At 38.6% G+C, this 57671-nt stretch carries 55 protein-coding genes and 2 pseudogenes (1 of these 57 running past the window's edge); 38 read left to right on the top strand and 19 right to left on the bottom strand.

Translation table 11 applies throughout. The features are described 5' to 3' along the window. Both H6G76_RS18505 and H6G76_RS18500 read right to left on the bottom strand, forming a co-directional pair. A protein-coding gene (locus H6G76_RS18505) for a GAF domain-containing protein (RefSeq protein WP_190703639.1) crosses the window boundary here: on the bottom strand, nt 1-1332 show its 5' portion. 1836 nt of this gene lie to the left of the window's left edge; 1332 of the gene's 3168 nt are visible here — the first part of the coding sequence; it begins with the start codon at nt 1330-1332; its stop codon lies beyond the left edge, outside the window. Nucleotides 1333-1586: 254 nt separating this feature from the next. Then, entirely contained in the window at nt 1587-3116 is a 1530-nt protein-coding gene (locus tag H6G76_RS18500) for a YifB family Mg chelatase-like AAA ATPase (protein ID WP_190703636.1), read from the bottom strand. A gap of 65 nt (nt 3117-3181) precedes the next feature. Here H6G76_RS18500 and H6G76_RS18495 point away from each other — a divergent pair, with 65 nt between their 5' ends. The 6 genes from H6G76_RS18495 to hpsP all read left to right on the top strand — a co-directional run bounded on the left by H6G76_RS18495 (nt 3182) and on the right by hpsP (nt 10352). Further along, on the top strand, nt 3182-3532 hold the full coding sequence (locus H6G76_RS18495) for a histidine triad nucleotide-binding protein (protein WP_190703633.1): 351 nt from the start codon (nt 3182-3184) through the stop codon (nt 3530-3532). 169 nt (nt 3533-3701) lie between these two features. Then, on the top strand, nt 3702-4784 hold the full coding sequence (gene psbA / locus H6G76_RS18490) for a photosystem II q(b) protein (protein WP_190703630.1): 1083 nt from the start codon (nt 3702-3704) through the stop codon (nt 4782-4784). 332 nt (nt 4785-5116) lie between these two features. Beyond that, nucleotides 5117-6766: a hormogonium polysaccharide biosynthesis protein HpsL gene (gene hpsL / locus H6G76_RS18485; RefSeq protein WP_190703627.1), complete on the top strand. Its 1650-nt coding sequence runs from the start codon at nt 5117-5119 to the stop codon at nt 6764-6766. An 88-nt stretch (nt 6767-6854) separates the two neighbouring features. Further along, complete coding sequence (gene hpsN / locus H6G76_RS18480; protein WP_190703625.1) at nt 6855-7844, top strand: hormogonium polysaccharide biosynthesis glycosyltransferase HpsN; 990 nt, start codon at nt 6855-6857, stop codon at nt 7842-7844. 133 nt (nt 7845-7977) lie between these two features. Continuing rightward, nucleotides 7978-9153 (top strand): hormogonium polysaccharide biosynthesis glycosyltransferase HpsO, encoded by a 1176-nt coding sequence (gene hpsO / locus H6G76_RS18475; protein ID WP_190703622.1) that lies wholly within the window; start codon nt 7978-7980, stop codon nt 9151-9153. A 26-nt stretch (nt 9154-9179) separates the two neighbouring features. Then, entirely contained in the window at nt 9180-10352 is a 1173-nt protein-coding gene (hpsP, locus tag H6G76_RS18470) for a hormogonium polysaccharide biosynthesis glycosyltransferase HpsP (RefSeq protein ID WP_190703619.1), read from the top strand. 81 nt (nt 10353-10433) lie between these two features. On the opposite strand, the gene H6G76_RS18465 is transcribed toward hpsP, so the two are convergent. Genes H6G76_RS18465 through H6G76_RS18455 form a run of 3 tightly spaced genes read right to left on the bottom strand, consistent with a single transcriptional unit; the run spans nt 10434 to nt 14045 of the window. Beyond that, nucleotides 10434-11576, bottom strand: a complete 1143-nt coding sequence (locus tag H6G76_RS18465) for a substrate-binding domain-containing protein (RefSeq protein ID WP_190703608.1) — start codon at nt 11574-11576, stop codon at nt 10434-10436. Nucleotides 11577-11584: 8 nt separating this feature from the next. Beyond that, nucleotides 11585-12307, bottom strand: coding sequence for a hypothetical protein (locus H6G76_RS18460; RefSeq protein ID WP_190703606.1), 723 nt, complete (start codon nt 12305-12307; stop codon nt 11585-11587). 25 nt (nt 12308-12332) lie between these two features. Further along, entirely contained in the window at nt 12333-14045 is a 1713-nt protein-coding gene (locus H6G76_RS18455) for a VWA domain-containing protein (protein WP_190703603.1), read from the bottom strand. Nucleotides 14046-14425: 380 nt separating this feature from the next. On the opposite strand from H6G76_RS18455, the gene H6G76_RS18450 reads away from it, so the two are divergent. Together H6G76_RS18450 and H6G76_RS18445 are read left to right on the top strand one after the other, a co-directional pair. Then, nucleotides 14426-15064, top strand: coding sequence for a peroxiredoxin (locus H6G76_RS18450; RefSeq protein ID WP_190703601.1), 639 nt, complete (start codon nt 14426-14428; stop codon nt 15062-15064). Nucleotides 15065-15203: 139 nt separating this feature from the next. Beyond that, on the top strand, nt 15204-15788 hold the full coding sequence (locus H6G76_RS18445) for a Uma2 family endonuclease (RefSeq protein ID WP_190703687.1): 585 nt from the start codon (nt 15204-15206) through the stop codon (nt 15786-15788). 42 nt (nt 15789-15830) lie between these two features. On the opposite strand, the gene H6G76_RS18440 is transcribed toward H6G76_RS18445, so the two are convergent. Together H6G76_RS18440 and H6G76_RS18435 are read right to left on the bottom strand one after the other, a co-directional pair. Next, complete coding sequence (locus H6G76_RS18440; protein ID WP_190703598.1) at nt 15831-16415, bottom strand: pentapeptide repeat-containing protein; 585 nt, start codon at nt 16413-16415, stop codon at nt 15831-15833. A 300-nt stretch (nt 16416-16715) separates the two neighbouring features. After that, nucleotides 16716-17600: a carbohydrate ABC transporter permease gene (locus tag H6G76_RS18435; RefSeq protein WP_190703595.1), complete on the bottom strand. Its 885-nt coding sequence runs from the start codon at nt 17598-17600 to the stop codon at nt 16716-16718. Between the two features lie 25 nt (nt 17601-17625). Here H6G76_RS18435 and purN point away from each other — a divergent pair, with 25 nt between their 5' ends. Further along, a complete protein-coding gene (gene purN / locus H6G76_RS18430) occupies nt 17626-18291 on the top strand; it encodes a phosphoribosylglycinamide formyltransferase (protein ID WP_190703593.1) in 666 nt (221 codons plus the stop codon). Nucleotides 18292-18529: 238 nt separating this feature from the next. Here the strand turns inward: purN and H6G76_RS18425 are convergent, their stop codons facing one another. The 8 genes from H6G76_RS18425 to H6G76_RS18390 all read right to left on the bottom strand — a co-directional run bounded on the left by H6G76_RS18425 (nt 18530) and on the right by H6G76_RS18390 (nt 22947). After that, nucleotides 18530-19111, bottom strand: a complete 582-nt coding sequence (locus tag H6G76_RS18425; protein ID WP_190703591.1) for a CPBP family intramembrane glutamic endopeptidase — start codon at nt 19109-19111, stop codon at nt 18530-18532. 48 nt (nt 19112-19159) lie between these two features. Continuing rightward, complete coding sequence (locus H6G76_RS18420) at nt 19160-20200, bottom strand: DUF3326 domain-containing protein (RefSeq protein WP_190703588.1); 1041 nt, start codon at nt 20198-20200, stop codon at nt 19160-19162. 202 nt (nt 20201-20402) lie between these two features. After that, on the bottom strand, nt 20403-20585 hold the full coding sequence (locus H6G76_RS18415; RefSeq protein ID WP_190703586.1) for a hypothetical protein: 183 nt from the start codon (nt 20583-20585) through the stop codon (nt 20403-20405). A gap of 77 nt (nt 20586-20662) precedes the next feature. Further along, on the bottom strand, nt 20663-20983 hold the full coding sequence (locus H6G76_RS18410) for a 2Fe-2S iron-sulfur cluster-binding protein (RefSeq protein ID WP_190703584.1): 321 nt from the start codon (nt 20981-20983) through the stop codon (nt 20663-20665). A gap of 216 nt (nt 20984-21199) precedes the next feature. Continuing rightward, the gene (locus H6G76_RS18405) at nt 21200-21958 is read right to left on the bottom strand and encodes a Uma2 family endonuclease (RefSeq protein ID WP_190703582.1); all 759 of its coding nucleotides are present in this window, start codon (nt 21956-21958) and stop codon (nt 21200-21202) included. 49 nt (nt 21959-22007) lie between these two features. Beyond that, entirely contained in the window at nt 22008-22301 is a 294-nt protein-coding gene (locus H6G76_RS18400; RefSeq protein WP_190703685.1) for a DNA-binding protein, read from the bottom strand. Continuing rightward, nucleotides 22294-22632, bottom strand: coding sequence for a type II toxin-antitoxin system RelE/ParE family toxin (locus tag H6G76_RS18395; protein ID WP_199337431.1), 339 nt, complete (start codon nt 22630-22632; stop codon nt 22294-22296). The genes H6G76_RS18400 and H6G76_RS18395 overlap by 8 nt, the downstream gene beginning before the upstream one ends. Before the next feature lie 21 nt (nt 22633-22653). Further along, nucleotides 22654-22947, bottom strand: a complete 294-nt coding sequence (locus H6G76_RS18390) for a DUF433 domain-containing protein (RefSeq protein ID WP_190703580.1) — start codon at nt 22945-22947, stop codon at nt 22654-22656. Between the two features lie 189 nt (nt 22948-23136). Here H6G76_RS18390 and H6G76_RS18385 point away from each other — a divergent pair, with 189 nt between their 5' ends. Beyond that, complete coding sequence (locus H6G76_RS18385; RefSeq protein WP_190703577.1) at nt 23137-23628, top strand: hypothetical protein; 492 nt, start codon at nt 23137-23139, stop codon at nt 23626-23628. A gap of 3 nt (nt 23629-23631) precedes the next feature. Beyond that, entirely contained in the window at nt 23632-24771 is a 1140-nt protein-coding gene (locus H6G76_RS18380) for a GUN4 domain-containing protein (protein ID WP_242056452.1), read from the top strand. Nucleotides 24772-24889: 118 nt separating this feature from the next. Here H6G76_RS18380 and H6G76_RS37140 read toward each other — a convergent pair whose 3' ends face one another. Further along, nucleotides 24890-25399: a four helix bundle protein gene (locus H6G76_RS37140; RefSeq protein ID WP_242056451.1), complete on the bottom strand. Its 510-nt coding sequence runs from the start codon at nt 25397-25399 to the stop codon at nt 24890-24892. Nucleotides 25400-25441: 42 nt separating this feature from the next. Then, nucleotides 25442-25678 (bottom strand): hypothetical protein, encoded by a 237-nt coding sequence (locus H6G76_RS18370; protein WP_190703575.1) that lies wholly within the window; start codon nt 25676-25678, stop codon nt 25442-25444. 255 nt (nt 25679-25933) lie between these two features. On the opposite strand from H6G76_RS18370, the gene H6G76_RS18365 reads away from it, so the two are divergent. The 9 genes and pseudogenes from H6G76_RS18365 to H6G76_RS18325 all read left to right on the top strand — a co-directional run. Beyond that, on the top strand, nt 25934-26329 hold the full coding sequence (locus tag H6G76_RS18365; protein WP_190703572.1) for a hypothetical protein: 396 nt from the start codon (nt 25934-25936) through the stop codon (nt 26327-26329). 130 nt (nt 26330-26459) lie between these two features. Next, nucleotides 26460-27377 (top strand): DUF4351 domain-containing protein, encoded by a 918-nt coding sequence (locus tag H6G76_RS18360; RefSeq protein ID WP_190703569.1) that lies wholly within the window; start codon nt 26460-26462, stop codon nt 27375-27377. Between the two features lie 258 nt (nt 27378-27635). Beyond that, complete coding sequence (gene acnB, locus H6G76_RS18355) at nt 27636-30266, top strand: bifunctional aconitate hydratase 2/2-methylisocitrate dehydratase (RefSeq protein ID WP_190703567.1); 2631 nt, start codon at nt 27636-27638, stop codon at nt 30264-30266. Nucleotides 30267-30323: 57 nt separating this feature from the next. Next, nucleotides 30324-30572, top strand: coding sequence for a type II toxin-antitoxin system RelE/ParE family toxin (locus H6G76_RS18350; protein WP_190703565.1), 249 nt, complete (start codon nt 30324-30326; stop codon nt 30570-30572). A 14-nt stretch (nt 30573-30586) separates the two neighbouring features. Then, on the top strand, nt 30587-30799 hold the full coding sequence (locus tag H6G76_RS18345) for a type II toxin-antitoxin system Phd/YefM family antitoxin (RefSeq protein ID WP_190703563.1): 213 nt from the start codon (nt 30587-30589) through the stop codon (nt 30797-30799). 53 nt (nt 30800-30852) lie between these two features. After that, nucleotides 30853-31947 (top strand): DUF262 domain-containing protein, encoded by a 1095-nt coding sequence (locus H6G76_RS18340; protein WP_190703561.1) that lies wholly within the window; start codon nt 30853-30855, stop codon nt 31945-31947. Further along, entirely contained in the window at nt 31947-32624 is a 678-nt protein-coding gene (locus H6G76_RS18335; RefSeq protein WP_190703558.1) for an MAE_28990/MAE_18760 family HEPN-like nuclease, read from the top strand. The genes H6G76_RS18340 and H6G76_RS18335 overlap by 1 nt, the downstream gene beginning before the upstream one ends. Before the next feature lie 256 nt (nt 32625-32880). Then, complete coding sequence (locus H6G76_RS18330) at nt 32881-33300, top strand: endonuclease domain-containing protein (RefSeq protein ID WP_190703556.1); 420 nt, start codon at nt 32881-32883, stop codon at nt 33298-33300. A gap of 172 nt (nt 33301-33472) precedes the next feature. After that, nucleotides 33473-33817 (top strand): annotated as a pseudogene (locus H6G76_RS18325) (Uma2 family endonuclease); the annotation flags it as partial. A gap of 75 nt (nt 33818-33892) precedes the next feature. On the opposite strand, the gene H6G76_RS18320 reads toward H6G76_RS18325, so the two are convergent. Further along, nucleotides 33893-36040: an ATP-binding protein gene (locus tag H6G76_RS18320; protein WP_313934793.1), complete on the bottom strand. Its 2148-nt coding sequence runs from the start codon at nt 36038-36040 to the stop codon at nt 33893-33895. A 138-nt stretch (nt 36041-36178) separates the two neighbouring features. Next, a complete protein-coding gene (locus H6G76_RS18315; protein WP_190703553.1) occupies nt 36179-38176 on the bottom strand; it encodes a DUF4157 domain-containing protein in 1998 nt (665 codons plus the stop codon). Between the two features lie 540 nt (nt 38177-38716). On the opposite strand from H6G76_RS18315, the gene H6G76_RS18310 reads away from it, so the two are divergent. The 18 genes and pseudogenes from H6G76_RS18310 to H6G76_RS18230 all read left to right on the top strand — a co-directional run bounded on the left by H6G76_RS18310 (nt 38717) and on the right by H6G76_RS18230 (nt 57466). Next, nucleotides 38717-39301: a DUF4255 domain-containing protein gene (locus H6G76_RS18310; RefSeq protein ID WP_190703550.1), complete on the top strand. Its 585-nt coding sequence runs from the start codon at nt 38717-38719 to the stop codon at nt 39299-39301. Nucleotides 39302-39314: 13 nt separating this feature from the next. After that, entirely contained in the window at nt 39315-39953 is a 639-nt protein-coding gene (locus tag H6G76_RS18305; RefSeq protein ID WP_190703547.1) for a carboxypeptidase regulatory-like domain-containing protein, read from the top strand. A 146-nt stretch (nt 39954-40099) separates the two neighbouring features. Next, nucleotides 40100-41455 (top strand): phage tail sheath subtilisin-like domain-containing protein, encoded by a 1356-nt coding sequence (locus H6G76_RS18300; RefSeq protein ID WP_190703544.1) that lies wholly within the window; start codon nt 40100-40102, stop codon nt 41453-41455. A gap of 55 nt (nt 41456-41510) precedes the next feature. Then, nucleotides 41511-42623 carry a phage tail sheath subtilisin-like domain-containing protein gene (locus H6G76_RS18295; RefSeq protein ID WP_190703541.1) on the top strand — a complete coding sequence of 371 codons (1113 nt, stop codon included), beginning with the start codon at nt 41511-41513 and terminating at the stop codon, nt 42621-42623. Between the two features lie 242 nt (nt 42624-42865). Beyond that, nucleotides 42866-43306: a phage tail protein gene (locus H6G76_RS18290; protein ID WP_190703540.1), complete on the top strand. Its 441-nt coding sequence runs from the start codon at nt 42866-42868 to the stop codon at nt 43304-43306. A gap of 20 nt (nt 43307-43326) precedes the next feature. Next, on the top strand, nt 43327-43689 hold the full coding sequence (locus H6G76_RS18285) for a phage tail assembly protein (protein ID WP_190703536.1): 363 nt from the start codon (nt 43327-43329) through the stop codon (nt 43687-43689). A 14-nt stretch (nt 43690-43703) separates the two neighbouring features. Further along, nucleotides 43704-43841: pseudogene (locus H6G76_RS38065) on the top strand (DUF6760 family protein); the annotation flags it as partial. 10 nt (nt 43842-43851) lie between these two features. Beyond that, complete coding sequence (locus tag H6G76_RS18280; protein WP_190703533.1) at nt 43852-44334, top strand: phage tail protein; 483 nt, start codon at nt 43852-43854, stop codon at nt 44332-44334. 4 nt (nt 44335-44338) lie between these two features. Then, a complete protein-coding gene (locus H6G76_RS18275; RefSeq protein ID WP_190703532.1) occupies nt 44339-45910 on the top strand; it encodes a hypothetical protein in 1572 nt (523 codons plus the stop codon). Next, nucleotides 45907-46569: a LysM peptidoglycan-binding domain-containing protein gene (locus H6G76_RS18270; RefSeq protein ID WP_190703529.1), complete on the top strand. Its 663-nt coding sequence runs from the start codon at nt 45907-45909 to the stop codon at nt 46567-46569. Before H6G76_RS18275 ends, H6G76_RS18270 begins: the two co-directional genes overlap by 4 nt. Nucleotides 46570-46572: 3 nt before the next feature. After that, nucleotides 46573-47646 carry a phage late control D family protein gene (locus H6G76_RS18265; RefSeq protein WP_190703525.1) on the top strand — a complete coding sequence of 358 codons (1074 nt, stop codon included), beginning with the start codon at nt 46573-46575 and terminating at the stop codon, nt 47644-47646. Then, entirely contained in the window at nt 47643-48350 is a 708-nt protein-coding gene (locus tag H6G76_RS18260) for a phage baseplate assembly protein V (RefSeq protein WP_190703523.1), read from the top strand. Before H6G76_RS18265 ends, H6G76_RS18260 begins: the two co-directional genes overlap by 4 nt. Continuing rightward, nucleotides 48350-48736, top strand: coding sequence for a GPW/gp25 family protein (locus H6G76_RS18255; protein ID WP_190703520.1), 387 nt, complete (start codon nt 48350-48352; stop codon nt 48734-48736). Before H6G76_RS18260 ends, H6G76_RS18255 begins: the two co-directional genes overlap by 1 nt. Nucleotides 48737-48742: 6 nt before the next feature. Further along, nucleotides 48743-52039, top strand: coding sequence for a baseplate J/gp47 family protein (locus H6G76_RS18250; protein WP_190703517.1), 3297 nt, complete (start codon nt 48743-48745; stop codon nt 52037-52039). Beyond that, entirely contained in the window at nt 52036-52983 is a 948-nt protein-coding gene (locus H6G76_RS18245) for a baseplate J/gp47 family protein (protein WP_190703512.1), read from the top strand. Before H6G76_RS18250 ends, H6G76_RS18245 begins: the two co-directional genes overlap by 4 nt. Further along, a complete protein-coding gene (locus H6G76_RS18240; RefSeq protein WP_190703508.1) occupies nt 52964-54568 on the top strand; it encodes a phage tail protein in 1605 nt (534 codons plus the stop codon). Before H6G76_RS18245 ends, H6G76_RS18240 begins: the two co-directional genes overlap by 20 nt. A 15-nt stretch (nt 54569-54583) precedes the next feature. Continuing rightward, the gene (locus H6G76_RS18235; RefSeq protein ID WP_190703506.1) at nt 54584-57028 is read left to right on the top strand and encodes a hypothetical protein; all 2445 of its coding nucleotides are present in this window, start codon (nt 54584-54586) and stop codon (nt 57026-57028) included. Nucleotides 57029-57037: 9 nt separating this feature from the next. After that, entirely contained in the window at nt 57038-57466 is a 429-nt protein-coding gene (locus tag H6G76_RS18230) for a hypothetical protein (protein ID WP_190703503.1), read from the top strand. The last annotated feature ends 205 nt before the right edge of the window (nt 57467-57671 follow it).

The raw sequence follows: 57671 nt of genomic DNA, 5'->3' as shown, positions 1-57671 counted from the left end.
ACTCCAGTCTGGATTAAAGCGATAAACGCCGACTCGCTCAACTCGCAGCAGTTTGCATACTTCCTGACAAGTGGTTTTGAGAATCAAATCAATGTCTAGAGAGGAGCGAATTTTACCAACAACTTCTGTGAGTGCGCGTTGACGAGCGATCGCATCTTGCAAAGCCATTGCCTGTTGTTTCGATTGCGCCAAATTCTCTGCTTGCTGAATTGCCACTCCCAGTTGTGCGCCCACTTGTCCGAGAAACTCAACTTCGTAATTTGCCCATTGGCGTGGGCCAGAATGTTGATAGGCGGCTACTAGTCCCCAGAGTTTTGGCCCAATGAATATGGGTGCTAACATATATGCCCGAATCTTGAATTGCTCAAGAATATCAATATGACAACGTGAGTGTCCGGCTTGGTAAATATCGTTGACTGTGAAAGTTTCGTTATTGCGGTAGCGTCCACCTTTGGTTTCTTGCAGGTGGGTGTCTTCCCAAACGAGATTTTTGCCAAAGGGATGACTTCTATCCCACTGTGCTTCTACCATGCCAAATTGACTGACAAATTCACCACTCCAATCTTCATGGAAGTGGTAAACTGCTGCCCGTTCTAGCTTCAGGAGTTTGCAAAGTTCTTGACAAGCGGTATCTAAAATAATCCCAGGGTTCACAGACGAGCGGATATTCCCTACGACTTCTGTCAACGCCCGTTGGCGTGCGATCGCATCTTGCAGTTCTGCTGTGCGTTGTTTGGTTTGTTCTAAAATTTCTGCCTGCTGCATTGCCACACCAAGATGGCTAGCGGCTTGCCCTATAAATTCGACTTCGTTAGGATGCCACTCTCGCGGTGCAGAGTGTTGATAGGCAGCAAGTAATCCCCATAATTTTGCACCAATGAAAATCGGCGCGATCGCATACGCCCGAATTTGAAACTGTTCTAACACCTCAACATGACAACGAGCGTGTCCGGCATCGTAAATATCAGCCACAGCAAACGGCTCATTTTTACGATATCGACCTCCCTGGGTTTCTTGCAAATGGGAATCTTGCCATACTAAGTCTTGCCCAAAGGCAGTTAATGTATTCCAAGGTGGTTCTGCAAAACCAAAACGGTTGATGAAACTACCACTCCAGTCTGAGTTAAAGCGGTAAATTGCCACACGCTCAATTTTCAGTTGCCGGCAAATATCTTGGCAAGAAGTCGAACACAGAGATTCTAAGTTTACAGATGCACGGATTTTACTTAGAATTCGCGCCAAAATTTTTTGATACTGAACTACTAATGCTAGTTGCTCATGACAGTCGTTCTGATCTAAGCGATGTGAGATTTCATAACCGTTTGTTGTCATAAATTTAAGTAAAATGTAATACTTGTTTTCATTGTTCCCTTGTAGATTTCTCTAATCACAAATAAAAACGAAAATTTAGTTTGCTCAATACGACGATTATGTGAAGGCTACAAATAAGCCCTATTTACTTCTGTTTCCCTGCTCATGTAAGACTAGTATTTGATTTTTTTTAAAATCAGTACATTGTTATCAGCCTTCATTTCTATTGCCTATTGCCTAATTACACAAGTATGTTCAGTAATCAAACCAGATTCCTATAGCATCCTATCGATGGTGCGATATTGAATTGCTTCTGCTACATGGTGGGCTTGCAGAGCATCCTCTCCAGCTAAATCTGCAATAGTGCGTGCAACTTTGAGAATGCGATCGCTCGCTCTAGCTGATAAACCTAATTTCTTAATAGCTGCTTCTAATAAATAGCGGCTACCATCATCTAGCTTGCACCATTTTTGCAGATGGCTGCTTTGCATTTGGGCATTGCAACGCAGATTTGGCTCAGTTTGAAAGCGGGAAATTGTGCGATCGCGTGCTTGTTGAACTCGTTCCCGTACTATTATTGATGACTCTCCTGTAGGTTGTTGGGTAATTTCCTCTGGCTTTAATCGATTCACAGCCACTTGCAAATCAATCCTGTCCATCAACGGCCCGGAAAGCTTTGCCCAATATTGTTCTCGTTGTCTGGGTGAACAGGTACACTGTTGAATAGTATCGCCGTAGTAACCGCAAGGGCAGGGATTAGTACTCGCCACTAAAGTAAACTGTGCGGGAAAAACGACTGATTGTTTAGTACGGGAAATGGTTACATAGCCGTCTTCTAAAGGCTGACGCAAAAATTCTAAGACATCGCGCTTAAACTCCGTCAACTCATCCAAAAACAATACACCACGATGAGATAGCGAGATTTCTCCAGGGCGAGGAAAACTACCACCGCCAACCAAAGAAGGCCCGGATGCAGAGTGATGGGGACTGCGGAAAGGGCGATCGCGTACTAGAGTACCACGATTTTTTAATAAACCAGCAACCGAGTGAATTCGAGTTACTTCTAATGCTTCTGTAAATTCTAGTGGTGGTAAAATGCCTGATAAGCGTCTAGCAAGCATAGTTTTGCCACTACCTGGCGGCCCTACAAAAATCAAATTGTGTCCGCCTGCTGCTGCAATTTCTAATGCACGGCGCGCATGAGCTTGTCCTTTAACATCGTGTAAATCTGCACTAGGATAAGATACTGAAACTGTTACTACTGCATTATCTATCTGTACAGGTTTAGAACTTCCTGGATTATTTAATAAATCAACTACTTCCGCTAAAGTTTTACAACCATAAACAGCTAGTCCTTTTACCACCGCCGCTTCTTGGGCATTATCGGCCGGCACAACTAAACCTGTAATTCCCATTTTTTGGGCAGTAGCAGCTATCGGCAGAACCCCAGCCACAGGCCTTAAGCTACCATCTAAGGAGACTTCGCCCAAAAATAAGTAATCACCTAATAAATCAGCATTAATTTGCTCAGAAGCCGCTAAAATTCCTACACTAATCGGCAAATCAAAACTTGGGCCTTCCTTACGTAAATCAGCCGGAGTCAAGTTAATCACAATTTTCCGCATCGGAAAGGCAAAACCTGCATTTTTTAAAGTAGCTTTTACCCTTTCCTTTGATTCCTGAACTGCTGAATCTGGCAACCCCAAGACAATAATTCCTGGTAGTCCCCCCGATACATCGACTTCCACACCCACTTTCACGGCATCGATGCCGACAATTGATGCACTCCAGACTCTAGCAAGCATTGCTTAATATTTCTTCTATAACGCTAAACCTTTAGAATCTCTAGCAGATGAGTAAGTAAATCGGCATGAGTGAAACCACAGAGACAATTTTTAGTAAGATTATCCGGCGGGAAATTCCAGCCAATATAGTTTATGAGGATGATTTAGCCCTGGCCTTTAAAGATGTTAACCCACAAGCACCAGTTCATATCCTTGTTATTCCCAAAAAACTCATAGCTAAATTAGCTGATGCCGAACCTCAAGATGCGGCTTTGTTGGGACATTTATTACTAACTGCCAAGCGTGTTGCCCAAGAAGCAGGCTTGGAAAACGGTTATCGCGTTGTGATCAACACTGATGCTGATGGTGGTCAAACTGTCTATCATTTACATCTGCATATTTTAGGAGGAAGGTACATGGTTTGGCCTCCTGGCTGATCCTCAAAAGTGATGAATCGCGGCAGTGGACGCGATTCATTAAAAAAATTAATACTATTAATAAAATATACTTAATTAAAATAGCTTTACAAAACTAAATTATGCTTCTAATTTAGTGGAAGGTAGAAACACCTACCGACATCCTAAAAAATAAAGCAATCATAAGAAAATGACCACAACCTTACAACAGCGCTCTAGCGCCAACGTATGGGAGCGGTTCTGCGAGTGGATCACCAGCACCGAAAACCGGATTTATATCGGTTGGTTCGGTGTATTGATGATTCCTACCTTGCTAGCTGCAACCACCTGCTTCGTAATCGCCTTCATCGCTGCTCCTCCAGTAGACATCGATGGTATCCGTGAACCAGTAGCAGGTTCTTTAATCTACGGCAACAACATCATCTCTGGTGCAGTTGTTCCTTCTTCTAACGCTATCGGTTTGCACTTCTACCCCATTTGGGAAGCAGCTTCCTTAGATGAGTGGTTGTACAACGGTGGCCCATACCAATTGGTAATTTTCCACTTCTTGATCGGTTGCGCTTGCTACCTCGGTCGTCAGTGGGAATTGTCTTACCGCTTGGGTATGCGTCCTTGGATCTGCGTAGCATACTCTGCGCCTTTGGCATCTGCTGCCGCAGTATTCTTGATCTACCCCATCGGTCAAGGTTCCTTCTCTGACGGTATGCCCTTGGGTATCTCCGGCACCTTCAACTTCATGATCGTGTTCCAAGCAGAACACAACATCCTAATGCACCCCTTCCATATGTTAGGTGTGGCTGGTGTATTCGGCGGTTCTTTGTTCTCTGCAATGCACGGAAGTTTGGTAACTTCTTCCTTGGTTCGTGAAACAACCGAAACCGAATCTCAAAACTACGGTTACAAGTTCGGTCAAGAAGAAGAAACCTACAACATCGTAGCTGCACACGGTTACTTCGGTCGCTTAATCTTCCAATACGCGTCCTTCAACAACAGCCGTTCCTTGCACTTCTTCTTGGCTGCATGGCCTGTAGTCGGTATCTGGTTTACCGCTTTAGGTATCAGCACAATGGCGTTCAACTTGAACGGTTTCAACTTCAACCAATCTGTGATTGACTCTCAAGGTCGCGTCATCAACACCTGGGCTGACATCATCAACCGTGCCAACTTGGGTATGGAAGTAATGCACGAGCGTAACGCTCACAACTTCCCCTTAGACTTGGCTGCTGGTGAAGTTGCTCCTGTTGCTATCAGCGCTCCTGCTATCAACGGCTAATCTAAAAGCTTAGTTAGATAAAAAAGCGTCTCCTGAAAAGGGGGCGCTTTTTTATTTGGGACGTGGTTTGATTTATTCAACTTTATTTATTAGAAAGCTTGTTTTCGTAAAGCTGCTGAAAGTGCTAATTACATTCTGACTTACATCACCGCGTAGTGCGATCGCCTGTGATTAATCTTTTGCTATTTAATCAAATTTGCCCAGCCTGATTAGACACAAAATTTACATATGTTATTATCGGGTGTTAGCTTTTGGGATTAAGCAAAAAATACTAAAAGCTCTTATATGCAATGGCAATTTATATTTACAGGCTGATAGGCTAAAGCTCTGCTATGCCAAAATTAAAGTCTAAATCCCAAAAATCTAAAAAATCCAAGAAAAAACAAGCTAAACAAGAAGCTCCCGTTCTGAGCCTGAAAGAACAGCTAGCCCTAAAGCGTAAGGCGACCAAAGCCCGCCAAGAATTTACTAGTTTGCTGAATAAAGCTCTATTTGGTGGTTTATCCTTAGGCTTTATATTGTTTTTAGTAGGTGGTATTAAAGCAGCATTACCTGCTGTTTTGTCAGTTATTATTATTGCTCTTTGCTACAAATACCCCCGCGAGGCTTTATTCGCTTTCATAATTTATGTGCCTTTTGGCGGTACTATCACCTATTACATTGGTAACAGTCCGATCCTGCAATTAGCTAAAGATTCTTTCTATATTCCAGCCTTAATAGCATTGTGGCAAACTTGCCGTAAGCAAGGAATCCCCTTAATTCCTGTCAACAGCATCAAGACTCCTCTGTATATTTTATTGGGGTCTTGTTTGTTAACGCTCGTGTTTGTCAATGGTGGACAGCAATTCAATCCACCTCCTGCGGGGCTGTTGAAAGCAGCACCCAAAGAAGTTCCTATAGGTATGGGAATTTTAGGACTAAAAGTATTTTTAGGATACGTCCCCTTAATTGGTTGTGCTTATTATCTCATTCGCAATAAAAAAGATTTTCTAGTACTGTCGCGCTTACAGATTGTTCTGATATTAAGCTGCTGTATTTTGGGAATTATTCAATACTTGTTGCTATTAACTGGAATATGTGAAGGCACAAAAAATGCAGAAGGAAGTGCTTTGTTTAAAGCAACTTTAGAAGCTCGTTGCTATTTTGGTGGCTCTTTAGTTTACAGTCCCAGCCAAGGAATGATTCGCTTACCAGGAACCTTTGTGGCTCCTTGGCAGTGGGCATGGTTTTTAATTTCTAGCACCTTTTTCACCTTTGCTACTGGCTTTAGTGACCCATCAATTATTTGGCGGTTGATCAGCTTAGGTTCGTTAGTTACAGTCTTTATTAATGCTGTAGTTTCTGGGCAAAGAATTGCATTAGCTTTAGTACCCACCTGCTTTGTGATTTTGCTATTGCTCACAGGCCAACTTGTCAACCTAAAACGTTTCATTCCGATGGCTGTGGGACTAGGTTTAATTTTAGGAATTGCAGTTATAAGTAATCCTACGGTTGTACAAGAAAGGTTAGACAGTTTTAGCAGTCGTTGGGAAGCTTCACCTCCCCAAGAGTTTATTGTTGGACAATTTGAAGAAAATTTAAAAGCTGTTGATGGGCCTTTGGGTAGTGGCTTAGGCCGAGCTACTAACTCGGCGCGAGCATTGGGCCAGACAAAACTAGTAGAAACCTATTATCCCAAACTTTTATATGAAATTGGGATTTTTGGTGTACTAGGTTTTTTGGGTTTAGTTACCACCCTGACATTTACTGCCTTTAAAGCATATCGCTCAGTAAAAAACCGTAATTTCCGCAGTTACGGAGCTGCTTTATGGGTGTTTATATTGTTTATTAGTTACAACACCTATTATTACCCTCTAGATGTTGATCCGGTAGCTGTATATTATTGGTTTTTTGCAGGGGTGCTATTTAAGCTACCAGTACTGGATAAGCAAGAAAGAAAAAATGAAGAGCTTGAAGAAGCAAGCAAGAAAAAAAATCGCTAAAGAGAAATTGAATTGATGCTGTTGTTAATTGAGAATGGTAGACAAATGGCAAATATCAAAATAATAAATTTATTTGAGTATAAATCACATGAATAATTTGCCTTTGATTTCTGTGATTATCCCGACCTACGGGCGAGAAGAACCACTAAAAGATAGTATTGTGGATGTTCTCAATCAAGACTACCCTAATTTTGAAGTTTTGGTAGTTGACCAATCGCCTACCCATCAGCCAGAAATACAAGCTTACCTCGAAAAAGTGGCAGCATTAGGTAAGATTCAGTGGTTTCGCTTAGATTGGGCAAGTCTACCAGGGGCGCGTAATTATGGTGTGCGTCGGGCAAAGGGTGAAATTGTTTTATTTATTGATGATGATGTGAGGTTAAACCCTAATTTCTTGTCAGCCCATGCCAAAAATTATGTGCAGAATCCAGAGGTGGGGGCGGTAGCCGGACGGGTATTTGACAGAATGAAGTTGGGTGATTCTGGCGGAGATTTGGAGATTGAATATTTGCCGCCCCAAGCAATGGATCCGGGAATCGCTTGGTATCACATTGATTTGGTACACACTATTAAACCCCAACAGGTTTTAACTGCTAGGGGTTGCAATATGTCTTTCCGCCGCGAAATTTTTACTAAATACGGACTGAAGTTTGATGAGAGATTTCGCGGGAGTGCGGTAAGAGAAGAATCAGATTTTTGTTTGCGAGTAAGGCAGACAGGTTACAAAATTTGGTATGACCCAGAAGCCGACTTAGTGCATTTAGGGGAAGAGACAGGCGGTTGTCATGATATTAGTATGCGATCGCTCAAATATCAACTCACCTTCTACCACAACCATTTTTTACTCGGTTTAAAAAATCTGACAGTTACTCAAGCTTTACGTCTCTACGCCCGTTTATTTGATTGTCATGTATTAGGTAGGCCACCATGTCATAAAAGTGGTTCACCTATCAAAATCATTACTCGCGCTGTTTTCTACACTTTAGGATTTCTGAAAGCTTTAGGTACTGTCATTCAATCAGCTTGGAATGATGGTCAAGTTTATAGTCGAATGGATAAACAAGTTAATCCGCAATAATGCCTGATGCAGGAAATCCAGGTATAAAACTTGCCAATATGAGTAACCTGAAAATCTAAACAGAAAACTGCCAGTGGTTAAGGTCAACAAACCTAACCACTGGCAAATAAATCTTAATAATTAGGAAATATTAATGAAAATTTTAGTTGCTAGCCATACTTATATAGTAGATCTAAATTGCGAAAAATTGCGTGCTTTAGCACAATTAAAACCAGAAATTGAAGTTACGGTTGTAGTGCCTAAAACCTGGAAACCAGGAGGTGTACAAAACAAAATTATTGAGAGCCAATTCAAAGATGAAGGTAAATTTAAAATCGTACCTATTTCTAATTTTAGCCAAAATCATCAAGGACTCTTGACCTTTGGGGCTGATTTAGTCTCTTTATTGCGTCAATTTCGTCCCCAAGTTATTCAGGTAGAACAAGGCTCTAGAGGGCTAGCTTATAGTCAAATGATTGTTTTAAATCAATTATTAGGATTGAAAGCTAAAAATGTCTTCTTTACTTGGTGGAATCTACCTTATGAACTAAAACTCCCAGCAGCTTTACTCGAAAACTTTAACCTCAAACATAGCCACGGTATTATTTCTGGTAATCAAGACGGAGCAGAAATATTACAACAAAGAGGGTATAAAGGGCCGATTAAAGTTATGCCGCAATTGGGTGTAGATGAACGCTTATTTACTCCGAAACCTCAGCCAGAATTAGCTGCTAAACTCGGTATTAAATCAGATGATTTTGTCTTGGGATTTGTCGGGCGGTTTGTCCCAGAAAAAGGTTTGTTAACTCTGTTACAAGCATTAGTCAGTTTAAAAGATAAATCTTGGAAAATGCTGCTGTTAGGACGAGGCGAATTGAAAGATGAAATATTGAAAATAGCAACAGAAAATAATATCCAAGAAAAACTGATTTTAGTAGAAAGTGTTCCGCATCACGAAGTAGCTAATTATATCAACTTAATGAGTGCGCTCGTATTACCTTCAGAAACTACTTATAAATTTAAAACCTTAACTTCTGTGGGTTGGAAAGAACAATTTGGTCATGTGCTAATTGAAGCGATGGCTGGCCAAGTTCCTGTAATTGGTTCTAATTCTGGCGAAATTCCTCATGTTATTGGTGATGCTGGTTTAATATTCCCTGAAGGTAATTCTCAAGCACTGGCTGATTGCATCATGCAATTAATAGCCAGACCAGAGTTAGCCCAAAATTTGGGTGAAATGGGCTATCAAAAAGCGATAGCAAAATATACTAATCAGGCTCTTGCTAAAGAACAGTATGAGTTTTATCAACAATTAATTAATAGTCGTTAGTGAATTACAAACGACAAAGAACAAAAATGAAAATTTTACAAGTTGTCCCTTCTATTTCTTTGATTTATGGCGGCCCTAGCCAAATGGTATTAGGACTAGCCCCAGCCTTGGCTAAAGAGGGTGTGGAAGTCACTATTCTCACAACTGATAGTAATGGCGATAATGGGCAGAAACCTCTGGATGTGCCTTTAAATCGCCCCATTAAACAAGATGGTTATGAAATAATTTACTTTCGCTGTGCGCCATTTCGTCGCTATAAATTTTCGCTAGATTTACTCAAATGGCTGAAAAATCATGCTAGCAAATATGATTTAGCACATATTCATGCTTTATTTTCTCCTATTAGTAGTGCGGCAGCAATGGTCTGTCATCAACAAAATTTACCTTATATTTTGCGACCTTTAGGAACTCTTGACCCAGCCGATTTACAGAAGAAAAAGCAATTAAAAAAGCTATATGTAGAACTTATTGAACGTCGCAATTTAGCAGGTGCAGCAGCCATTCATTTTACTAGTGACCAAGAAGCCAAAATATCAGCAAGGTTTGGGACAAAGACACAAGATTTAGTCCTTCCTTTAGGTGTGAAGCCTACTCAAAAGAATTATCAAAGTGCAATACGCAGTCAGCTAGGAATACCAGAAGATATCCCTTTAGTGCTGTTTATGTCGCGTATTGACCCAAAAAAGGGGTTGAATTTGTTGATTCCGGCTTTAGAAAAACTGCTGGATAAGGAGTACAAGTTTCATTTTGTTCTAGCTGGGACAAACCCTCAAGACCCAGACTATGAACAAAAAATTAAATCTCAAATCGAGAATTCACGATTGCGATCGCATACTACCATTACAGGTTTTGTTACAGGTGAATTAAAAGCTAGTTTACTGCAAGCTGCTGATTTATTTGTTTTGCCTTCTTACTACGAAAACTTTGGTATTGCTGTGGCTGAGGCGATGGTTGCAGGGATACCTGTAGTTATTTCCGACCAAGTGCATATTTGGCAGCAAGTCAGCGATAGTGAGTCAGGATGGGTAGGTGCGACAGATGTTTCGGCGTTGTTGGAGTTATTGCAACAAGCTTTGCAAAATCCCCAAGAACGCCAACGCCGGGGAATAAATGCTCAAAAATACGCCTTAGAACATTTTAGTTGGGATGCGATCGCTCGCCAAATGATTCAAGCTTATCAGCAGATTCTAACTAAATAACGAACCACAGAGACGCAGAGAACACAGGGGAATACTCTTGCATTCCTCTCTGCGCCTCCGCGCCTCTGCGTGAACAATTCCCTAATTCGCCCGTTCCCATTGGCGTTGAATTTCTGTGATGGTTTTAATATCATCAGGTGGTGGAAGGATTTTCACACTCGGTTGAATTTCCGCGCCAGGAATATTTTGACTCCACGGACTATTCGGTACAGTCTTTAAATCAACATTATTATTCACCGGGCGAAAACCGTATTGTACAAATATTGCTTGTTGTTCTGGTTGGGTAATAAAGTCTAAAAACTGCTTTGCGGCTTTTGCTGTACCCTCATCTACATCTCGTCGGACAATTGCTGCTGTGGCGGTAGTTTCAATTGACGGGTCTAAATAATAGATATGATAAGGCTTCCCTTTACTGGCGGCTGATTGTTGCCAACGATATAGGGCTATGCTTTCATATACAGTCGCAACATCAGCATCGTTAGGGCCTCTGACAATAAATTCTTGCAGAAGAATATCTGTAGAACGAGGTGGTTGATAGACTGACTTTTTAATTAAACTAAATAGCGTTTGTATAGATGAATTATTGAAACTATCGGCGTTGATAGTTCCGCCTAATTTTGATTGTGTCCACAAGTGTAAAGTCAATTGACCACTATTAGACCGAGTGGGATCTGTGGTGACAAAATCAAAACTACCCCAATTACTTGAACCGCCAACTTTTCCCCAATTACCTGCTTGCATTGCTTGTTCAAGTTTTGACCATTGAAAACGTCCATTGGGGAACAGGGCTTTACCGCGTTCTGGCCAAGCTATACCTACTAGTAGAGTTTTTGCTAGTGGTTGAGGAGAATCGTAAAAGGGTTCGGTTTGATTGGTGGTGTGGAGGCGATCGCTGAGTTCTGTTAAAATTTCTCCATTAGCAGGAATTAAGATTGTCGGACTAAAAGTATTCTTTTGGTCAATATAATTATTAACTATTTCTTGAGAACCTTGAAATTTTAATTCTAATTTAATATCTGGATTTGCTTGCTCAAACCTTTTTTCGAGTTCTTGCAGAGGTTCTTGTAATTCTGTACCGCTAACAATAATTACAGTTTTTTGTAACCCAGGGATAGGAATATAAGTTAAACCTAAGGTGGCGATGATTATAGCAACTGAATTAATAACTTTTGACGATTTCGACTGTAGTTTTGCTTTAGGGGTAGTTTGTAATCTTGGTGGCATAATTTTGATTACTTGCGAACTAATAAATCGAGATTTTCTAATAAACTAGTCAGTTCATCGCTGAGTAATTGCATCTCATGAATTTGTTGAGATTCGCTTAAGTCAGAGGTACGCAATTTGGTTTGTAGTTGTTGCAATAATCCCGTACAGTCTTGAATTAAAGTCGAAATATTAATAACTCTGCCTAAACGCGTATCTTCTCCATCTTGGGCTAACTTGATATTGCGTTTGAGACTGTCTGCAAGTTGCCTGAGATGCTGCTGTGCTACACCAGAACTTGAACTGATTTTCTGTTGGACTTCAACTAACTGCTGCTTTAAAGAACTTACTGAAAGTATAGAGATATTGCCAGATAGATTCCAAGCTAGGGTGTCAATTTTATTTGGTAATGTAGCAATGCGATCGCTATTTATTTCTAATGCTGCTAAAAGTTCTATTTGAAATGTATCAGTTAGTAATCTTTTGGCTTCCAAACGCAAATTTTCTGATTGATTGACTAATGCGACAGCAGCAAGCTTGACTGCATTAATTTCTCGTTCTAATTCGGGATTAGCTAATTCAATATATTTGGGTTCACGGGATTTAAGAAAAATAGCACCGCCTAAACTAATACCAGCCGCTACAGGTAGCATTATCTGATTAGGAAATTGCAGTACACGCACACCTAAAAATAGAGAAATTCCTCCAGCCAATACTGCAAATGGATAAAAAAGCGGATTTACTAATTTCATCAATTACCTCAAGTTCAGATGTGGTTTAAAACTCTACCTGTAAATTTGACATTAACTGCGAAATCGTCTCTGGATTGCCTTGAGAATAATATCCTCCATTCAACTCGGCAATTTGTTTTAAGACATCAGGGCTAAATTCCCCTTCTTTACCATATCCAACAGTAAAAAATGCAATTCTTTGATCAGTTGAAAAACCACTTTTTTTTAACTCTTGCTCTAATTCATTTAACTTAATTGTTGAACCAGAATCTTCTCCATCTGTTAATATCAACACAGCGTTAATTGCATCTTTACGAAGGTTTTTTTGTAGCCAATTACGTGCTTCTAGGGCAGCATCATATAATTTTGTGCCGCCATCAGCTTGAAGGCTATTGATAAATTGCCAACCGCGATCGCGTCCTTGGGGTGTTCCATCTACTAGTACAGGCGGACGAATTTCTGAGTCAAAATCAATCAAAGCAATTTGCTCTTTTGGCCCCAAGTTCTTAACGTAAGTTTGTAGAGTATTCTGTACAGCAGGTAATTTATCACCTGACATCGACCCCGAAGAATCTACTACCACTACCACCAACGACGGCTTTTTTGCATTTTCCTGCCAAGATTTCAGCATCGCGTCTACAACTTCTGGTTCAGGTGGACGCAAGGAATCATATTTGGCTTGGGCATCAACGCCAAATTCTGGTGTAAACTTAGCACCCAATGCTACCCCTGGCGTTCCTGGGCGTAAACCTAAATCAGTCGCAATTTTCTGCACCTCAGGCGATCGCCAATATACAATAAATTTCTCCGCCGCCGCCTTCTCATCTGTGCTTACCCAAGGTGCATTTGGTATAATTGCCCGCATATTAGATGTAAAGGTCGCCTTGGGATATACTGCCTCATAACGCTGCTGTCCCTGTTTTAATCCTGAATTGGCAGTAATGACACTCGATTCGTATACTGAACCAACAGAAGCCCAAAATGGGCCATTTTTTACCATTGCTTGGGCAAGAGAATTAGTAGAAACGCCATAACGCGTAATCTTGCTTTGGATTTGCTGAATTTGGGGTTGAAATTTTGCCACATCCCCCACAGATAATTCTTCAGGACGCTTACCGGATATGCTGCTATATTGTGCTACCAATGTTTGCAAGCCAGAATTAGAACGAGTTGGGGCAGAATGTACATAGTGAACTGTCAATGGTGGTGCGGATGAATCGATATCGCGGTGAGTGTTGGCAGATACTAAAGCTTTGTAAGGATCAGCTACTTTTCGTAAGCCACTAGCTATATCTGCTTGTGCCATAAACACCATTGGGGTGTTAGCGATGAGTTGTGACTCTGTAATTTCTGGAATGTAGCTTTTCCCTGGAAAAAGTTGGTTCATCCGGTAAATTAACTGACTGTGATATATATCTCCATCTAGAGAAATAATCGTAGGAAAATCTGGTGCATCAGCTTTTACTGTTCCCTTTTGCAATTGACTTGCTAAAGCAACTATTTCAGTTACTACATCGCCACTACCCATTGCCTTGCAAGTTACCTGAAAAGCTGTACCATTATCTAGCTTTGGTTGTGTAGCATTAAAGTTTTTTGCCGCTTGGTTACAGAAGTCACCCAAGGCGCTGCCCACTAACAGGTTGAGTTTTAAACCCGTAAAATTATCTTCTGAAGTCGAGTTATTACTACACGCTGTTATTAACAGGCAAGCAGAGACAAATATAAGGTAAGTAATGAACCGAGACTGTTTGAAAATCATGCATTTTCCCCAGAAAGATTAGTTATAGCCATAACCAAGGTATTAAAGAAATTGGTAAATAATAAAACTTAGACACCAAAGAACTTTTAACTCTGTCCCCTGCTAGACTTAGCTACCTCTGCAATAATTTACTAAAACCCGATTTTATACTTTTAATCAAAAAGTTAATTTCTAGTTAATTTCGTTTAGTTTCAAAGACACACATGATCTCTGTATAATGATCAAGCCTCATCTAGTTAAAACACTGCATCGATTCTGATCGCAACGCTGAGAACTTAAAATTTTGTAACAAACAGCAAAAAGCCGATAGGAGAACCGATGTTTTATGTGATGATGGCAAAATAGACTACATTTGGCTTTTTATCTACAGGGAATCTCTCATGGCTCTCCATCTTGGTGATACAGTACCCAACTTTACGCAAGCCTCTACACATGGCGACATAAATTTTTACGAATGGGCTGGTGACAGCTGGGTAGTGTTATTTTCTCACCCAGCTGACTTTACACCTGTTTGCACTACTGAACTAGGCACAGTTGCGAAACTGAAACCCGAATTTGACAAGCGCAATGTGAAAGCGATCGCACTCAGCGTAGATGATGTAGAATCTCATAACGGTTGGGTAGGCGACATCGAAGAAACGCAAAACACCTCACTCAACTATCCAATTTTGGCAGACGCGGATCGTAAGGTTTCTGACCTTTATGACATGATCCACCCTAACGCCAACGCCGCAGTCACAGTGCGTTCTGTCTTCGTTATTGACCCCAATAAAAAACTGCGTCTTTCTTTCACATATCCCCCCAGCACCGGACGCAACTTTGACGAAATCTTGCGCGTAATTGATTCACTGCAACTAACCGATAACTACAGTGTGGCTACCCCAGCCGACTGGAAAGATGGTGATGATTGCGTTATCGTTCCTTCGCTGAAAGATCCAGAAGTCTTGAAAGAAAAATTCCCCAAAGGCTACGAAGAAATCAAACCCTATCTGCGGTTAACTCCTCAGCCTAACAAGTAATGAGTGCTGAGTGAAAACAAGTATTCAGCATTGAGTAGATGGATTTTTAAGTAGTTTCTTGCATGGGACGCAAAGCTTTATCTTTGCGTTTTTTTGTATTTACGTAAGAATGGAAAATAAAGTCAGATGTTGAACTATGATGCTGTCATCTTCCTTTGTGATCCAAATGCCGCTTTCAATGCAAATGACAGACGAACAATTTTTTGATTTCTGTCAAGTCAATCGTGATTTACGCATTGAATGTAATCAATTTGGAGAAATTTCAATTATGCCCCCTACTGGTTCAGAGACAGGGTATCGAGGAGGTAATATATTCGGACAGTTATGGGTTTGGTCAGAGAAAGATGGTACAGGTATTTGCTTTGACTCCAGTACAGGATTTACCTTATTCACAGGTGCAAAACGCTCTCCCGATGCTTCTTGGATGAAATTAGAACGGTGGAATGCTTTATCAGCAGAACAAAAACAAAGATTCGCACCCATTTGTCCAGATTTTGTAGTGGAATTGCGATCGCTAGGCGATAATCTCCAACCCCTTAAAGATAAAATGGGGGAATATATGCAGGAACTAGGGGTGCAGTTAGGTTGGTTAATTGACCGCAAGCATCGCCAAGTATATATCTATCATCCTGGTCAACCAGAAGAAATTTTAGAAAATCCTGAGACTGTTAGTGGTGAATCTGTGTTACCTGGTTTTGTTTTAAATATGAGTAAAGTTTGGTGAATTCATACCCGTAGAGAAGGCATTGCGTTAAGTAAAAAAGATTTAATAACTAATAACTATCTCTGGATTATAAATTGTACCTTCTGGCATAATAGTAGCTCTTAGCTTGGTATAAATTATTTTTGTATCGGTAAGATTGGCATTAAATAAATTAGCTTTAGTTAAATTAGCCCAATTCAAGTCTGCACTATTTAAATTTGCCTCATTTAAATTAGCTTCTAGTAATATTGCTCCACATAGCTTTGCTTGTGTAAGATTAGCTCTAATTAATTTAGCTTCTATTAAAGATGATTCAATTAATGTAGCTGCACTCAAGTCTGCTTCTGTGAAATCTACGCCACATAAAGAAGCTGCCCAAAAATTAGTTTTACTACATTGCGATCGCACAAAGCAAGCACCACACAAATTAGCATGGCTTAAATCTGCTTCACGGAAGTCAGCACCAGCCAAGATAGAACCTGATAAATTAGCACCACGTAAATCTGCGCCCCGAAAGTTAGCACCACTTAAATTAACTTCTCTTAGTTCAATGAAGCGCAAATCACGTCCACTGAAATTTTGCTGTTGATAACATTTATCATTGGTTTGACTGAAGATGAATTCCTGTGCGTCAGCAAAATTTATCATAGTACTCACCCCAGAGTGTCAATAATTGCAAAGCTCAATTGTGAGAGTCACTGTATATTGAGATTACACTACTACAGATAATTAGCTGAAGTAAAAATTAGTAATAATTAGAGAAAAATTTTAAAATTTACGTAAAATTGGCTGAAATAGTGTTTTTGATTACAAAAAATGCTGACCTAAGTCAGGGAACATTAATATAGAAGAGAAGAGGTTACAGAGTTTAAGTTTTATAATTTTCAAAAATCTTAAATCAATTTAAGAACTCAGATCCCCGACTTCTTTAAGAAATCGGGGATCTTTTTATTCTTCGCCCCATGTACGAAGCTGCAAATATACTAAAACTAAAGCTATAGCTAACAAAACTGTGGCAGCAGCAGCAGCATAACCAAAATCAAATTGACCAAAAGCTTCTTGATAAATGTAGTAAACCAATAAGTTAGTAGAGTTTAATGGCCCACCACCTGTAATGACATAAACTTGTTCAAAACTCCGCAATGTAAAAATTGCGGTGGTAACTGTGGCAAAAATTAAAGTAGGGCGTAATCCTGGTAAAGTAATATGCCAAAATTGTTGCCAACCATTAGCACCATCTAATTCGGCGGCTTCGTAGCGACTAAGAGGAATTGCTTGCAAACCTGCTAAAAAAACAACCATATTAAAACCTAGTTGTTTCCAAATACTCAAAATAATTAATACTGGCATTGCCCAAAATGTATCTCCTAGCCAAGGAATGGGTGCAATACCAAATAAATTTAAAAATCCATTTATCGGCCCAGTAGTTTGAAATAGCCAGCGAAATCCTAAACCAGCTGCAACTAGAGAAATTATAGATGGTAAAAAATAGGCACTTCTTAATATGCCGCGTAAGGCTAGGGAACGATTTAATAATACTGCCAACCCCAAAGGAATAATTAGGCTGGGGATGACTGTAGCAAGAGTAAAATAAATTGTGTTGCCAATAACTTGCCAAAAATCAGGGTTAAGTAACAAACGCCAGTAATTTTTCAATCCTACCCAATAAGTTCCTGTGGATGTAAAACTGCCAGCAGTGAAACTGAGGTAAAACAAATAGGCGATTGGCCAAATTACAAAAAGACCTAATAAAATTAACGCGGGTGTGAGAAAAGTCCAGGCGGCAAATGTATCATTATCTAGCCACGATTTATTAGTATATATCTTTGGCATCTATCAATTTTCCCTTGTTGCTGTTATGACCCTTGGCCCTGATTCTACCCTTAGCTTGGTTTATCCCAATATTTGCGATCGCCTATTATTTACCAATACTCCCTTAAAACTAGGAATTATGGCTTCTGGGAATGGCAGCAATTTTGAAGCAGTTGCCCAAGCTATTGAAAATGGGCAACTTAATGCCCAAATTCCAGTTCTAATTTACAATAATCCCGATGCGAAAGCAGCAACACGGGCAGCAAATCGTCGTATCGAAACTGTTTTATTAAATCATCGTGAATACAAAAATCGCCAAGCCTTAGATGAAAAAATAGTCGAGACTTTGCGCCAGTATGATGTAGATTTGGTGATTTTAGCAGGATGGATGCGGCTGGTAACATCCGTGTTAATTGATGCTTTTCCTAACAGAATTATTAATATTCATCCGAGTTTGTTACCTAGTTTTAAAGGTCTTCATGCTGTTGAACAAGCTTTGCAAGCTAAGGTAACAATTACTGGCTGTACAGTGCATTTAGTTTGTTTAGAAGTGGATAGCGGCCCGATATTAATACAGGCAGCTGTGCCAGTGTTACTAGACGATACACCAGAAACACTCCATGCCAGAATTCAAGTTCAAGAACATCGAATCTTACCACAGGCGATCGCGATCGCTGCTCATAAATTGCAAACCAAACTTATACTTTCTTGATAAAAACGAAAAATTAAGGATGTATGGGTATAGGGGTGTATGTAATACGGTTCGGATAAGCATTTTGAACTAAGAATTGGTTTGGGGAAAAGGTTAAAGGGTAAGGGTTAAAAGTTTTTTCTTTCCCTTTCCCCCTTCGCCTTTCCCCTTTAACCGAACCGTATTGGGGGTGTATGTGTTTAATACCCTTTCACCCCTACACCCAGCCTCAACAAACAATCTTTGTGTGTAAGTCCTGTTAACGTTGCTGCATTTTCCAGAAATAGCTAGAAACCCAATTTGTCATAATATGAGCCACAATCGGCACTAACAAATTTCCACTTAATAGCGCGCTATATCCCAAAATTAAGCCAATAACGGTAGCCCAAACCACGTAAGGCCATTGTTGTGAACCACTGAGGTGTAAAACGCCAAAGCAAATGCTAGATACAATCACTGCTACATGATCTAAGCCTAATGCTGGCAGCATCACACCTCGAAACAATAATTCTTCGCTTAACCCTGGTAGTAAACCCAGCCAAATCAAGTCAGGCCAAGCCAAGGGTCTTAGCACTAGTTCTAAATAATAGTCTGCACTTCTACGGTAAAGAGGCCACAAGCGATAAGCTAGACCACTGAATACAGTGATCATAACTCCTACACCCAGCCCCCAAAGGATATCTATTGGGTTCCATTGCCACTTAAACAGGTAAACATTACCGAAGCGCAGCCATACTTTAGCGACTGTCCATAACAGAATTGAAGTTACCCCCATTGCCACTAGCACTTGGGTACGTGATAAGTATGGAATTTCTGGATCTTGTTTTTGTTGTTCTACCATTTAGGGTTAGGGAATAGGGAGTGGGGCAGAGGAGAGAAGGACAAATAACTATTGACCAATGACCAAAGCATTCGGATTGATGCCTGCTTTTAAGGCTACCAATACACCTACTGCTTCTAAATACGAGTTTACCTGTATGGATTTAATTCCTAAAGATGGGGCAGAAACTTGTATTTGAGTTTTATTTTCTACGACGGTAATTATTTGACATTGGCTTTGACTTAAACTTAGTAAAGCACTGCTGCCACAAGCGTTTGCAGGTAAGATCGCCGCATCTATTTGATCTGCCCAAATATCTGCTTGACGAGATGTAAATAATTGTTTCTCGACAATAAATTGTGGGGCGCGACTTAAGCCTACAAGTACACTTGGTAAAAAAGTATAGCCTAATTCTTCGGCGGCGGAACGAGGAGATAAATCGGGATAGGGAGGCGCACTAGCCAGTGCTGGTGAATGGGCGCAAGGAATTTGAAAGTTTCTGACTAGTAAATGACTAATTACCGCTTCTGCACCTGCTAAAGGGTCTACGCCTTTACCTTGACGGTAATTTTGGACTGCATCTTCATCCATATCATCGGGGAAACGGGCGACAACTGCGATCGCTTCTGCCCCTGTTTTCTTGATGAGTATCTCTGCTGCCCTGAGTAAACTATCTGGGTTGCCGATGGTTCCCCAACTTGCCCCTGATGCTGAAGTGCGTAATTCTACATTTAACGGGGCATCAGTAATTACATAATCTGTAATAGTTAATCCGAGAGTTGCCCTGGCTGCATCGGCGGCTTGTAAGTGTCGCAGCCTTAACTCTGGTTCAATACCTTGGTCTAAAAGCAAACCTATTTTATTATTACGAACTGGTCGTAAACCCCAATCTCCACAGGCAAATTTATCAAGCCCGTAACCTTCTACATAAAAAGCATTGAGGATGTTCCAATATAAACTTGCACCATTGAGGACATTGGGATGAGTGATCAGGCGATCGCAAACTTGTGCTAATGTTCGGGCAACAGGTATAGCATCTCCTGCATAACCTCCAATCGCCGCCCCAACGCCAGTAGGTACAATCAAAATAGCAGTGTAAGGACGTTGCATTGCAAATGCTGAGTGAGTACAAGTTCAAAATTATTTCGGATTGATGCGTAAACTACAAGTCTCCAATTTCTAAGTAGGTCAACATAAAATGTAGTAGCGTGGCCAGGCTAAATTAGGGTGTGTATGCCGTAGGCTCACGCACCGCCCTAGTCATCAAGATGGTGCGTTGTGCTATGCGACAACACACCCTACTTCTCAGAACTTAGGACTCAGCACTTTTAGTCACAACTGCTTCAACAGTGGCTTTTTGCTGTTCTTCATCCACAGATGTAATAGCCCAACGCAAAGGTTCACCTTGTTTTTTCAACTCTGCCTCAATTGCTTTTTGCAACTCAGTAGGAGTTTCTTGGATGTCAATTTCTGCGGTAATAAAATGGGTAGTCATTGCCGTCCATCCTGTTAATTAATTTGTTCTAGAATAGCCGAATGAAGTATAAAACTCTATCTTTCAGACTTCAGACTTCATTGGTCTTTCCCAAATTGCAACTGATAAACGATGTCTTCTTTTTCAGTTTCAATTTTTAAGTCAGAACGGGGATAGGAGACGCAAAGTAATGCGTAACCTTGTTTTTGCAATTCTGGACTAACACCCATACCCTCGGTTTGGTCTACAGTTCCTTCGATAATTTGGGCGGCGCAAGTTGTACACACCCCTGCATGACAAGAAGCAGGCAACTCGAAACCAGCATTTTCAGCTACTGATAAAATAGTTTCATCTTCAGGAACTTGCAGAGTCAGAATTTTACCTTGGTGATGGAGTTCTACAGTGTAAGTATTGGACATATACTAAAAAATGAGCGCAATAGACAAACTCATTATTATATCTGAATTATTGAACAATATTGCCGATATTCAATAAACTTTTGATTTTTGACTTTGCCAAATTTTCTATAACTCTTTGCGTCTCTGCGCCTCTGCATGAGATAAAAAAATCCTGTTTTTTAAAATTGTATTTTAATTGAGCGATTAAGGTGCGATCGCTGAAGATAATCAATAATTTTAGAGAAAATCAGGGTCAATATTTAATTCGCGCAACTTGGCGGCTAGACGTTCCGCACGTTGCTTTTCTTGGTCTGCACGTTGTGTTTCTTCATCCGCACGCTGTTTTTCTTGTGCTGCTAATTCTTCTGGTGTTGGGACTAATTCCCCTTGTGCCGTAAAATAGCGTAATTGATTGTTCTGCACACCCAAATATAAATCTAACTGCTGACTCCATAACCAACCTTGGGAATTTGGTTCTATGGGTTGGTAATTTCCATCTACTAAATGAAACCCGACAAATTCTAAATTATCCGGGTCAAACCAAAAATATTCTAGTGTACGGAATATATCTTGGTAAATTTGTTTTTTTAAGCCTTTATCTGTGGCTTTTGTGGAAGGTGAAAGTAATTCGACAATGATATTAGGATACTTACCGTCTTCTTGCCAGATTACCCAACTTTTGCGCGGTTTCTTTTCGCATCCTAGCACTACAAAAAAATCAGGGCCGCGAAATTCTTCTGATTTGAGTTGACGTTGGCTGTAGTAAATTGTCAGATTCCCCGCAGCATAAAAGTCATTGCGGTTTTGCCACCACAATTCTAAACATTGTAATAACAGAATAATCTGGCGTAGATGTAAATCGCTTTCCAATGGTGGTTCGTGACTTTCGATATCTCCTGGTGGAAATATTATATTTTCTATTGGTTGGTCACTTTCAATATCTCCTGGTGGAAATATTATATTTTCTATTGGTTGTAAATCTTGGGCGACTGACATGGCTTGATGGGGGCTAGGGGTCTGATTGGAACAGTTGGCAATTCCCAAATTATGACTTTACTGTTACTGCTAACTGTAATCCTAAAACATCCAACAAAGAATTTAGATTATAAAATTCAATTTCCCCTTTCTCTAAAAGAATTTGCTCAAGTTGATGGGAAAGTTGCTGGACTGGTTCAGAAAATTGATTAATTCCTCCCTGCGCTTCTATAACATTTTTGAGTGCCTTATTTAACATTTTTGGGTCGCCTTCTTCTAAAACAACTTCGATATAAGCTGCTGCTTCTAGGGGGTCTTTTAAGTCCTGTATCAGTTTTTCGTGATAGCTTGTACTTTTAGGCATCATCTCTACTCCTATAGTCTTGCCAATATTCTTTGGCTTTAGCAATATCTTTATCTTGAGTGCTTTTATCGCCACCACATAAAAGAATAATAATTATTGAATCTTCTTGAGCAAAGTATATGCGATAGCCAGAAGCATAGTCTATTCTAAGTTCAAAAACTCCATCACCAACTGATTTGCAATCACCTAAATTACCTGCTTCTACTCTGTCAAGCCTTGCTCTAATTTTAGCTTTTGTTTTTCTATCTCGCAGAGAGTCAAACCACTCAGAAAAAATATCTGTGCCATCAGTTCTTAAATAATTCCTGATCTCCTTTGGTTGAACTTCCATAATAAACTTGAGCGAAAATTGTTATTGTTGATTTAATCTAGCTTTAATAGCAGGATGAACTAATTCATCAGGGACATAATTACGTTCGATATATTCATTGATTTCTGCTTGATTATCTAAGTAAAAACTCAAAGCATCAAAGACTTGAGCTAAAGTTAAATGAGGTAAATGTAACGGTATTTCCTCTGGTCTAATACCTAAACGCCAATTTTCAACAATCGCTCTCACAGGTGTTCTAGTTCCTTGAATAATTGGTTCACCTGATAAAATTTCCGGTTGTCGAGTGACATAACGAGAGTTTGTTGTAGCTGTCATGCTGATGAAATTTTTGGCAGTATTTGGTGTAAATGTACCACAGTCTTATTTGGATGTGATACGATCGCACCCTTGATTGATCAATTTCGGTGTGCATACCAGCACATCCTGAAAATGCTTTAGAAGAAGAGTTTCGTTAATTACTATAATAATCACAAAGAAATTACTTAAATTTGCTTAATTATAATTATGCGCGATCGCGTTTCTTTAGAAACTGTCTCTCTAAGTCTGCCTTTTGGCATTGGTTCGATGTCGTGGAAAGTTAACACCACAGAAAAGAAAGCGGCTTGGTCGCTGTATGTAGAGTTAGTAACGCGCATTGCTGTGCAACCATTAGCATTAAACCAGGGTTTAGTACGAGAAGCGATGAACTCTCTTTATAGTTTATTCGGCACAACCCGCGAAATTCTCAAAGCTGCCGGGCCGGAGGTGGGTGCTTCGCGTGATTCTGTGGGGGGAATTGCGATCGCAGTGTTGAATAATGGGTTAAGGCCGTTTTTGTCGAAATGGCATCCGTTATTGCAAGCATGGGAAGCAAGGCGACCTGTGGGGGTGAGTCCTAAAGAACATGAGCAGAGTTGGTCTGAGGAAGCAACGGCGCGACGTGAGTTAGAGGCTTTGCGGGTGGGTTTAGAAGAGTATGCTCATGCGTTGGCGACTATTGCAGGCGTAGAGGAGTGATAGATGGTCAAAGATGTTTTCCTCTGCCACAACAGCAAAGAAAAAGCAGAGGTAGAAAAAATTAGAGAGCATCTTTTAAAAGAAGGAATAAATGCTTGGTTAGATAAGTACGACTTTGAGCCATTTCGACGTTGGCAAGACCAACTTGAAGAAATTATTCCTCAAGTCAAAGCTGTAGCTGTATTTATCGGTTCTTCGGGTGTAGGGCCGTGGGCAGATATCGAAATGAAAGAGTTTCTTGTTGAGTTTGCGAAGAATCCTAAGCTTCGCATAGGCTTAGTTATTCTTCCTGGATGCCCTGATAAACTTATAAATACAGTTCCGAGATTCTTAAAAGGCTTTCATTGGGTTGATTTTCGGCTACAAAATCCCGATCCAATGGAACAGTTGATTTGGGGTATTACTGGACAAAAGCCAAAAACACAACCCATCAGTTTATCTCAATCGCCTCAAAAACCTTCAGACAGAAGACAATTTTTGAAATGGGTGGGTTGGGGAAGTCTAGGCTTAGTAACGTCAGTCGTGGGTGGAGGGATTTGGAGTCAAGGACGAGATCAGCCTCAAACAACAAATAATGAATCTAGAAAGACTGAAGCATCTCAGACTGCAACACCAGAAACAAAGCCTACTAACAGCATTTCTCCAAGGGAGCAGCAGGGCGAACCCAATACACTTGAATCAGAGAAAGGCATTGACTATACCAGACTGAACGACTTACTAAAAGCAGAAAACTGGAAGGAAGCCGATACAGAAACCTATCGGGTGATGATTCAGGCAGTAGGTAAAAAAGATAGCGACTACTTCACCATAGACGAACTCTTAAATTTTCCTTGCACTGACTTACGCACAATAGACCGCTTATGGGTAAAATACAGCAATGGACAATTTGGCTTCAGTGTCCAGAAGGAAATTTACTTGAGCGTTGGCGGTAAAGCTGACGGCAAATATGACAAAGAAGCCTGGGAGAAGTTTGGCGATCGTGTTGGATGGAGAGTGACAACGTTAGAAGATGTAACTTTTGACACTTCTTTCTCAAGAGGACACCTCCCGTTAATTGTGCAATTTTGGTTTTGGAATAGTGGGGGTGGTTTTCGGTATCTTTTGGGGTTTCTCTTCTCTCGCATCAAGACTTGTGAAGTCTAACGTATAAAGCTTTCCGAAGTTTCTAAAGATTTATTACTAACCCCACATCCACGGTACAATCAACATTTCAAATTACCGATACCTGGCAATCCCGATGGGGAAGTCAAAAGTCAAAAGTTTACTTTTCTAGCTTTGCTTTAGTTGTCACTATTGACTTGGCAATAATTTTAATTAACTGTTCGCACTCATTTACAAGGCTTTTTACTTTTGCCTCAGTCATTATTTCTGACTTTATCAAAAGCTTCAACCAGTATTTCGTTCCTTTTGCTTCTTTGAGTGCTATTGATTGCTTGCTGATAAAGTCTCTATCACTTTCAGCAGACTGAGATTCTTCAATATTTGCGCCAATTGATGTCTCTGCACTGAACAACTGAGCAGCTAATAATCTTGGTGTTCTTAGTTGTTTATCTAAATAAGACCAACAAACTTTGGTCATCAACCTTATAACTTTAACTCTTAAAGTTACAACATTAAGACTTAAAGTTAGAACATTAAGGGTCAAGATTACAACATTAAGGCTTAAAGCTAGAACATTAAGGGTCAAAGTTACAACATTAAGGCTTAAGGTTATAACATTAAGGGTCAAGGTTACAACATTAAGGCTTAAAGCTAGAACATTAAGGGTCAAGATTACAATATTAAGCCTTAAGATTAAAGCGATCGCTGTTGACTATATCACTTGTCGAAGCTCATCACCTTCCCGTCGATTCCGCGAAACCCAATCTTGAGCATCTTCACCAAAAAGCGGATAGGAAGCCATACCTTTCAAGTCGCTCCACTTGCGTTTTGCTTGCGCTTGAGTGATGTGTTTTTTTACACGCTCTACTAAATGCCCTATCACTGTCAATTGCTCTTCTGGAGTCAATTGCTCAATCTCGCTTAAAATTTTTTCAAGTGACAGACTCATCAAGCTGACCTAAACAATTGCGGTGAATTATACAAAATATTGTACTGTATTCTAGAAATTGAAGATGCGATAATGGTTTTTTCAAACTCTGCGATCGCTGTTGATTATGAAGTAAAAATGCGCTCAGTAATTAAATTCAGAGAAATCACGCACATTAAGAAAAACTTGTGCTATAAGAAATGCGTTTTTTGCTGAACTATAAAACAGAGTAATTGAGCCAGAATAGCTTTGTAAAGCTTTTAAACCTGTAAAACCATGCCTCGAAAAAAACGTAGTTCCCAAATTCTGAAAAAAGCTGAATTTAGAGTTGCGGGACTAAAAGCTATTGACCCTAATATCAGTTTTGATGATAATTGCAACTTGCAAAACTTGACGCAATTAATCGAGCAGTTTCAAAAAATGCTTGATGATTATAATGCTGCAATAGCTATGATTGACTCTTCTAAAATTAAGCTAGATGCAATGGAAAGAACATTAAGTCAAGTTTCTGACAAAATGGTTGTGGGTGTTGGTTTTAAGTACGGAAAAAATAGCGATGAATATGAACTTGCAGGTGGTATTCGAGATAGCGATCGCGTCCGTAAAGGTAGATTAACACGCTTAAAATCTAATCAAGAGAAAACATCAGATCAAAATACAATGACTGCTTAATAACAATAGTTGCGCGAGTTTCTAGATCCCCGACTTCTTTAATAAGTCGGGGATCTTTACCGTCACAAATAGTTCAGTGTTGCTATATAATCTGAGAATTAATACAGAACTTCCGCAATCTTAAAATTGCATGACCCGGTTTATACATGATAAATTCGCCAAAGACTACCTTGTTCGCGTAGCGTCCCGCAGGGAAAAACTATTAAAAGATTACGGCGAAATCAAAGCATCAGAACAAGTTTCAGGAGAAGTTAAAGAAATAGATGTTTTATTCACTCCTGCCAAACAGCAAAACTCTAATTTACAAATACTAGGTTTGCTAGGAAGATTAGCCCAAAATCCTGCAATAATAGAACCCTTCCGCAATCCAGCCTCTACAGATGAAATCTGCGATTGTATTCTAAAATTATTAGAAGTCAAAGCTTCCCTGCGACGAGAAGCTAAAGCCAATAAAACCAAACTTCAAGACTCAGAAATTCCCAAATTGTGGGTGCTGACACCAACCATATCTGAAACTAGATTATCTAGCTTTGGAACCATACAAAAGGCAGATTGGTTATCAGGAGTGCATTTTTTACCAGATGCGTTGCGGACAGCAATTGTGGCAATACATCAACTACCCCCAACACCGGAAACCTTATGGTTAAGGCTTTTAGGTAGAGGAAGCGTGCAGTCACAAGCGATTATCGAGTTGCAAGCGTTACCATTAGATTATCCATACCAAAAAGCCACCCTAGAATTAGTTTATAACTTGCGCGACAATTTAAGATTAAATCAAAAACTAGAAGCAGATGATCGGGAGTTAATTATGCGTTTGGAACCAATTTATCAAAGAAATAGAGAACAAGCCAAAGAAGAAGGAAAGCAAGAAGGAGAACAAAATTTAATACTGCGTTTACTAAATCGTCGTTTTGGTGAAATTGATGCTTCATTAATTGAGCAAATTAGAGGCTTATCAATTGAACAGTTAGAAAATCTAGGAGAAGCCTTGTTAGACTTTTCTAGTGTTGCAGATTTAGAAGCTTGGTTAAACCAACACTCAGAATAAGTCATCAGTAGATAAATTTATAACCTGTTTTTTATCTTATAGGGAAAACAATTAATCCCTGAATAATAGCGATCGCAGTATAATATATCTTCAGTTGAAATTGACACTTAAAACTCTACTTTAAGTGTAAGGCAAAAAGCCAGAAAAGTAATTACCAGTAAGGCTTTCAGCTATAAAATAGGGTAAACTTTTATAGCCAAGCCTTGCCAAAAAATATTTCATAATTAAGGGAAGAACATCCCAACGGAGAATACAGAAATGCTAGAACAATACCGTCAACACGTCGCCGAAAGGGCAGCATTAGGAATTCCCCCCTTACCGTTGGATGCGAAGCAAACCTCAGAATTATGTGAATTACTGAAGAATCCGCCCAAGGGTGAAGAACAAACATTATTACATTTATTGCGCGATCGCGTACCCCCTGGAGTTGACCCAGCAGCTTACGTTAAAGCTGGGTTTCTCACCGCCATTGCCAAAAAAGAAGTGAAAAGCCCGATAATTTCGTCCATTGAAGCGGTGCAATTGTTGGGAACAATGGTAGGCGGCTACAATGTACAATCTTTAATCCAGTTGCTGCAATTTGCTACCACATCAACATCAGACTCTTCCGAAACACCTCTAGTTATGGGAGGCGAAGGTAAAGAACCAATAGCCGCCCACGCCGCCGCAGCCCTCAGCAAAATATTGTTGGTGTATGATGCTTTCCATGATGTTTTAGAATTAGCTAAGACTAATCCCTATGCCAAGCAGGTAGTCAACTCTTGGGCGGAGGCTGAATGGTTTACTGCGCGTCCTAAATTACCAGAATTTATTACTGTCACAGTATTTAAAGTCCCTGGCGAAACCAACACCGACGACTTATCCCCTGCACAAAGTGCTACCACTCGCCCGGATATTCCCTTACACGCCTTAGTGATGTTAGAAACTCGTCAACCGGGAAGCTTAGAAACTATTGCCGAGTTGAAAAAGAAAGGACATCCGGTGGCTTATGTTGGCGATGTCGTCGGTACAGGTTCCTCGCGGAAGTCTGCAATTAACTCAGTGTTGTGGCACATGGGACAAGATATACCCTTTGTGCCGAATAAACGTGCTGGGGGATACATTTTAGGTGGTGCGATCGCGCCTATCTTCTTTAATACAGCCGAAGATGCAGGTGCTTTGCCAATTCAATGCGATGTTACTAAGCTAGAAACAGGCATGGTAATTACCATCTATCCCTACAAAGGCACCATCACCAACGAAGCAGGCGAAGTAGTATCCACCTTCACCCTCAAACCCGACACTATTTTTGATGAAGTTCGCGCTGGTGGACGCATCCCCTTATTAATTGGGCGTACCCTCACCGACAAAACCCGCCAAGCACTAGGTTTAGAACCAAGCACCTTATTTATCCGTCCCCAACAACCAGCCGACACAGGTAAAGGTTACACCCTTGCCCAAAAAATGGTAGGGAAAGCTTGCGGTTTACCCGGTGTCCGTCCCGGTACATCTTGCGAACCCATCATGACTACCGTTGGTTCTCAAGATACTACAGGCCCCATGACTCGTGACGAGTTAAAAGAACTTGCTTGTTTAGGTTTCAGTGCAGACTTAGTAATGCAGAGTTTCTGCCATACCGCCGCCTATCCCAAACCTGTAGACATCAAAACTCACCACGACCTCCCCGACTTCTTCGCCCAACGTGGCGGTGTTGCATTGCGTCCTGGCGATGGTATCATCCACTCTTGGCTAAACCGGATGTTGTTACCCGACACCGTAGGCACAGGCGGCGACTCTCATACCCGTTTCCCCTTAGGTATTTCCTTCCCCGCAGGTTCTGGGTTAGTTGCCTTTGCGGGTGCGTTGGGTGTCATGCCTTTAGATATGCCAGAATCAGTATTGGTACGATTCAAAGGTGAATTGCAACCCGGTATCACCTTGCGGGATATCGTCAACGCCATTCCCTACATTGCCATGCAAAAAGGCTTGCTGACAGTAGAGAAGCAGAACAAGAAAAACATCTTCTCTGGCAAAATTTTAGAAATGGAAGGCTTGCCAGACTTAAAAGTAGAACAAGCCTTTGAACTCACAGATGCTTCCGCCGAACGTTCTTGTGCAGGTTGTACAATTAAGTTGAGTGTCGAGACAGTTTCGGAATATCTGCGTTCTAACATTGCGTTGTTAAAGAACATGGTAGCCAGAGGCTATCACGATGAGCGTACCATCATGCGCCGCGTCGCCAAAATGGAAGAATGGTTAGCCAACCCCGTGTTACTAGAAGCCGACGCAGATGCGGAGTATGCAGAAATAATTGAAATTGATTTGAACGAAATCAAAGAACCAATTGTTGCTGCTCCTAACGACCCCGATAATGTTAAATTATTATCGGAAGTTGCTAACGATCCAGTACAAGAAGTATTTGTTGGTTCTTGTATGACAAACATTGGTCATTATCGGGCAACTGCAAAAGTTTTAGAAGGTGCAGGTGAAGTCAAAACTCGCCTGTGGATAGCACCACCAACCCGCATGGATGAACACCAATTAAAAGAAGAAGGTGTATACAGCGTTTTTGGTGCAGCTGGCGCAAGAACAGAAATGCCAGGGTGCAGTTTATGTATGGGAAATCAGGCGCGAGTTGCTGATGGCACAACTGTATTTTCTACCTCTACCCGCAACTTTAATAACCGCATGGGTAAAGATGCCAGAGTCTATCTAGGTTCAGCAGAATTAGCAGCAGTTTGTGCCTTGTTAGGGCGTATTCCCACAGTGCAGGAATATCTTGATATTGTGGCGAATAAGATTCATCCTTTCGCTGACAATTTGTATCGGTATTTGAACTTTGATCAAATTACTGGTTTTGAGGATGAAGGGCGCGTGATGACTAAAGAACAACAGGCTTTGTTGGTATAGTTTGATGAGGGTGAGTCTTAATGGCTCACCCTAGTTTATTTTAAAAGAGTCAAGTATGTGCAGTACCAAATAGAATTTAAACCCAAAGCCATTAAAGATTTAGAGCAATTCCCTGAAAATATTAGAGAACGTATTATCAACAAAATTGAAGCGATGCAAGATGATTTACAGGGAGACATAAAACACTTAACAAACTTTACACCAGAATACCGTCTGAGAGTAGGTGATTATCGAGTTTTGTTTGAATTAGAAGAACAGACTATTATGATATATAGGGTTAAGCATCGCAGTAAAGCTTATGAATAATAGGAGCTTAAAAGATGATTGAATTACATCCTGAATTTTTAACAAAAGATGGTCAAAAGCAATTTGCTGTTTTGCCTTATGAAGAATTTTTACAGATTCAGGAATTGCTAGAGAATTTAGAAGATTTAAGAGATTTACGAGAAGCTAAAGAAGAAGAAAAAGATAGTGTTTCTGTATCTTTAGCTGATGTAAAAGAAATGTTATTGTCTTATTTTATGTCAGATTAGTCTAATATAAATAACTCTGATATGTAATGCTCACAAAAACAAATTTTTAAATTATGGTAACTCAATTAGAAATTACAGATGAACGCAAAGACAATGCTGAAATAGAAATTCGTGACAAAACAAAACGAGTTGATTACAATACTTTAGAATACCCAATAGAAGTAATTATTCAAAAATATCTAGAAGGAAGAGATGAAGATGAAAATGAGTTGTTTATTCCAGACTATCAAAGAGAAATGTCTTGGGATGAAGATAGACAGTCCAAATTTATTGAATCTTTGATTTTAGGTTTACCAATACCTTATATCTTTGTTGCTGATATATCCGGCTCAGACGATTTAGCACGTCTAGAAATTATAGATGGTACACAACGTATTCGTACTTTAACTAGGTTTATCAACAATGAACTTAAATTACAAAATCTGGAGAAATTAAAAACTTTAAATGGTTTTACTTTTGCCGATTTACCGCTACCTCGCCAAAGACGTTTTAAGAGAACTACTATTAGAATGATTATATTGACAAAAGAAGCAGATGAAGAAATCAGAAGGGATCTTTTTGAGAGAATCAATAGTGGTAGTGTGGAATTAAATGAAATGGAGAAACGCAGAGGGGGTAAACCAGGTAAGTTTCTCGATCTAATTGAGGAATTATCAAAATATCAAAAATTTCTCGATTTATGCTCTTTTACTGAAACTGAAATCAATAAAAGAGATCCACAAGAATATGTTTTACGTTTTTTTGCATTTTTAAATAATTATCAAAATTATTCTGATTCTGATAGAAAAGTGCATAAATTCTTAAATAACTATCTAGAACAAGAAAATAAATCTGATTCCCTCCATATTGAGTCAATGAAAAATGAATTTTATTCAGTCTTGGAATTTATAAAAAACTATTTTCCTAACGCTTTACATATTTATCGAAAAACAAAAGATCACTATGAACCAACAACTAGAATTAAATTTGAATCAATTTGTGTAGGTATTGCTTTGGCATTAAGACAAAACCCAAATTTAAAACCAAAATCAACTGGTTTTTTAGACAGTGAAAAATTTAAAAAACTTACTGCATCTGATACATATAGTTCGCAAAATAAAGTAACTAATCGTATTCATTATGTTCGTGATCAGCTTCTAGAAAATTAATGAAAAGTACGTTATTTCAAGATTTTGATGAACGCGCTCAAGAAGTTAGTAGATATTTTTTGTTTTTAAAAAATTTAGAGCAAGGTTCAATCAAATTAAGCATAGGTAATGCTAAAAATACAAAAACTAAATCAATCAACAATAATTTAGAAAAAACTTTAAAAGCAACAGGATTTTTGTTACTTTATAATCTTGTTGAATCCACGATGCGTAATGCAATTATAACAATTTTTGATGAATTTCAAAATAAAAATGTTTCTTTTGATGATGTCACAGATAAAATTAAAAAAATTATTATTAAGAACTTCAAAGAGAATAACTCTACTGATACTCTTTTACAAAGTATAAACAATATTTCATGTGATATCATATCTTGCAGTTTTGATAAAGAAAAATTATTTTCAGGTAATCTTGACGCAAAAAAAATACGACAAACATCTGAGTTGTATGGTTTTTCATGTAACACAAATGCTAAAAAAACTAAAAATGGTAGCGATTTATTAAGAGTTAAAACTAATAGAAATGATTTGGCACATGGTTTTAAATCATTTGAGGAAGTTGGTAGAAATGCTACTGCGGACGAATTATTGGAGATTCAAAAAACAGTTATTTGTTATTTAAGGGAAATATTAGAGAATATAGAAATTTATTTATCTAAACAGGATTATTTAAAATAATAGTAAGTGTGTGTTAATTGATGAAGAATATTGTATAAATTTTACTATTAAATTTTAAAAGACTAAAGTGTGATCGCCTACTGTTGGTGCTGCCATAAAAATCCCAGTTTCCTATCTAGTATACAGACCTAACCCCCCATCCCCCTTCCCTACGAGGGAAGGGGGAGAAATCCTGCTCCCCTCTCCGCGTCGGAGAGGGGTTGGGGGAGAGGTCAGCCATAATGTATGAATCAACACCAGCCTCTACGTTTCATACATGAGTAATCAAACACCGCCACACAAATCCCCACGTAAAGAAGAAAAAACTCATAATATAGTTATCGGACAAACAATAAACCCATCTAAAATACAGCGTGCTAAAGAACTTCGTCGCCAAACGACACCAGAAGAAAAAATTCTTTGGCAACAACTTCGCAGTAATCGCCTCAATGGTTTACACTTTCGTCGTCAGCAAATTATTGATGGTTTTATTGCAGATTTTTACTGTCACGCAGCTAGATTAGTAATAGAAGTAGATGGAAAAATTCATGAACAACAAGCTGAATATGATGCAGAACGTGACAAAGTTTTGTTAGCTAGAGGATTGCGTTTGTTAAGGATTAAAAATGAGGAAGTGAAACAGGAACTTGATCGGGTGTTAATGTTGATTTCGCAAGCTTGTTTGGAAGAGACCTAACCCCCTAACCCCCTTCCCTACTAGGGAAGGGGGGACAATCTTGCTGTCTTTTCTGTGTTGAAGATTCGGGCGATCGCGCTAAATTATTAATAAAACCTGTAAAGCAAATTTCATGAAGTCTCTACAAGACTACACCACAGTTATCCGCACCGATGACAATGGTACATTTGTTGATAAAGAACAATTGGCGGGGGAACCTCTGTGGCAAAAAGAACCGATTATTTGTAACGGTAATACAATTAAGCTAGTTGCTGAAGTTGTAAGTACTAACTGGCAGGATGACTATGCTAGAAAAGTTGAAGAATATGCTTTTCTGAATATACCTGAATATTGGATTATCGATTTTCGAGGATTGGGTGGTTTGCAATTTATTGGTAATCCAAAACAACCTACCTTCACTGTTTGCCAACTAGTGAATGGCGTATATGAACAACATCAATATCGCCTAGGAGAACTTATCTCATCTTATTTGTTACCTAATTTACGGATGACACTCGACGATATTATGCCAATTTAAATTATTTATTGTTGAATTGAAATATACTGCGATTATCAAATCAGCACGCAGTGTCCAGATAGGGGCAGCCGTCTATCAACGCCAATTTATATATTCTCCTAAGTCTTTTTCTCTTAAAATATGCCCCATCTTTTGATACTCCCGGCGCAATGCTCCAATCAAATGTTTCATATTGATTACTTTCCCATCATCTGCTGCTAAAAAAGCTGCTGTCAAAGCAATGTTGCGAATATTAGCCCCAGTAATCTCAAAATTTTCTGCCAGAAACTCTAAATTCAACTCGGAGCTACAAGGTGCAATTTTCGGAAAAATTCTTTGCCAAATTAGATAACGATTTTTTGTGTCTGGTAGGGGGAACTCAATAATAAATCGGAGACGACGCTCAAAAGCTGTATCTATATTGCTACGCAGATTAGTAGTTAGAATCGCAATTCCTTCATACTCTTCCATTTTTTGTAATAGATAACCTACTTCAATATTGGCATAGCGATCGCGGGCATCTTGGACTTCAGAACGTTTGCCAAATAAAGCATCTGCTTCATCAAAAAATAGGATGGCATTAGAATTACTTGCAGCATTAAAAATGCAATTGAGGTTTTTCTCTGTGTCACCGATGTATTTACTAACTATTTGCGATAAATCTATTTTGTAAAGGTCTAGTTGCAATTGATGGGCTATCACCTCTGCCGCCATAGTTTTACCTGTACCGGAAGAACCACAAAACAGTACATTTAGACCTTTTCCTAAAGATAATTTATCTGCAAAACCCCATTTTTGATGTACTAAATCTCGATATTCTGCTTCTTTGCAAATTTCTTTTAGTTGTATTATTTGGTTGGGCTGCAATACAATATCATCCCAAGTATATTTCGGTGTAATTTTTTGGGCGAGGTTCCCTAAGTCGTGACCAGATTGAGCGCGGGCTGCACTACACAAGTGGAAAAATGAGGATAGTGGTTTTTCTGTTTTGCGATCGCTAATATCTTTTATGGAGTTAATTTGTTGCCAACGAGCAGTATTATAGGCAGTAGTCACAGCATTGGCGATCTGGTCTGAAGTCAAAACAAAGCGATCGCTCAATACATCTAACTCTTGATCTTCAATACTGATTTGCGCTGCTTGGAGGTGAGTTTGCCAACAATCTCTGCGTTGGCTTGACTCAAGAATGGTAAACGAAACTGAAATTAACCCAGTTGCGCCTGTAGCTGTGGGTATCCAATTTTGTACCCCTGCAATAATGGTAATACCCCGATTTTTCTCTAGTTCTCCCAGGAAGGTTTGATAGAGAAGTTGATTTTCTTGAAGGTAAAGAATATCGAAGTTATCAAGATACAGCAAACAGTGAAAAAACCAAGCTTCACGCCATAATATTTCTAACTTTTCCTCAAAATTAGTTTTATCATCTACTATCTTTGTTAAGTCTGCAATTAGTAAAGGAATTTCCAAAGTTTTGGCAAGACTTTGGGCAGTGCGGCGTTTACCAGTAGTATCCGTCCCTTGAAAATAGAGTAGTAGAGGTTGTTGTTTTTGCCAGTCTTCTATCACCAAAGCTTCTAAAGATGTGTGTACATCTGCCTTGAGATAGGAGTTATCAAAATAGATATTTGGTTCTAGCAGTTGACAACAAGCAGTAAGTCGAGAATCTAACCCTGGTTGCTGCAATAGCAACCTCACCACTTGCGGATCGATGATGAGATGATGAGAAAGAAGTGTTGACTGATGGGAGTCTGTGACAAGATGGACTAAACGGTGATGAAGTAAGGGTGCGTTAGTAGCAAAATGCTTGCGTCGTGATAGCTTTTCGGGAATGCTAGAACAAAGCAAGTTTAAGACCATATCTACTGTCGGTCTTTTGTTACTCATATCATCTTGGAGATAAGCATAGATCCTTTCATAGTGACGATCTAATTCTGGTGCTAAAGCAATAGCTAGTATATCTAAGTCAAAAGCAGATAAGCTAAAAGTATTTTGCAACCATGCTAATAGTGAATCATACCGAATTGTAGTTGATGCTTGTTCTGATAAGATTTCGGTTTTTTGTAAGCATGAAATGCCTAATTCTCTCGCAGCTTTTTGGTTTAATTCCAGCGTAGAAATAGCTGTTTTAATCAGCCAATCTAATCGCAGTAGGAGAGGTTGCAACCCATTTAAATCGGGAGTAATTTCTGTTTCTGAAAACATGGGTTTAGTAAATGTTTTTTCTCCTGCTTCTATCGAATTCACTGCTGATAATTGGAATGACATAGAGAAGTGGAACAGACTTAGCTAGTGATGCCTAGGGTATGCGTAACTGTTAGACTGCAATATGTTGGTTTAGTGCCATATCTGTTAGCACACCCTACAAAAGGGGCGCACTACTAGTTAGTTCTCTGCTGAGGTATATTTACCTTTGTTTGCTCGTTCCTGTTCTTTGATGATTGCTTCTTTTGCCTTTTTTATAAGTTGTTTTTGTATAGTAAGTTCTTCGTCATTGAGTTCTAAACGATTTTCTACAAAATCATCAACCTCATAATAGAATGATGAGTCATTTGGGTTGTCTGTATTTTCCTGTTGGTTGTTTCCGTTTTTCTGATAATCATGCCAACGTGTTATTTTGGCATAACCGATAATATCTTGAATAGCGATGTCTCCTGTGGCGATTTCTGGGAACGGATTATCTTGTTTGGTAAATGTGGCATATCCGTCTTTAACAATAACTGCATAAACATATGCTGTCATCTTGAATGATTCATGTTGGTCACGATTATTTTCTTTTATATGTTTTCTATTTTTATTTGCTAAAGGGAACTTAACACAAGCATGTAAGCTAGTTGCTACACTCACAGTCGATAGAAGTTCGTTATCCTTAATACCTTTTCGGAAAGCTGGGCCTTTATCTTCTAACCAACCTCCTAAAGGATTCCATGATTCACTCAATGCATATCGCTTTTGGAAGAATGGAGCAGTTATTGGGCGTGTAATTCCTCCCCAACCTCCCTCATTTTTACTCTTAAGAACTGTCGACGGATTGCCATCCGTAGTGTGGAATCCTACTCCTAAAGTTTTTGATTGTGACCAAGGTCTCCAATACCAAACATCTGCTAGATAGTCCCAAATACCCGGATTAATTTCGAGTATATCCATAGAAGAAGCAGGCTTTTCATTTTCCACTTCTAGCTGCATGATATCTTTGATAGGTAGCTTCTCCCAGCTTATATCTAAGCCTTTCTCGATCATGTGGTTTAATAGTTCCTTCTTCGCTTGGTCGGGAATCTCCTGTTGTGCTGGTACAAGTTTTGGTTCATCTTGGCTATCATCTACTTTCCATACTTCAGACCAAATTTGTTTAGCGGTTTCGGAATCTGCCTTACAAACTTCCGCAAAAAGGTAATTGGCAACATATTCAAATGTACCTTCCTTGTCACCTCCAGATTTTTCGTCAAATAGGTCTGGTTTTGGTTTTTTAAGGTCTGCTATCTTACTTTTCTTCTTTGATTTTTCAATTTCATCTAGATCTATTTTCTTGTTTTTTGCTCTTTTGCCACGCCAACGTCTCCTTTTTCCATCATCAGAAGATGGTGCTAGGGTGTAAACGTAATTATCGTCGTTTTTTGGAAGTGGTTCGTTATCATCCAGCTCAACCAAATCTCCAAAGGTGTCATGATGTACCCCAACGTCTTTCATTCTTTGAACTAAGTGCCGAGAGCATCGGTCGATCGATTTATCACCCTGCTGTTTCACATGAGTCAATTCATGGGCAATCAACTCCTGTCCCCCTAAACTCCCTGGCTGATATTCCCCTTGCCGAAAGAATACATCTTGACCTGTGGTAAACGCCTTCGCCTGAATAGATTGATTCAACTGGTCTGCTTGAAGATCTGTATGTACGCGCACACCACTAAAATCTGCCCCCATTGCCTGCCCCATCGACTGTTGTAGACTGTCATCTAACGGTTGTCCACTTCCCCTTGCACTATTAATGGCTGATTCCAAAGCTGTTGATGCTTCACCACCAGAAATAGCTTCTTGACACTGCACCATTTCTGGTAATTGTTTCCGTTGCAATTTTTCTTGTATCGGCGTTGAATCTGCTTTTGGTAATGCACTCGTTTGTGGTGTATGAATCTGCTGAACTACATCCTTGGCTACTCGATCCGCTTCTTGCTCATACTTATCCCCCACTTCACCTATTGCCAGCTTCGCTTGTATTGGTACACCAACTTGACCAGAATTACCCCAAAGCTGCGCGGAAATTCCTTGGAATTTAGGAACCCATGAGGTTTGCGTTCCTGCCATAATCTCTTGCGTTGACCTTGTACCAATAGCACTATCTAACTGCTGTTTTTCATTTTGACTTACACTATTTGGATCTTGTTGCATTCTCTGCACTACTTCAGACAATGACCCATAACTCGGACTCGTGGCTGTCTGTTGACTTTTTGGCGTTGATCGAACAGAGGGTGAAGCTTTGTCAGATATTTGCTTGCGGTACATAGATCGTCTCCTCTATCCAAGTAATGGTTGTATAAAATTAGTGCTGCAATATACTTTAAATATCACTTAAAAATTTCTTTCAGTAAAGTTTGACGTGTTTATTATTTAACATCATACGGAAAAATTATTTATACATACTTGGGCAATATACTGATAAAAGCCCAAACCGATTTTTAGTGTAACAACAAAATTCTGGAACACCAAGTTCTTGGTTTGAGATCTAAATAATCGAAACCATAAAGAAATATTTTCAATACATTACAGTTTTTGTATTTATTTCTAATATTTGTAATGCTTATTGACAATAATTAATAGAACTGTTATTGAATAAGCAATTAACTGTTTGTAATATTTAGAACAATCAATGCTTTTTTATTTTATCAACTTTAAAAGCATACTGAGTTACTAATGAACCTTAATTAGATAATGTTAGATGGTCTAGACACGACTTTAGAATTGCTACTGAAGCGAGAACTTCCACCTGATATTCCTTCTGGAGACACCGAAGTTTTTATCAGTTTTGTTACGCCTTATCAAGGAGCAATCAAGCAAAAGCCAGCGATTAACTTATTTCTTTATGATGTGCAGGAGAATTTAGAGTTACGCGAGAGTGCATGGTCAGTGGAACGCCAAAGTAATGGTAAAGCAATTAGAAAGCGTCCCCCAGCTAGGGTGGATTGTTCTTATTTAATTACTGCTTGGCCGCAAAATGAAGAAGATGTCCAGACAGAACACCAACTTCTAGGAGCAGTTATGAAGGTGTTACTGCGATATCGAAAACTTCCCGAAACCTTTGTTGGAGATAACTTGGAAGGACAAGAACTTCCTCTGAGACTCATTAGTTTACGTCCGAGTAACTTACAAAGTTTTGGGGAATTTTGGCAAGCGATGGGAGGGAAAGAAGGAACTAGACCGAAGGTGGTCTTGCATTGTACTGTTACTATTTCTGTTCCTGTAGATGACACAGGAGAAGAAGCACGATTGGTGGGAGTTTATCAACCCAACTCTTAATTTAGGAATAACGATGCTCGAACTATCTATAGTTAATCAACAAATAGCGATCGCAGGTAAAGTTTTGCAAGGAGAAACGGAAAAACCTATTTCTGGTGCCATAGTAGAACTTGTCGAAATGCCAGAAAAGTTTCGAGCTAATTTAGCTCTCAAAGCATTGCAATACGGTTCGCAATGGCAAAAGTTGTTAGAGCGACCTGACCGCAAAGTTACAACCAATGCTGGCTACTTTTATTTCACTAACTTACCTTCTGGGGAATATATTTTAGAAGCATCGTTACCTACGAATCCAACTCTATATAACGAAGTTAGAACAAAGGTTAAAATCTCTCCCCCCATTGATGGTAAAGTTACCACGACAATTCAGGATGTTGTGCTTTTACCTACGGGAATTAAAGGCACAATTACTGATGCCAACGAGCCAAAGAAATTGGTTGCCAATGCCAAAGTACAAATCCAAAATAGTGGAGATAGTACCATTAGCGACCAAAAAGGTAATTATCAGTTAATCGGATTAGAGTCGCCAAAATCAGGGCAACGTACCATTAACCTGATTGTCTCTGCAACTGGATATCAACAATTGTTTCAAACAATTGATATTCAGCGTGGTGAAATTATTACCGAGAAAAATTTTGCTCTCAAACCTAAATAAATATGGCTGTTTATTTTAGCTTATGCTAAATTAACTTGATGAAATTTAGAAAGCCTTACTATGCAGTAATAGGCAATAGGTAATAGGTAATAGATTTTTGAAATCTTAACTATTTTTTGAATATACCCAGGCAAGGAGCCAAGGAAATGCCAACTTATCTTTCTCCAGGTGTTTACGTCGAAGAAATAGCGTCTGGTTCTGCCCCAATTGTCGGACTTGGAACTAGTATTGCTGCTTTTGTTGGTACTATTTCAACTAAAAATCAAACTTATAATATTAATAAAGTAGAAGCGGAAACCATCGGCAGTGGAGATGGTAATAAAACCACTTTTGACCTCAGCAATTATCCAATAGGGACTAGCAATTTCACCGTTAAGGTTGGTGGACAAGAGCAAGCAAGTGGTGTTTCTCTAACAAACGATGATAGTGCCAAAAAATCTCAAGTTGTATTTACTACAGCACCTACTTCTGGAGAAATTACTGTTGATTACTATTTGCAATCTGCCTTGGCAGGAGAAATTAAACTCATCACAAACTTTAGTGAATTTAAAAAATTCTTTGGTGATTTTTTACACCCTAAAGATAATAAAGAACAAAATACTTTAGCTCATGCAGTTTATGGCTTTTTTAGAAATGGTGGGACTCGTTGTTATGTCACCTGGATAACTGGCGAAAACAAGATTGGTAATGTTTTAGATCAGTTTGAAGCTATTGATGAAATTGCCATTATTGCTGCGCCGGGAAATTTAGAGCTTAGAGATGATATAAAAGACCATGCTGAAAAATTAGGCGATCGCATTGCGATTCTTGATAGTCAAGAGACTATTGACCTCAGCAGCACAGGAGTTGTTAATACTCTAAAACCCTTTAATTCTAGCTATGCAGCTTTGTATTTCCCGTGGATTCAAGTTTTCGATCCTGCTAGTAATAGTAATATTTATATTCCGCCAAGCGGTCATATTGCTGGGGTTTATGCACGGGTTGATGGACAAAGAGGAGTACACAAAGCCCCTGCTAATGAAACTATATTAGGAGCCTTAGATTTAAAATATAATCTCAGCAAAGCTAAACATGATGGACTCAACCCTGATGGAATTAACGTAATTCGTAAGTTAAACGGAAATATCCGCGTTTGGGGTGCGCGTACCTTAGGCGGAGATGCAAATACAGAGTTTAAATACGTCAATATTCGCCGTCACTTTAGTTATTTAAAAGACTCCATTGATAAAGGAACTCAATGGACTGTTTTTGAACCCAATACTCCCGAACTTTGGGCAAAAATTCGCCGCAATATTAGTGCTTTTTTATTGATAGAGTGGCGCAAAGGTGCGTTATTTGGTACGACACCCCAAGAAGCTTTTTATGTGAAATGTGATGCCGAAACAAACCCCCTAGAAATTAGAGACTTGGGTCAAGTTGTAACAGAAATTGGTCTAGCAGTAGTTAACCCCGCAGAATTCGTAGTTTTCCGTCTCAGTCAATGGACTGGTTCGGGGAAATAGGGAAGAGGCAATAGGCAATAGGGAATATTAACAGTCAACAATTAACTAATATCTAATGCCAACTTTAGAGCCAAAAATACCGGGTGTATCGCTAAATTATGTTGTTCCGACTCCAGAAGCGGAGTTACTGACAGGTGTGCCAGTTTTCTTTGGTTTGACAACCTTAAAAACGGACATCAACGAAGCAAAAAGGTTAACCTTAGCGACGCATTTTCAGCAGTATTTTGAGCAAACAACGGGATATTTGGCAGATGCGATCGCAGGATTTTTTGAAAATGGAGGTCGTCTTTGTTATGTTATTGCCTTAGCTGACAACACTCTTGATGCTTTGCAAGCAGGTTTAGAGGCTAGTGAAATCTTAGAAAATGTCGATTTAGTTTGCGTTCCCGACATCATGCTCAATTCAGATGGGGAAGTTATAAAAATGCAGCAAACTATTTTAGAGCATTGCGAACGAATGGGCGATCGCTTTGCGATTCTTGATGCTTTGAATAGTGGTGATTTAATTGTTCTAAATCAGCAACGGCTCAAGCTTGCTAGCCGCAACGGTGCGTTATATGCACCTTGGTTAAAAGTAGAAAATCGTTCAGTAGACATTCCTCCCTGCGGTCATATTGCAGGCATATATGCAAGTTGCGATCGCGCTGTTGGAGTACATGGCGCACCTGCTAATATTCCCCTTGCAGGAGTACTAGATATTAGTTTTTCCCTTACTGCTACAGAGCAAGAACAGCTTAATCCGATCGCTAGCGGGGGAGTCAATTGTATCCGTAGCTTCCCAGCGAGAGGAATGCGAGTTTGGGGAGTGCGTACCCTCAGCCCGATTCTTGAATGGCAATATGTCAATGTGCGTCGCTTATTTCTCACCTTTGGACGTTGGGCAAATCGTAACTTAGCCAATACGGTATTTGAACCCAATACTTTTCCTTTATGGGTGCGACTGCAAAGAGAATTAAGCGTTTATTGTGAATCTTTGTGGCGACAAGGCGCTCTCCAAGGTGGTTTGCCCCAAGAGGCATTTTATGTCAAATGTGATGCCGAAACTAATCCGCCAGAAAACCGAGAAATAGGACAAGTAGTAGCAGAAGTTGGTTTAGCACCCACCATTCCGGGGGAATTTATTCAGCTTTTACTTGTGCAAAGTAGTACTGGAATTTCGGTGGTTTGAAGATAAGAGGCAATAGGGAATAGGCAATAGGCAATAGTAAAAGAAGCGTAAGAAGGGAGGTGATAGGTGTTGCGTTTTTTCAACAATTAAATCGGAGTCTCATAGATGATATAGGAATCGAAGTAGAGTTTATGACAAATACTAATCATCAAACACTGCTTATTGCCTATTGCCTGTTACCTATTACCTCTTCCTATTGCCTGCCATAAATGTTAATTCAAATTTATTGAAGGAGTGATTTTATGCCCACAATTTCTAATCCTCACGACCCCTATAGTGGTTATAATTTCTGGGTGGAATGGGATGGTATTGTTCATGCAGGTTTTCGGGAATGTAGCGGTTTAAACGCAACTCGCAAAGCAGGAACTTATCGAGAAGGAACAGATAAAGCATTAAGCCAACGCCAAATTCCTGGACTAAATAGTTATGGCAATATTACCCTAAAACGGGGAATTACTGACAATAAAGAATTGTGGGAATGGCACAAGAAATTACAAAATGGCGATACAGACCGACGCAACCTATCGATTATTTTAGCTAACGATAAAGGAGAAGAAAAATTTCGCTGGAATTTAGAAAATTGCTGGCCTACAACTTGGAATGCTCCAGATTTTAACGCTTCTTCTGATGAAGTGGCGATTGAAACTCTTGAATTAGTTCATGAAGGTATCAGCATTGGTTAGTATTTTATTTGAACAAAATCATGCAGCAAACTGAATTTCCTTTTATCTTGCCTCAAGGATATATCGACTCGGAAAGCAACACTCACAGAGAAGGCATTATGCGCCTTTCGACGGCTTATGATGAAATTGCCCCAATTCGAGATCCAAGGGTGCAGAAAAATCCCGGTTATTTGGTGATTATTCTTTTAGCAAGAACGATAGTCAAACTAGGAACTTTAGAGCAAATTAATACCAAAATAATTGAGGGTTTATTTTCTGGAGATTTAGTTTATTTACAGGATTTTTATCAAAGAATTAATCAAAACGGTCATAGTCGTTTGCGGGTAGCCTGTCCCCACTGTGAAGGAGAGTTTGAAGTGGAAACTGTTCCCGTGGGGGAGTAGCTTGCTACCCCACAGAACGACTACTGGAGGAGGTAGCCTACCTTGCTTATCATTTTCACTGGTCTTACGAACAAATTATGGGAATGGAACATCAAGAACGTCAGCAGTGGGTGACGCAGGTAGCACAAATTAATCAGCGACTTAGCGAGTAAATATAAAAAAATGAATCCTAGACTTATCTCACTTAATGCAGCTTTAGCCGCAGGTTCAACGGCTAGTTTATTGGGACACGACCCCTACATGGCTTATAACTTTGCTGTAGAAATTGGCGGAGTTGTTGTTGGTGGTTTTAGCGAAGTTAGCGGTTTAAGTAGCGAGATTGAGTTGGAATCTTATCAAGAAGGAGGATTAAATGATTATATTCATAAGTTTCCTAAACATACTACCTATCCCAATCTAGTTTTAAGCCGAGGATTAATCAATATTGATTTGTTTTACATCTGGTATAAAGCAACTAGCCAAGGTTGGGTTGAACAGTTAAACGGTACGATTCTCTTACTTAATAATCAGCAAATTCCGGTCATGTGGTGGACTTTTAAAAAAGCATATCCTGTCAAGTGGGAAGGCCCAAGTTTTAACGCTAATAGCGACGAAATTGCTGTAGAAAGAATTGAACTAGTGCATCAAGGAATTTCTAAATTATAGAATTATGATAAATTCTTCATCTAATTGGCAAGATGCGCTTAATCATAATTTGGTAAATCGCCTGAGTCGTCCATTACGTCAACCAGGAATGATGAAGATGGCAATGAGTCAGCGTATTATTAATCGTTGCGATCGCTTTTTAAATCGTTTACCTCTACTCAATCAACAAATGCAACGTTGGGGTAATACTAATACCCTATCATCAGAGCCTGTTCCTATTGTTTATGCACAACCTATTTCATTAGCAGGAGAACAAAAACTAGAGAATAAAATTCATGATTCCCAGCCAATTGTCTCTCAAGTTCAGCCTACAGCTACAATAATTCAAAGAAAATTAGATACTTCTCAATCTTTACCAACTAAAACAGTTAGTCATACTCATATACCAAATAGTACAAATTTATCAAACTCTGATTTAGCAGCTGAAAGAATCCAACCTTTAAACTTAGAAACACCTTCAGAAATTCCTATAGTTTCCCCACAAGCGAATTCTGCAAAATTTCCACAAACAGCAGAAATTGGATTAGCACCTTTAATAGAATCGTCAATATCTTCGCCTAGTAGAACCGAATTAAATCTCAATCACCAATCTCAACCAATTTTAAATGCAACCTCTATTTCTTCATCAGAATTTCCGGTAGTGTCACCTCTAGCGAATTCTGAAGAATTACCAAAAACGGTAGAAATGAGGATAACACCTTTGTCGGAATTGCCAATATCTTCATCGAATACAACTGAATTAAATCGCAATTACCCATCTGACGACTTATATTCACCTTCTACCTCTGACTCAAAAAATCCCGTAGTTGCGCCACAACCCATACTACCTATTATTCAAGCAAAACTACAAAATTATTCTCAGTCAGATTCATCTCTTCCCATTACCAACAATTTGAATATTTCAGTTGAAAAACAACCAAGGCAGCCAAATAATTATGCAGAAAATTTTATATCTCAAAATCCTTCCCCAGAACTTCCTATAGTTCCTGCACAATCTCTAAAATCTCAAACTAACTTAACTAATGTAGAAAATTTCAACTTAAGTAAATACGAAAACTTTTTATCTCAAACATATTCCGAAGAATTGCCTATAGTTACTGCCCAATCTCTAAAATTTCAAAATCACTTGACTAATAATGCAGTAACAAATGCTATTTCACAAATTTCTCAAAATCAAAACCCAACTTTTATCAACACACAACCTGTTAATATCTCTCAAATTAATCAAACTAATAACAAGCAAAATATCTCTTCTCTTCCTCTTCTATCTATAACTTCTCCAAGCAACCCATCACAAAAACCTCAATCGTCGCCTTTACCTTTAGCTAAAGCTACCCCATCATCAAAGAGTAATAACCAGCAACCAAACTTATCGAATCGCAACTCAAACTCAAATACAGATTCTTCCTCAAATCCCAGAACTTTCACCAGTTCTTCCTCACCAACAGAAACCTCAGTTTCTCCACTAGCAACTAGAAATGTTGATATTGACGTTAATGCTATAGCTAGTCAAGTTGAACGCAAACTGATGCGAAAGTTAGTCATTGAAAGTGAACGCAGAGGGAAAAATCGATGACATTACAAAAATTAACTATTAAAGCCGAAAAAAGTAATCCAGAAGACTTTGCTGAGAAGATAGAAGTTCTGTTTAATCCGAGTGAAATTAGCATGACTATCCCTGGTGGAAAAATAGGACAATATGGATTAGTCACTACAGAAGATGTAACTACTTTAACTCTAAATTTATTTTTTGATACCACTCTCAATAAGTATCCCCCAGAAAACGTACAGAACTATACCCAAAAGATAGTTAATTTAACGCAACCTCGGATTGGTCAAAGTAAAAAAAGACCTCCTCGCTGTAAACTTATATGGGGAACTATATCGGGTAAAGATAGTATTCTATTAGCTGATTGTTTTTTAGAAACTGTCACTAAAAAGTTAACCCATTTTCTGGAAGATGGGACACCTGTAAGAGCTACCTTAGATTGCTCTTTTAAAGAGTGGATAGAGCCACAAAAACAGAAAAAAATTGAAAATCCTATAGATGACCCTGTGAGGATTGTAAAACGGGGAGAAACATTGAGTAGCATCGCCAGAGAAGAATTTGGCGATCCTGCACTCTGGCGTATAATTGCTGATGCAAATCGCTTAATTAATCCCCGTAAATTGCCGCCTGGAACAGTGTTAACTATTCCACCTTTAAAAATAGCTAACTTGACTCAAACAAGGTAAAGAATGTCTAAAAAAACTAGTGGTGCTGCATCACTTACCCCAAACATTAAAATTTTGATTCAAGGTAAGCCTATTTCCCCAGAAGCAGATGCAGATTTTGTATCAGCAAAAGTATCTGAGGATTTAGACGCACCTAGTATGTTTGAATTGAGATTTGTCACTTGGGATGTAGAGAAACAGCAATTTACTTGGATTGATCGGGATATTTTTGAATTAGGTAACAAAGTTGAAATTCAGATGGGACATCAGAAAAATCTCAAGACTGTTATAGTTGGCGAGATTACTGGGTTTGAACCTGAGTTTAATCAAAATGAAACCCCTATTTTAGTGGTGCGAGGTCATGATTTACGACATCGTTTTTTGCGGGGTTGTCAAACAAAATCTTTTACCCAAATGAAAGATAGTGATATTGTCAGTCAAATTGCTAAAGCCAATGGGTTAACTCCCACAGTAGAAGATACTAAAGTTAAATTGGAATATGTTTTACAACATAATCAAACTGATTGGGAATTTTTGCAAGAACGAGCAGCACGAATTAGTTATGAAATTGTAGTGGATGATAAAACCTTATATTTTCGTCCTCATAATAATGAAAAGCAGAAGCTTTTTAGCTTAACTTATGGAGAAGATTTACAAGATTTTTTACCTCGTTTAAGTACGATGAAGCAAGTGTATCAAGTTCAAGTACAAGGATGGTTACCCAAGGAGAAGAAAACAGTTATTGCTAAGGCTGAATCTGGTAAAGAAGGCGATAAAATGGGAGGTTCAACTGCTGGTGCAAAAGAAGTAAAAAAAGCCTTTGGGATATCTAGTAATACGATAGTTAATCAACTTGTATCGAGTAAAGCAGAGGCCGAGCGAATAGCATTGGGACAGTTTCGAGATACGTCACTCGAATACATTTCTGGTGAGGCAAATTGTCAAGGTAATCCCAATTTGCGCGCCGGAATAGTGATTGGAATTGCTGGGGTAGGTAAAAGATTTAGCGGCCTTTATTACATCGTAAGTGTAGAACATGACTATACCGAAGATGAAGGTTATAAAACTTCGTTTACTGTTAGGAGGAATGCTACATGAACGGAATAAATTTATTAATGCCTAATGGTCGAGATCATCATTTTTATGGAGTTACAGTAGGCGTAGTTACCAATAATCAAGATCCAGAAAATTTAGGAAGAGTTAAAGTTAAATTTCCCTGGCTATCGGCAGAAGATGAAAGTGACTGGGCAAGGGTTTTAACTCCAATGGCAGGGAACGACCGGGGTATTTACTTTTTGCCAGAAGTTGATGATGAAGTTTTAGTTGCTTTTGAACAAGGTGATATCAATTTTCCTTACATTTTAGGTGCATTGTGGAATGGAAAGGATAAACCACCTGTACAAAATGAGGATGGAAGTAATAATCAACGAGTAATTAAATCTCGTAGCGGTCATCTAATTATTTTAGATGATACCGAAAAAGGAGAAAAAATTATTATTCAGGATACAACTGGTAATAATAAAATTGAGTTTGATTCCTCAACAAATACAATAAATATTCAAGCTGACAAAAATATAATTATTAAAAATCAAGAAGAGACTTTTTTAAAAATTATGAATGGAGATATTTTGATTGAATGTAAAAATTTTTCTATCAAAACTCAACAAAATTATCAATTAGAAGCTGGTGCAAATTGTAAAATTAAAGCTCAAGCGAAATATGAACTAGAAGCACAATCTGGTTTAGGTATTAAATGTGCAGCCGGAGTGAAAGTAAATGATGGTTCATTGGAGGTGATGTAATGGAAATTGATTTTTTAGGGGTAGGATGGGCTTTACCTGTGCAACTTGATGACAATCATCAAGTTCAGGTAGCACGTTATGAAGATGCTGTGCGTCAATCGATTTGGATGATTCTTAGTACCGCCAAAGGTGAACGAGTAATGCGTCCTGATTTTGGCTGTGATATTCATGAAAAGGTTTTTGCTCCTAATAATTTAGGAACTGTGGGACAAATAGTTAGTGATGTACGAGATGCGTTAATTGTATGGGAACCTCGGATTGATGTTTTAGATGTAGATACAATCCCCGATCGCAACCAACCAAGTTTGATTTTAATTCAAATAAATTACCAAGTTCGGACAACAAATAATATTTTTAATTTAGTTTATCCTTTTTACTTGCAGTAATTATTTATGGCTTCCTTACCTCCTAAAATTGACCAGCGCACCTATGAAGAGATTGTCCAACAAACCGAAAATTTAGTGGCGCAATTGACCGACTGGAAACCTGCAACTGAAGGTAAAAAAGATGCAGCAAGAGCATTAATTCGCATCTTTGGTCGCATGGTCAAGGTAGTAAGCGATCGCCTCAACCAAGTTCCTGATAAAAATTTCCTGGCTTTCCTTGATTTAATCGGAGGCGAACTCAAACCAGCTGAACCTGCTAAAGTTCCGTTAACCTTTTATTTAGCACAAGGAAGCCCCATAGATGCCTTAGTTCCTGCTTATACTCAAGTTTCAGCACCACCAGCAGATGGTTCAGACGCAGAAGTTGTCTTTGAAACAGATCGAGATTTAGTTGTTACAAGGACGCAATTAAAAGCAGTATTTCTGCACGAACCTAGTCAGGATAAATATAGTGATCGCACCCTTGAAGCAACAGGAGAAAAAGATGCAGCTTTCTTAGCTTTTACTGGCGATCGCTTCATTCCCCATTCTCTTTATATAACTTGTCCTGAAATTTTTACTTTACCAGAGTTAAAACAATTCAAGCTCATTATTACTACTAATAGTACTAATCAACTTCCTGTAAATTTGTCTTATTGGGATGGTTCTCAATGGGAAGGTACTCAAGCTCCTACTCTCAGCCTAAGTCGGAACAATAATGCATCGAATATTACCTGGACTTTTGCTAATTTACCGATTCCAACTCCTTATGAGATTCAAGGTAAAACAGCAAGATGGTTACAAGCTAACTTAAATAATATATCTTCTATATCTACAACTTTACCTCAAATTTCTAATATTCAAGGTAGTATAACTATCCAGCAATCTAACTTAATACCTGAAGTCTGCTTATTTAATGCTAGTCCTTTAGACCTCACCAAAGATTTTTATCCTTTTGGAGAACAGCCAGATATTAATGATACATTTTATCTGGCTTTAAATAATACATATATTAAACCAAATACAATTATTACTATTAACATTAACTTAAGCCATAAACCTACAAACATAAGTAATTTAAAAATTAGCTGGGAAGTTGGTAACGGTCAAGTATGGCAAGAAATAGCAACTAATAATAATCAACTAAGATGGATAGAAAAATCATCAGCTATTCAGTTTACGGAAGCAGATACTATTCAAGCAAAGATACAATTTCCCAATCAAGAAAATCTGCCTTCACCTAGTACGGTGAATGGAGAAACTGGATATTGGATTCGCGCTCGAATTACTCAAGGTCTTTATGGCAAAGCAGCAGATGAGCGCAAATATCCTGTGTATGATGACTTAGCAGTTATGAAAGCAGCAACATCACAAGCAGGAGCGACACAAATTCAAGTTGATACTCTGGACTTATTTAAAGTTGGCGACACAATTCGGATTCTCCCTCTAACTGGAGGTTTTCCAGAAGAAAATCAAATAAATGCCATCAGCCAGAATGATAACAAACTAACGCTAAAAACTGGAGTTTTAAATACAAGTTTAGCGGTTGGAACTCGGATTATGCGTAAGTCAATTCTTACAGAAACGATTCCTGCAACTTACGATCCACCGCTAATTAAATCATTAAAATTAACATACGAATTTACAATTACAGAAACAGCTATTTATTTTGCTGAGAATGATTTTACCTATTCTTATCCAGAAAGTTTAAATACAAAATCTTTTCAACCCTTTACGCCTACCTTAGATCAAGAACCGACTCTTTATCTAGGATTTGACAAATCATTTGATAATCAAACAGTTACTCTTTATGCACAGGTTGAAGCCCCATTACCAAATGAAATATTAGCTGATATTCCAACAGAACCACCGCAATTAGTTTGGGAATATTCTAGCCCCCTGGGTTGGCAACGGTTAGGGGTACAGGATGAAACTCAGGCTTTTTCCCAACGAGGTTTAATTAAATTTATTGCTCCCGTAGATTTTAGTCAGAAAGATGCCTTTGGTAAACAACTATATTGGTTGCGAATTCGTTGGGTAGCAGGGAATTTTCGGGTTCAACCTCGTCTACTTCGTTTGTTAACTAATACCACTTGGGCAGTTCAAGCAGTTAGTTTACAAGAAGAAATTTTAGGTTCAAGCAACTATGAACAAAATCAAGTTTTTGTGGCTAATAATGTTCCTATTTTGATGGGACAGCAATTAGAAGTCCAAGAAGGTAAAATTCCGCCCCAAATAAATAGCGATCGCTTGAAAGTAATTCGAGATAATCTAGAAGAAATTGAAGAAGTTTGGGTACTTTGGCAAGAAGTAGCAGATTTTTATAGCTCTAGTGCGAGCGATCGCCATTATATTTTGGATCGTCAAACGGGAAAAATCCGCTTTGGTAACGGACAAGCCGGGATGGTTCCCCCCAGAGGACGTAATAATATTCGCCTATCTTTTTATCGGACTGGAGGCGGTAAACAAGGTAACGTTACTGCACAAACTATTAAGCAATTGAAAACTACTATTCCCTACATTGATAGAGTAATTAACCTCGAAGCAGCAGCAGGTGGGGCGCAACAGGAAACTTTAGATCGTCTCAAAGAACGAGTACCAAAGCAATTGCGTCATCGCGATCGCGCTGTCACTATTGAAGATATGGCAGATTTAGCTTATGAAGCTTCCGCAGATGTAGCTAGAGTCAAAGTAGTTCCACCAGATTTATTGACGGCCAATTTTAGTCCATTAAATGAAAGACTTTGGCTCGATCCAACTAAACCAAATATCCCATTTGAAGATAGTCTCCGTCAAAAATTGCAGACAATTAATGCTGCGGAAAAAGATGACTTTGAAAAAATGATGCGGGGAATTAACCAATGTGCAGGACAAGTTAGACTTATCATTTTGCCCTATAGTAGCGATCGTCAACCAACCCCCAGTTTAGCTTTAATAGAGCGAGTTGAAAACTATATACGTTCTCGTTGTGAAGCGACAATAGATTTAGTAGTTACAGCCCCAAAATGGCAAGAAGTCAGCGTTATTGCAACCATAACCCCTGTATCTCTAGAAGACGCAGACATAGTGAGAAACAATGTTAGACAACGCTTAGAAACCTTTCTTCATCCCTTAACTGGCGGAACAGGACAGGGTTGGAAATTTGGACGCTACCCGCAAAAATCAGATATTTACGCCATTATTCAATCTATTTCAGGAGTAGATCATGTTAATTCTGTGGAATTACCTGGAATAGAAACCAAGCCAAAACTAAGTGCTGATTCTTTAATTTATTCTGGCAATCATGTCATCAATTTAGAAGGTGATACCTCACTTAACTTATGACTTTACCCTTACCTAATCTCGACGATCGCAGCTATGCAGCCCTTGTAGAAGAGGCAATTTCTCAAATTCCTCTAGAATATCCCGAATGGACAGATCATAATCCTAGTGATACGGGGATTATTCTGATTGAATTATTGGCATGGTTAACAGAAATGGTTCTCTATCGGGTGAATCAAATTCCTGATGAAAATTATGCTAGTTTTTTGAGTTTACTTAAAGGCGAACAATGGAATTTACCAATTAATGTTTCTCCTCAAGAACGACAAAAAGCTTTGCAATTAGAAATTCAAAAAACTTTATTAGAATTGCGTAATGTTTATCGTGCTATTACCCCAAATGATTTTGAAAAATTGATACTTATCGATTGGAATCAATCTCAAGAGACTGAGAACTCAAAAATTGCCAGAGTTAAATGTTTACCACATTTGAATTTAGAGTCAAACTCTGAAACTTTCGCTAAAGGACACATTAGTTTAGTAGTTCTTCCTGAAAATCAACAAATAAATCAAGTAAATAAGTATGCAGCCTTATTGAATTTTCTCAATGAACGCAAACTTTTAACCACACGCTTGCATATTACAGAACCTGAGTATGTCTCTCTAACTATAGAAGCAGAATTAGTACTTCAGGATGGTTCACAAGCAGAAGATGTCAAAAAACAAGTAGAAAAAGAAGTCAAGATGTTTTTTGAACCTCTGCAATCAGAAAAATATTGGCAAGGGCAAGGATGGCCTTTTGGGCGCGGTGTTCATCTATCGGAATTATATAAGTTATTAGATGACTTAGAAGGTGTAGATTATGTGGAAAATTTGCAAATCAAAGACAAAGATAATAACTCAAAATCTGAAATTGAGTTAGCAGATAATCAGTTATTTAAAATCAATATCGACGATAGTAAATTTACAATCTTGGTAGAAGTTGGTAATGAACGCAAAACAATCTGAGTCTGAATCAGTTAGTACCTATCAGCAATATTTACCAGCAATTCTGCAAAAGGATGCGTTTATTAGTAAATTTTTGCTGGCATTTGAAAATATTCTCAGTGGAGTAGAAGCAACTCCCAGTCAAAAACAAATTATTACAGCAAATACTCAAAATGTCACAGGATTAGAAGAGATTGTTGATAATATTCATCTTTATTTTAATCCTCAACAAACTCCAGAGGAGTTTTTACCTTGGTTAGCTGGTTGGGTAGCCTTGAGTTTACGGGATGATTGGGCATTAGATTTTAAAAAAGCCTTTATTCAACAAATTGTTCGACTATATCGTTTGCGAGGAACAAAGCAAGGATTAATTGAAATTTTACAGATTTATTTAGAAAATTCTGGATTTGGAAACAGCGTCGAGATTTTCGATGAATTTGATTATTTTCCCAATTATTTTCAAGTACAACTAACTTTAAAAGACCGCGATCCGGATAAGTATTGGCGACAAGCCAAGATTGCTAAAGCAATTATCGATCAAGAAAAGCCAGCGCACACATTTTATACGCTGAAAATTCTTGTGCCAACGATGCAGCTAACTAAGCGATCGCACTTTGCTTATCCTTTCAAATTATTTGCAACACCACCAAATCAAAAATTTGCCCTAGAAGTGACAATTACTCCTAATAATATTAATAATATTTCCCTTAATCAATTAGCTCAACAATTACTTGTTCAGATTCAAGGAAACTCAAAAATAATTAAACCTTCCTCACCAGAAATACTTATTAATAATCAATCTTTCTCTGTTAAACAGAATTTAAATTATCAGAATTTACAAGAAAACTTTGCCGGGTTTAATGTCACATTATCCAATCGAACCGATAAACAGTTTATTGGCAATTTAACTATTAAACTGTATTTTTTCATCAATGACACTGAGTATAACAATACACTAATAGAGCAGCCCGTTAATTTATCACCCGTACTCAAAATTTGTCGTCAAAATGAGAAAGGAGAAATTATTGCTGGAAATACAATATTTCAACAAAATAATCAATTGCAACAACCAGCAATGCAATTAACAGAATCTATATGGACTAAACCCTATCGTTTCCAGACATTTGAGCCACCAAAGATTCAAAAATTACAGCCTAATTTAATTGCGATTATCGAAAAACTAGAAATCGCCACTATTGTAGAGATTACCCAACCTAATACCATTACCTCAGATTTGCTAAATAAAATTACAGTCCGCCTACAAGATAATTTATCTGAGTATCATTTATTAACACCAGAAACCATCATAGAGAATAACAAAATTATAATTAAGCGTACCCTGTATTACCAACAATTTCTGCAAACTCTAGATCAGTTAACAGTGACTATCAAAAATCTTAACAATGTTGAGATTGTAGGCAAAGTAACTGTTCAAGCATCTTTAAACATCAATCAACGTTTATCTACTTATAAACTACTAGAACAAACCTTTAATCTTGCTGCTGTTCCTCCGTTTAATATTTTGCAAATTTGCAGCAAAGATGAAGAAGGAAAAATTGTTGCTGGTAACACAATTTTAGGTACAAGCAGTCAATCATTGAACTAAATTTTAGGAGTTTTTATGGCTAAAAATACTGATTTTACTAACTTTGCTAATCTACGTCCTAACTATTTTCCAGGGCAATATTTGCTAGAAGATGACTTTGAACTGCAACATAAATATTTAAGCGATCGCCAACTCTATCATCATCAAAGCCTTCATCTTCCAGGCATTATTGAAGGACTAGAAGTTGTAGTTATTCAAAATTCAAAATCTGTACAAATTAAATCAGGAGCAGCTATAGATAGTAATGGCAATTTGATTATTTTAAAAGAAGATACCACATTTTCTGACTTTAAGAATCTTACTGACGGTGAACTCTACATTCAATATTTTCAAAGTCAACAAAATCAACAACAAAAAGATGTAGCTGATAGCTATACTCGTTGGGTGGAAAAACCAGTTTTTGGTTTTGCATCTTCCAGCCCTCAAAATAGTATCAAACTGGCAAAACTTTCCATTAAAGATACTATTACTATTGATGCTACTCTAAGGGAATATTCAGGTTTATCCTTACCCAATTCTGATAGTAAAGCTTTGACTTTGCGTTCTGGAGGAAATGCCAATCCCAACTTAGCAGTTTTGACAGGTAGCTTAAAAATTGATGGCGATTTAACAGCAAATGGAACCGGAAAATCAACTTATGCTGGTAGTGTGATTGTCAATGGCAATATTGGCATCGGTACAACCGATCCAGGAAACTATAAGTTAAATGTCCAAGGCGATCAATATAACAGTGGTAGTTTAACTATTAATGGCAATATTACCGGAAAAAATTTATCACTTGCCGCAGATAATAATAAGCGAGGTACATTATTTTTAGCTACACCAGGCGACTATAATCACGCACTGTATAATAACTTATCTAATGTTGATAATGAAGGTATATGGGATGGAGCAAAGTGGAATGTTCTTAGTGGCTTAAATATCCGAGTAGGCAGTGGTAACTCTAAAACTACAGCTTTGTATATCAATAATACTGGTAATGTTGGCATTGGCATAAATAATCCAGGTGACTATAAATTAAATGTCCAAGGTAATCAGTATATTAAAGGTAGTTTAACTATTCAGGATGGCAAAGTTAATCTTAACGGCAATCAACAAATTGTTTTTACAGATACAGATACAAGCAACAACCTCAAATTACAACTCTGGACTGGCTACGGATTAGGTATTAATAATTCTACGTTATTTTATACAGCCAACGGCAATCATTCTTGGCGAGATAATCAAAATAATGAAAGAATGTTATTAACCACAGGTGCAGATGGTGGTTTAACAGTTAAAGGAACAGGAACTTCTTCTTTTGCTGGTAATTTAACTGTTAATGGTTCTGTTAAGTTCGGATATGAAAGTACTATCTCGAATTTCGGTACTGCTATGATGTCTGGTTTTTATCAAAATGGTGGTCAAGAAATAACAGGAGATGTACCAGATACATCACATGGTTGGACGCATCTCATAACAACCAGACATAGTAATACTGATAACAATCATCAACTCCAGATTGCCGCTACTTATCAAAATAACGATCGCCTATTCTTTAGAAAAATTCAATTTAGTACTAATGATGTATCAAATCCTGCTTGGAATGAAGTAGCAACACGAGATAGTAATCAGTTTACTGGCAATCAAGGTATTGCAGGTAATTTAACTGTAAATGGAACTTTCCAATACAACGGATTTACTGATGCAGATCAAGATGAATGGCCGAAATTTACTTGGTATCGAGATACTAGTAAAAATTGGGATGAAGGCTTAATTAAACATGGTTCTAGTCGAGGAATTTTTAAAAAAGCTGGATACGGCATTCATTTGCATCAAAGTCGAGAATTTGGTTTATGGTCAACTGGATGGGATGCTTTATTTGCTGTTGAAGGTCAGACAGGGAATACCTATATTAAAGGTGCATTGTTAGGTACAGCCGGAGACAGTAATGGGGCTGTATTAAGAGAAATGTTTGGCACTGCTAAAATTGCTTTTGATTATACTGGCAGTATAGATATTTATTGTGATACAGGAAAAGGATTTGTCAAGGTTAAAACTTTTGTCATCGATCACCCGCTAGACCAATCAAAATATCTGATTCATGGAACCTTAGAAGGGCCTGAAGCAAGTGTTTTTTACCGAGGCAGTAGTCAATTAGTAAATGGTAAAGCAGAAATTAATTTACCAGATTATTTTGAAGCACTAACTCACAAAGAAGGGAGAACAATTGTATTAACTAATATCGATGGTTTTGATAAGTTAATGGTGAAGAAAATCGGTCAAGATAAAATTGTTCAAGGCAAGTTTTATGTGGTTTCAGATAATCCCGAATCCTCTCAAGAATTTGACTGGGAAGTAAAAGCCATTAGAAAAGATGTTGCCCCTCTGGTAGTTGAACCAAACAAAACTGATTATGAAGTGACGGGTCACGGCCCATACACTTATGCGATCGCTAAAAATTCCACTTTGTCTTCTTAATAAAAAAGAATGGCTGACTTCATACTCATCACTGGCGATCAAGCCATCTTTAAACCTAACTTTGGGCAAGCAATTATTATTGTGCGCCCAGGAAATTTAATTGGTACAGGCAAAGATAAAATTAATGGGCAACTTGTCTGTGTTGATGGTGACGAGAAAAAAGTCACCGTTCCAGGTTGTGCTTATACTACCCCTCAATACAGTATCCCAGGGGTAGGAATGCTTTTCATTGAATCTTTAGCTGCCAACCAAAAAGCCCAAAAAACTAAATCTAAAGGTAAACCTGTACTGCTTAAAGGAGGGGAATTCAAAGCTAAATTTACAGTCCTTGTTCCTGCACAGCAACCTTCAACACCTAATCCCATCCCTGATAGTACCCTGCAATATTCCGGTACTGGGACATTTATTTCTATGAATATAAAAGTAAAAGGAACCTAAGTAGGACTTGCTGAAAAAGTAATAAAAAGTTAGAGAAAGATTGATTAGTTACTCAAGGGATGTGATGACCTGAAGGGGAGCGATCGCTTGATTTGCATTAGTGTTAAGTAGAACGACATAAAAAAACCAAACTGTGTGAAGATAAGTAAATAAAGTCGATGTATCAAGCACGGTAACAAAGGTATGGGTAGCCGTTTAAGGGTAT

The sequence above is a fragment of the Nostoc sp. FACHB-152 genome (assembly GCF_014697475.1).
GTDB lineage: Bacteria > Cyanobacteriota > Cyanobacteriia > Cyanobacteriales > Nostocaceae > Nostoc_B.
The sequence above is the reverse complement of the archived record's forward strand: the minus strand, read 5'-3'. Positions and strand labels throughout refer to the sequence as shown.

What these genes read in the sequence shown, in the direction of transcription:
- purN (WP_190703593.1), top strand. Translation starts at nt 17,626, where the DNA reads ATGACCCTTGGCCCTGATTCTACCCTTAGCTTGGTTTATCCCAATATT.
- hpsP (WP_190703619.1), top strand. Translation starts at nt 9,180, where the DNA reads ATGAAAATTTTACAAGTTGTCCCTTCTATTTCTTTGATTTATGGCGGC.
- H6G76_RS18270 (WP_190703529.1), top strand. Translation starts at nt 45,907, where the DNA reads ATGACATTACAAAAATTAACTATTAAAGCCGAAAAAAGTAATCCAGAA.
- H6G76_RS18385 (WP_190703577.1), top strand. Translation starts at nt 23,137, where the DNA reads ATGCGCGATCGCGTTTCTTTAGAAACTGTCTCTCTAAGTCTGCCTTTT.
- H6G76_RS18235 (WP_190703506.1), top strand. Translation starts at nt 54,584, where the DNA reads ATGGCTAAAAATACTGATTTTACTAACTTTGCTAATCTACGTCCTAAC.
- H6G76_RS18435 (WP_190703595.1), bottom strand. Translation starts at nt 17,600, where the DNA reads ATGCCAAAGATATATACTAATAAATCGTGGCTAGATAATGATACATTT.
- H6G76_RS18365 (WP_190703572.1), top strand. Translation starts at nt 25,934, where the DNA reads ATGCCTCGAAAAAAACGTAGTTCCCAAATTCTGAAAAAAGCTGAATTT.
- acnB (WP_190703567.1), top strand. Translation starts at nt 27,636, where the DNA reads ATGCTAGAACAATACCGTCAACACGTCGCCGAAAGGGCAGCATTAGGA.
- H6G76_RS18360 (WP_190703569.1), top strand. Translation starts at nt 26,460, where the DNA reads ATGACCCGGTTTATACATGATAAATTCGCCAAAGACTACCTTGTTCGC.
- H6G76_RS18495 (WP_190703633.1), top strand. Translation starts at nt 3,182, where the DNA reads ATGAGTGAAACCACAGAGACAATTTTTAGTAAGATTATCCGGCGGGAA.
- H6G76_RS18455 (WP_190703603.1), bottom strand. Translation starts at nt 14,045, where the DNA reads ATGATTTTCAAACAGTCTCGGTTCATTACTTACCTTATATTTGTCTCT.
- H6G76_RS18415 (WP_190703586.1), bottom strand. Translation starts at nt 20,585, where the DNA reads ATGACTACCCATTTTATTACCGCAGAAATTGACATCCAAGAAACTCCT.
- H6G76_RS18500 (WP_190703636.1), bottom strand. Translation starts at nt 3,116, where the DNA reads ATGCTTGCTAGAGTCTGGAGTGCATCAATTGTCGGCATCGATGCCGTG.
- H6G76_RS18445 (WP_190703687.1), top strand. Translation starts at nt 15,204, where the DNA reads ATGCTGTCATCTTCCTTTGTGATCCAAATGCCGCTTTCAATGCAAATG.
- H6G76_RS18240 (WP_190703508.1), top strand. Translation starts at nt 52,964, where the DNA reads ATGAACGCAAAACAATCTGAGTCTGAATCAGTTAGTACCTATCAGCAA.
- H6G76_RS18260 (WP_190703523.1), top strand. Translation starts at nt 47,643, where the DNA reads ATGAACGGAATAAATTTATTAATGCCTAATGGTCGAGATCATCATTTT.
- H6G76_RS18280 (WP_190703533.1), top strand. Translation starts at nt 43,852, where the DNA reads ATGAATCCTAGACTTATCTCACTTAATGCAGCTTTAGCCGCAGGTTCA.
- H6G76_RS18250 (WP_190703517.1), top strand. Translation starts at nt 48,743, where the DNA reads ATGGCTTCCTTACCTCCTAAAATTGACCAGCGCACCTATGAAGAGATT.
- H6G76_RS18400 (WP_190703685.1), bottom strand. Translation starts at nt 22,301, where the DNA reads ATGCCTAAAAGTACAAGCTATCACGAAAAACTGATACAGGACTTAAAA.
- hpsL (WP_190703627.1), top strand. Translation starts at nt 5,117, where the DNA reads ATGCCAAAATTAAAGTCTAAATCCCAAAAATCTAAAAAATCCAAGAAA.
- H6G76_RS18245 (WP_190703512.1), top strand. Translation starts at nt 52,036, where the DNA reads ATGACTTTACCCTTACCTAATCTCGACGATCGCAGCTATGCAGCCCTT.
- H6G76_RS18410 (WP_190703584.1), bottom strand. Translation starts at nt 20,983, where the DNA reads ATGTCCAATACTTACACTGTAGAACTCCATCACCAAGGTAAAATTCTG.
- H6G76_RS18255 (WP_190703520.1), top strand. Translation starts at nt 48,350, where the DNA reads ATGGAAATTGATTTTTTAGGGGTAGGATGGGCTTTACCTGTGCAACTT.
- H6G76_RS18440 (WP_190703598.1), bottom strand. Translation starts at nt 16,415, where the DNA reads ATGATAAATTTTGCTGACGCACAGGAATTCATCTTCAGTCAAACCAAT.
- H6G76_RS18295 (WP_190703541.1), top strand. Translation starts at nt 41,511, where the DNA reads ATGCCAACTTTAGAGCCAAAAATACCGGGTGTATCGCTAAATTATGTT.
- H6G76_RS18300 (WP_190703544.1), top strand. Translation starts at nt 40,100, where the DNA reads ATGCCAACTTATCTTTCTCCAGGTGTTTACGTCGAAGAAATAGCGTCT.
- hpsO (WP_190703622.1), top strand. Translation starts at nt 7,978, where the DNA reads ATGAAAATTTTAGTTGCTAGCCATACTTATATAGTAGATCTAAATTGC.
- H6G76_RS18425 (WP_190703591.1), bottom strand. Translation starts at nt 19,111, where the DNA reads ATGGTAGAACAACAAAAACAAGATCCAGAAATTCCATACTTATCACGT.
- H6G76_RS18335 (WP_190703558.1), top strand. Translation starts at nt 31,947, where the DNA reads ATGAAAAGTACGTTATTTCAAGATTTTGATGAACGCGCTCAAGAAGTT.
- H6G76_RS18380 (WP_242056452.1), top strand. Translation starts at nt 23,632, where the DNA reads ATGGTCAAAGATGTTTTCCTCTGCCACAACAGCAAAGAAAAAGCAGAG.
- H6G76_RS18265 (WP_190703525.1), top strand. Translation starts at nt 46,573, where the DNA reads ATGTCTAAAAAAACTAGTGGTGCTGCATCACTTACCCCAAACATTAAA.
- H6G76_RS18275 (WP_190703532.1), top strand. Translation starts at nt 44,339, where the DNA reads ATGATAAATTCTTCATCTAATTGGCAAGATGCGCTTAATCATAATTTG.
- H6G76_RS18450 (WP_190703601.1), top strand. Translation starts at nt 14,426, where the DNA reads ATGGCTCTCCATCTTGGTGATACAGTACCCAACTTTACGCAAGCCTCT.
- H6G76_RS18465 (WP_190703608.1), bottom strand. Translation starts at nt 11,576, where the DNA reads ATGCCACCAAGATTACAAACTACCCCTAAAGCAAAACTACAGTCGAAA.
- H6G76_RS18420 (WP_190703588.1), bottom strand. Translation starts at nt 20,200, where the DNA reads ATGCAACGTCCTTACACTGCTATTTTGATTGTACCTACTGGCGTTGGG.
- H6G76_RS18285 (WP_190703536.1), top strand. Translation starts at nt 43,327, where the DNA reads ATGCAGCAAACTGAATTTCCTTTTATCTTGCCTCAAGGATATATCGAC.
- H6G76_RS18290 (WP_190703540.1), top strand. Translation starts at nt 42,866, where the DNA reads ATGCCCACAATTTCTAATCCTCACGACCCCTATAGTGGTTATAATTTC.
- H6G76_RS18390 (WP_190703580.1), bottom strand. Translation starts at nt 22,947, where the DNA reads ATGACAGCTACAACAAACTCTCGTTATGTCACTCGACAACCGGAAATT.
- H6G76_RS18405 (WP_190703582.1), bottom strand. Translation starts at nt 21,958, where the DNA reads ATGTCAGTCGCCCAAGATTTACAACCAATAGAAAATATAATATTTCCA.
- H6G76_RS18370 (WP_190703575.1), bottom strand. Translation starts at nt 25,678, where the DNA reads ATGAGTCTGTCACTTGAAAAAATTTTAAGCGAGATTGAGCAATTGACT.
- H6G76_RS18305 (WP_190703547.1), top strand. Translation starts at nt 39,315, where the DNA reads ATGCTCGAACTATCTATAGTTAATCAACAAATAGCGATCGCAGGTAAA.
- H6G76_RS18315 (WP_190703553.1), bottom strand. Translation starts at nt 38,176, where the DNA reads ATGCAACAAGATCCAAATAGTGTAAGTCAAAATGAAAAACAGCAGTTA.
- H6G76_RS18460 (WP_190703606.1), bottom strand. Translation starts at nt 12,307, where the DNA reads ATGAAATTAGTAAATCCGCTTTTTTATCCATTTGCAGTATTGGCTGGA.
- H6G76_RS18395 (WP_199337431.1), bottom strand. Translation starts at nt 22,632, where the DNA reads ATGGAAGTTCAACCAAAGGAGATCAGGAATTATTTAAGAACTGATGGC.
- H6G76_RS18330 (WP_190703556.1), top strand. Translation starts at nt 32,881, where the DNA reads ATGAGTAATCAAACACCGCCACACAAATCCCCACGTAAAGAAGAAAAA.
- psbA (WP_190703630.1), top strand. Translation starts at nt 3,702, where the DNA reads ATGACCACAACCTTACAACAGCGCTCTAGCGCCAACGTATGGGAGCGG.
- H6G76_RS18310 (WP_190703550.1), top strand. Translation starts at nt 38,717, where the DNA reads ATGTTAGATGGTCTAGACACGACTTTAGAATTGCTACTGAAGCGAGAA.
- H6G76_RS18230 (WP_190703503.1), top strand. Translation starts at nt 57,038, where the DNA reads ATGGCTGACTTCATACTCATCACTGGCGATCAAGCCATCTTTAAACCT.
- H6G76_RS18345 (WP_190703563.1), top strand. Translation starts at nt 30,587, where the DNA reads ATGATTGAATTACATCCTGAATTTTTAACAAAAGATGGTCAAAAGCAA.
- hpsN (WP_190703625.1), top strand. Translation starts at nt 6,855, where the DNA reads ATGAATAATTTGCCTTTGATTTCTGTGATTATCCCGACCTACGGGCGA.
- H6G76_RS18340 (WP_190703561.1), top strand. Translation starts at nt 30,853, where the DNA reads ATGGTAACTCAATTAGAAATTACAGATGAACGCAAAGACAATGCTGAA.